56 protein-coding genes (1 of these 56 cut by a window edge) are annotated in these 55,942 nt (G+C 60.1%); 34 read left to right on the top strand and 22 right to left on the bottom strand.

The window, feature by feature from the left end; translation table 11 throughout:
- The first annotated feature begins 77 nt into the window (after positions 1–77).
- Positions 78–1,046, top strand: coding sequence for a LysR family transcriptional regulator (locus BM269_RS03660; protein WP_090435690.1), 969 nt, complete (start codon positions 78–80; stop codon positions 1,044–1,046).
- A 56-nt stretch (positions 1,047–1,102) separates the two neighbouring features.
- Here BM269_RS03660 and BM269_RS03655 read toward each other — a convergent pair whose 3' ends face one another.
- Together BM269_RS03655 and putA are read right to left on the bottom strand one after the other, a co-directional pair.
- Positions 1,103–1,876 carry an REP-associated tyrosine transposase gene (locus BM269_RS03655; RefSeq protein WP_090435689.1) on the bottom strand — a complete coding sequence of 258 codons (774 nt, stop codon included), beginning with the start codon at positions 1,874–1,876 and terminating at the stop codon, positions 1,103–1,105.
- A 113-nt stretch (positions 1,877–1,989) separates the two neighbouring features.
- Positions 1,990–5,619, bottom strand: coding sequence for a trifunctional transcriptional regulator/proline dehydrogenase/L-glutamate gamma-semialdehyde dehydrogenase (putA, locus tag BM269_RS03650; RefSeq protein WP_090435688.1), 3,630 nt, complete (start codon positions 5,617–5,619; stop codon positions 1,990–1,992).
- A 233-nt stretch (positions 5,620–5,852) separates the two neighbouring features.
- On the opposite strand from putA, the gene BM269_RS03645 reads away from it, so the two are divergent.
- The gene (locus tag BM269_RS03645; RefSeq protein WP_028103394.1) at positions 5,853–6,308 is read left to right on the top strand and encodes an Lrp/AsnC ligand binding domain-containing protein; all 456 of its coding nucleotides are present in this window, start codon (positions 5,853–5,855) and stop codon (positions 6,306–6,308) included.
- On the opposite strand, the gene BM269_RS03640 is transcribed toward BM269_RS03645, so the two are convergent.
- Positions 6,301–7,005, bottom strand: coding sequence for a 5'-methylthioadenosine/adenosylhomocysteine nucleosidase (locus BM269_RS03640; RefSeq protein ID WP_090435687.1), 705 nt, complete (start codon positions 7,003–7,005; stop codon positions 6,301–6,303). The two genes, BM269_RS03645 and BM269_RS03640, sit on opposite strands and share 8 nt — an antisense overlap.
- A 223-nt stretch (positions 7,006–7,228) precedes the next feature.
- Complete coding sequence (locus tag BM269_RS03635; protein WP_139232658.1) at positions 7,229–10,204, bottom strand: bifunctional diguanylate cyclase/phosphodiesterase; 2,976 nt, start codon at positions 10,202–10,204, stop codon at positions 7,229–7,231.
- 305 nt (positions 10,205–10,509) lie between these two features.
- On the opposite strand from BM269_RS03635, the gene BM269_RS03630 reads away from it, so the two are divergent.
- From BM269_RS03630 to BM269_RS03600, 7 genes are read left to right on the top strand one after another with little or no spacing between them, the layout of a single operon-like run.
- Entirely contained in the window at positions 10,510–11,547 is a 1,038-nt protein-coding gene (locus tag BM269_RS03630) for an NAD(P)H-dependent flavin oxidoreductase (RefSeq protein ID WP_090435685.1), read from the top strand.
- A 12-nt stretch (positions 11,548–11,559) separates the two neighbouring features.
- Positions 11,560–13,161: a GMC family oxidoreductase gene (locus BM269_RS03625; protein ID WP_090435684.1), complete on the top strand. Its 1,602-nt coding sequence runs from the start codon at positions 11,560–11,562 to the stop codon at positions 13,159–13,161.
- An 18-nt stretch (positions 13,162–13,179) separates the two neighbouring features.
- On the top strand, positions 13,180–13,941 hold the full coding sequence (locus BM269_RS03620; RefSeq protein WP_090435683.1) for an ABC transporter ATP-binding protein: 762 nt from the start codon (positions 13,180–13,182) through the stop codon (positions 13,939–13,941).
- Positions 13,938–14,642, top strand: a complete 705-nt coding sequence (locus BM269_RS03615) for an ABC transporter ATP-binding protein (RefSeq protein WP_090435682.1) — start codon at positions 13,938–13,940, stop codon at positions 14,640–14,642. Before BM269_RS03620 ends, BM269_RS03615 begins: the two co-directional genes overlap by 4 nt.
- A gap of 26 nt (positions 14,643–14,668) precedes the next feature.
- A complete protein-coding gene (locus BM269_RS03610) occupies positions 14,669–15,865 on the top strand; it encodes an ABC transporter substrate-binding protein (protein WP_090435681.1) in 1,197 nt (398 codons plus the stop codon).
- A 5-nt stretch (positions 15,866–15,870) separates the two neighbouring features.
- Positions 15,871–16,755 carry a branched-chain amino acid ABC transporter permease gene (locus BM269_RS03605; protein ID WP_090435680.1) on the top strand — a complete coding sequence of 295 codons (885 nt, stop codon included), beginning with the start codon at positions 15,871–15,873 and terminating at the stop codon, positions 16,753–16,755.
- A complete protein-coding gene (locus tag BM269_RS03600) occupies positions 16,756–17,733 on the top strand; it encodes a branched-chain amino acid ABC transporter permease (protein ID WP_090435679.1) in 978 nt (325 codons plus the stop codon).
- Between the two features lie 2 nt (positions 17,734–17,735).
- On the opposite strand, the gene BM269_RS03595 is transcribed toward BM269_RS03600, so the two are convergent.
- Positions 17,736–18,893: an iron-containing alcohol dehydrogenase gene (locus tag BM269_RS03595; RefSeq protein WP_373994378.1), complete on the bottom strand. Its 1,158-nt coding sequence runs from the start codon at positions 18,891–18,893 to the stop codon at positions 17,736–17,738.
- A gap of 92 nt (positions 18,894–18,985) precedes the next feature.
- On the opposite strand from BM269_RS03595, the gene BM269_RS03590 reads away from it, so the two are divergent.
- The 14 genes from BM269_RS03590 (at position 18,986) to BM269_RS03525 (ending at position 31,466) form a co-directional block, all read left to right on the top strand.
- A complete protein-coding gene (locus BM269_RS03590) occupies positions 18,986–19,747 on the top strand; it encodes a TSUP family transporter (RefSeq protein ID WP_090435964.1) in 762 nt (253 codons plus the stop codon).
- Positions 19,748–19,903: 156 nt separating this feature from the next.
- The gene (gene mnmG / locus BM269_RS03585) at positions 19,904–21,832 is read left to right on the top strand and encodes a tRNA uridine-5-carboxymethylaminomethyl(34) synthesis enzyme MnmG (RefSeq protein ID WP_090435677.1); all 1,929 of its coding nucleotides are present in this window, start codon (positions 19,904–19,906) and stop codon (positions 21,830–21,832) included.
- Positions 21,832–22,476, top strand: coding sequence for a 16S rRNA (guanine(527)-N(7))-methyltransferase RsmG (rsmG, locus tag BM269_RS03580; RefSeq protein WP_090435676.1), 645 nt, complete (start codon positions 21,832–21,834; stop codon positions 22,474–22,476). The genes mnmG and rsmG overlap by 1 nt, the downstream gene beginning before the upstream one ends.
- A 98-nt stretch (positions 22,477–22,574) precedes the next feature.
- Entirely contained in the window at positions 22,575–23,345 is a 771-nt protein-coding gene (locus BM269_RS03575) for a ParA family protein (protein ID WP_090435675.1), read from the top strand.
- Between the two features lie 15 nt (positions 23,346–23,360).
- The gene (locus BM269_RS03570; RefSeq protein ID WP_090435674.1) at positions 23,361–24,248 is read left to right on the top strand and encodes a ParB/RepB/Spo0J family partition protein; all 888 of its coding nucleotides are present in this window, start codon (positions 23,361–23,363) and stop codon (positions 24,246–24,248) included.
- 212 nt (positions 24,249–24,460) lie between these two features.
- Positions 24,461–24,829 carry an ATP synthase subunit I gene (locus BM269_RS03565; protein WP_090435673.1) on the top strand — a complete coding sequence of 123 codons (369 nt, stop codon included), beginning with the start codon at positions 24,461–24,463 and terminating at the stop codon, positions 24,827–24,829.
- Positions 24,830–24,848: 19 nt separating this feature from the next.
- Positions 24,849–25,649, top strand: coding sequence for a F0F1 ATP synthase subunit A (atpB, locus tag BM269_RS03560; protein ID WP_090435672.1), 801 nt, complete (start codon positions 24,849–24,851; stop codon positions 25,647–25,649).
- 72 nt (positions 25,650–25,721) lie between these two features.
- Positions 25,722–26,000 (top strand): F0F1 ATP synthase subunit C, encoded by a 279-nt coding sequence (atpE, locus tag BM269_RS03555; protein ID WP_055939510.1) that lies wholly within the window; start codon positions 25,722–25,724, stop codon positions 25,998–26,000.
- A 40-nt stretch (positions 26,001–26,040) separates the two neighbouring features.
- The gene (locus tag BM269_RS03550; RefSeq protein WP_057262245.1) at positions 26,041–26,511 is read left to right on the top strand and encodes a F0F1 ATP synthase subunit B; all 471 of its coding nucleotides are present in this window, start codon (positions 26,041–26,043) and stop codon (positions 26,509–26,511) included.
- A gap of 2 nt (positions 26,512–26,513) precedes the next feature.
- Positions 26,514–27,047: a F0F1 ATP synthase subunit delta gene (locus BM269_RS03545; RefSeq protein WP_090435671.1), complete on the top strand. Its 534-nt coding sequence runs from the start codon at positions 26,514–26,516 to the stop codon at positions 27,045–27,047.
- 48 nt (positions 27,048–27,095) lie between these two features.
- Positions 27,096–28,637 carry a F0F1 ATP synthase subunit alpha gene (gene atpA, locus BM269_RS03540; protein WP_090435670.1) on the top strand — a complete coding sequence of 514 codons (1,542 nt, stop codon included), beginning with the start codon at positions 27,096–27,098 and terminating at the stop codon, positions 28,635–28,637.
- A gap of 45 nt (positions 28,638–28,682) precedes the next feature.
- Complete coding sequence (gene atpG, locus BM269_RS03535; protein WP_055939526.1) at positions 28,683–29,555, top strand: F0F1 ATP synthase subunit gamma; 873 nt, start codon at positions 28,683–28,685, stop codon at positions 29,553–29,555.
- Between the two features lie 30 nt (positions 29,556–29,585).
- Entirely contained in the window at positions 29,586–30,986 is a 1,401-nt protein-coding gene (atpD, locus tag BM269_RS03530; protein WP_090435669.1) for a F0F1 ATP synthase subunit beta, read from the top strand.
- A gap of 54 nt (positions 30,987–31,040) precedes the next feature.
- Positions 31,041–31,466, top strand: a complete 426-nt coding sequence (locus BM269_RS03525; protein WP_090435668.1) for a F0F1 ATP synthase subunit epsilon — start codon at positions 31,041–31,043, stop codon at positions 31,464–31,466.
- A 49-nt stretch (positions 31,467–31,515) separates the two neighbouring features.
- On the opposite strand, the gene BM269_RS03520 is transcribed toward BM269_RS03525, so the two are convergent.
- Positions 31,516–32,343, bottom strand: a complete 828-nt coding sequence (locus BM269_RS03520) for a DUF2306 domain-containing protein (protein WP_090435667.1) — start codon at positions 32,341–32,343, stop codon at positions 31,516–31,518.
- 139 nt (positions 32,344–32,482) lie between these two features.
- Here BM269_RS03520 and BM269_RS03515 point away from each other — a divergent pair, with 139 nt between their 5' ends.
- The 3 genes from BM269_RS03515 to BM269_RS03505 are packed head-to-tail and all read left to right on the top strand — an operon-like array spanning position 32,483 to position 35,017.
- Positions 32,483–33,556: a sensor histidine kinase gene (locus BM269_RS03515; protein WP_090435666.1), complete on the top strand. Its 1,074-nt coding sequence runs from the start codon at positions 32,483–32,485 to the stop codon at positions 33,554–33,556.
- Positions 33,535–34,302 (top strand): LytR/AlgR family response regulator transcription factor, encoded by a 768-nt coding sequence (locus tag BM269_RS03510; RefSeq protein ID WP_090435665.1) that lies wholly within the window; start codon positions 33,535–33,537, stop codon positions 34,300–34,302. Before BM269_RS03515 ends, BM269_RS03510 begins: the two co-directional genes overlap by 22 nt.
- Before the next feature lie 31 nt (positions 34,303–34,333).
- On the top strand, positions 34,334–35,017 hold the full coding sequence (locus BM269_RS03505) for an SDR family NAD(P)-dependent oxidoreductase (RefSeq protein ID WP_090435664.1): 684 nt from the start codon (positions 34,334–34,336) through the stop codon (positions 35,015–35,017).
- Here BM269_RS03505 and BM269_RS03500 read toward each other — a convergent pair whose 3' ends face one another.
- Positions 35,018–35,572, bottom strand: coding sequence for a hypothetical protein (locus tag BM269_RS03500; RefSeq protein ID WP_090435663.1), 555 nt, complete (start codon positions 35,570–35,572; stop codon positions 35,018–35,020).
- A 117-nt stretch (positions 35,573–35,689) separates the two neighbouring features.
- Here BM269_RS03500 and BM269_RS03495 point away from each other — a divergent pair, with 117 nt between their 5' ends.
- The gene (locus BM269_RS03495) at positions 35,690–36,079 is read left to right on the top strand and encodes a VOC family protein (protein ID WP_090435662.1); all 390 of its coding nucleotides are present in this window, start codon (positions 35,690–35,692) and stop codon (positions 36,077–36,079) included.
- Here BM269_RS03495 and rsgA read toward each other — a convergent pair.
- From rsgA to BM269_RS03470, 6 genes are all read right to left on the bottom strand, one after another.
- Positions 36,076–37,089 carry a ribosome small subunit-dependent GTPase A gene (gene rsgA, locus BM269_RS03490; protein ID WP_090435661.1) on the bottom strand — a complete coding sequence of 338 codons (1,014 nt, stop codon included), beginning with the start codon at positions 37,087–37,089 and terminating at the stop codon, positions 36,076–36,078. The two genes, BM269_RS03495 and rsgA, sit on opposite strands and share 4 nt — an antisense overlap.
- Positions 37,090–37,298: 209 nt before the next feature.
- On the bottom strand, positions 37,299–37,658 hold the full coding sequence (gene speD, locus BM269_RS03485; protein ID WP_090435660.1) for an adenosylmethionine decarboxylase: 360 nt from the start codon (positions 37,656–37,658) through the stop codon (positions 37,299–37,301).
- Positions 37,655–37,825, bottom strand: coding sequence for a hypothetical protein (locus BM269_RS29360; RefSeq protein WP_170860273.1), 171 nt, complete (start codon positions 37,823–37,825; stop codon positions 37,655–37,657). The genes speD and BM269_RS29360 overlap by 4 nt, the downstream gene beginning before the upstream one ends.
- A complete protein-coding gene (locus BM269_RS03480) occupies positions 37,822–39,300 on the bottom strand; it encodes a DUF4178 domain-containing protein (protein WP_090435659.1) in 1,479 nt (492 codons plus the stop codon). Before BM269_RS03480 ends, BM269_RS29360 begins: the two co-directional genes overlap by 4 nt.
- Before the next feature lie 10 nt (positions 39,301–39,310).
- A complete protein-coding gene (locus BM269_RS03475; RefSeq protein WP_090435658.1) occupies positions 39,311–40,366 on the bottom strand; it encodes an SPFH domain-containing protein in 1,056 nt (351 codons plus the stop codon).
- Between the two features lie 11 nt (positions 40,367–40,377).
- Positions 40,378–40,764, bottom strand: a complete 387-nt coding sequence (locus BM269_RS03470; protein ID WP_090435657.1) for a DUF350 domain-containing protein — start codon at positions 40,762–40,764, stop codon at positions 40,378–40,380.
- Positions 40,765–40,828: 64 nt separating this feature from the next.
- Here BM269_RS03470 and BM269_RS03465 point away from each other — a divergent pair, with 64 nt between their 5' ends.
- Together BM269_RS03465 and BM269_RS03460 are read left to right on the top strand one after the other, a co-directional pair.
- Entirely contained in the window at positions 40,829–42,340 is a 1,512-nt protein-coding gene (locus BM269_RS03465; RefSeq protein WP_090435656.1) for a polyamine aminopropyltransferase, read from the top strand.
- The gene (locus tag BM269_RS03460; protein ID WP_090435655.1) at positions 42,340–43,947 is read left to right on the top strand and encodes an FAD-dependent oxidoreductase; all 1,608 of its coding nucleotides are present in this window, start codon (positions 42,340–42,342) and stop codon (positions 43,945–43,947) included. Before BM269_RS03465 ends, BM269_RS03460 begins: the two co-directional genes overlap by 1 nt.
- Positions 43,948–43,955: 8 nt before the next feature.
- Here BM269_RS03460 and BM269_RS03455 read toward each other — a convergent pair whose 3' ends face one another.
- The 5 genes from BM269_RS03455 to BM269_RS03435 form a co-directional block, all read right to left on the bottom strand.
- Entirely contained in the window at positions 43,956–45,566 is a 1,611-nt protein-coding gene (locus BM269_RS03455) for an alkaline phosphatase D family protein (RefSeq protein WP_090435654.1), read from the bottom strand.
- Between the two features lie 111 nt (positions 45,567–45,677).
- Positions 45,678–45,980, bottom strand: a complete 303-nt coding sequence (locus BM269_RS03450; protein ID WP_090435653.1) for a hypothetical protein — start codon at positions 45,978–45,980, stop codon at positions 45,678–45,680.
- A 47-nt stretch (positions 45,981–46,027) separates the two neighbouring features.
- Positions 46,028–46,351, bottom strand: a complete 324-nt coding sequence (locus tag BM269_RS03445; RefSeq protein WP_090435652.1) for a hypothetical protein — start codon at positions 46,349–46,351, stop codon at positions 46,028–46,030.
- Positions 46,352–46,402: 51 nt separating this feature from the next.
- Positions 46,403–46,588, bottom strand: coding sequence for a hypothetical protein (locus tag BM269_RS03440; protein ID WP_090435651.1), 186 nt, complete (start codon positions 46,586–46,588; stop codon positions 46,403–46,405).
- Between the two features lie 300 nt (positions 46,589–46,888).
- Complete coding sequence (locus tag BM269_RS03435; RefSeq protein WP_090435650.1) at positions 46,889–47,869, bottom strand: extracellular catalytic domain type 2 short-chain-length polyhydroxyalkanoate depolymerase; 981 nt, start codon at positions 47,867–47,869, stop codon at positions 46,889–46,891.
- Positions 47,870–47,906: 37 nt separating this feature from the next.
- Here BM269_RS03435 and BM269_RS03430 point away from each other — a divergent pair, with 37 nt between their 5' ends.
- On the top strand, positions 47,907–48,521 hold the full coding sequence (locus BM269_RS03430; RefSeq protein ID WP_090435649.1) for a glutathione peroxidase: 615 nt from the start codon (positions 47,907–47,909) through the stop codon (positions 48,519–48,521).
- On the opposite strand, the gene BM269_RS03425 is transcribed toward BM269_RS03430, so the two are convergent.
- On the bottom strand, positions 48,522–48,935 hold the full coding sequence (locus BM269_RS03425; RefSeq protein ID WP_090435648.1) for a rhodanese-like domain-containing protein: 414 nt from the start codon (positions 48,933–48,935) through the stop codon (positions 48,522–48,524). It lies immediately after the preceding gene.
- A gap of 96 nt (positions 48,936–49,031) precedes the next feature.
- Between BM269_RS03425 and ftrA the strand changes: the two genes are divergently transcribed.
- The 3 genes from ftrA to BM269_RS03410 all read left to right on the top strand — a co-directional run bounded on the left by ftrA (position 49,032) and on the right by BM269_RS03410 (position 52,657).
- Entirely contained in the window at positions 49,032–50,006 is a 975-nt protein-coding gene (ftrA, locus tag BM269_RS03420; protein WP_090435647.1) for a transcriptional regulator FtrA, read from the top strand.
- Positions 50,007–50,037: 31 nt separating this feature from the next.
- Positions 50,038–50,397 (top strand): DUF1428 domain-containing protein, encoded by a 360-nt coding sequence (locus BM269_RS03415; RefSeq protein WP_090435646.1) that lies wholly within the window; start codon positions 50,038–50,040, stop codon positions 50,395–50,397.
- A 91-nt stretch (positions 50,398–50,488) separates the two neighbouring features.
- On the top strand, positions 50,489–52,657 hold the full coding sequence (locus BM269_RS03410; RefSeq protein WP_090435645.1) for a sensor domain-containing diguanylate cyclase: 2,169 nt from the start codon (positions 50,489–50,491) through the stop codon (positions 52,655–52,657).
- Here the strand turns inward: BM269_RS03410 and pabB are convergent.
- Genes pabB through BM269_RS03395 form a run of 3 tightly spaced genes read right to left on the bottom strand, consistent with a single transcriptional unit; the run spans position 52,645 to position 55,742 of the window.
- Positions 52,645–54,474 carry an aminodeoxychorismate synthase component I gene (pabB, locus tag BM269_RS03405; RefSeq protein WP_090435644.1) on the bottom strand — a complete coding sequence of 610 codons (1,830 nt, stop codon included), beginning with the start codon at positions 54,472–54,474 and terminating at the stop codon, positions 52,645–52,647. The two genes, BM269_RS03410 and pabB, sit on opposite strands and share 13 nt — an antisense overlap.
- The gene (slmA, locus tag BM269_RS03400) at positions 54,471–55,046 is read right to left on the bottom strand and encodes a nucleoid occlusion factor SlmA (RefSeq protein WP_090435643.1); all 576 of its coding nucleotides are present in this window, start codon (positions 55,044–55,046) and stop codon (positions 54,471–54,473) included. The genes pabB and slmA overlap by 4 nt, the downstream gene beginning before the upstream one ends.
- A gap of 15 nt (positions 55,047–55,061) precedes the next feature.
- Positions 55,062–55,742 (bottom strand): pyrimidine 5'-nucleotidase, encoded by a 681-nt coding sequence (locus BM269_RS03395; protein ID WP_229204487.1) that lies wholly within the window; start codon positions 55,740–55,742, stop codon positions 55,062–55,064.
- 18 nt (positions 55,743–55,760) lie between these two features.
- Here BM269_RS03395 and BM269_RS03390 point away from each other — a divergent pair, with 18 nt between their 5' ends.
- Positions 55,761–55,942, top strand: partial view of a TraB/GumN family protein gene (locus BM269_RS03390; RefSeq protein WP_090435642.1) — the 5' end (the start) only. Its footprint extends 715 nt past the window's final position; the window shows 182 of its 897 coding nt (coding positions 1–182); its start codon is at positions 55,761–55,763; its stop codon lies off the right edge, out of view.

Raw genomic sequence — 55,942 nt, 5'->3', positions numbered from 1 at the left:
AACGGTACTATAGTGCGCCGCAACATATAACGCCAATTCCGTTTCTCCATAACAATTATTATTGGTGTGAATGACCGATGAGCTTTCTGACCCTCGACCTGAATCTGCTGCGCGTGTTCGACGCGGTAATGACTGAGCAGAACCTGACGCGCGCCGCCGGCCACCTGGCCATGACGCAGCCGGCGGTGTCGAACGCCATCAAGCGCCTGCGCGAAAGCCTGGGCGACGACTTGTTGATCCGCACAGCCTACGGTGTCAAGCCGACTCCGCGGGCGGAAGCGCTATGGCCACAGGTGCGGGCCGCCTTGGCTTCCCTGGAAGCCGCCGTCACGCCCGGGACTTTCGACGTCTCCAAGACCCATGCCACCTTCCGCATGGCGATGGCCGACGCCACGGCGGCGTTCTGGCTGCCTGCCCTGATGCGTTCGATCGAACGCGAAGCGCCGGGCGTCAACATCCGCATGGTTCCTTTGACAACACGCGAACCGCGCCCGATGCTGCTGCGTGGCGATATCGACCTGGCGGTCGGCTTCTTCCCCGGCGTCGCCGCCCAGCTGATGAGCGAGCCAAGTTCGCCGATTCGCCATGAACGCTTGTACTCGGGGATTTACGTGGCCGTGATGCGGCGCGGGCACCCGCTGGCCAAGCAAGACCTGACCCTGGACAACTACTGCGGGGCCAACCACCTGCTGGTCAGCTTCTCCGGTCGCGCGCATGGCCTGGTGGACGAAGCGCTGGCGCAGATCCAGCGCGAACGCCGCATCTTGCTGACGGTGAACCAGTTCTTCACCGCCGGCCGCGTGGTCGCCAATAGCGATTTGATCACGGTGCTGCCGAAGCACCTGATCGCCTCCACCGGCATGACAGACGCGCTGATCTACAAAGAGCTGCCATTCCAGCTCCCCGCCGTGCACCTCGACATGCTGTGGCACGAACGCGACGCCCGCAGCCCAGCCCACAAATGGCTGCGCAGCCACCTGGAAAGCATGAACTCCGTCGCCCAGAAAACCGCCCCCGGCACCAATCCCAAGAACGATACCTACTGAGCCTACAGTTGGGCCCGTGTCCCACCATGGGGTCACACCCGTTTTGAGACACGGGCTCAGGCGTCGCGCGGGGGGAAACTTTGGATTGCCCGCGAAACGGTCTTGACGGACACGCCGAAGTGTTCCGCTATTTGCTGGCGAGTATAGGCCTTCGATTGGTGGGCACGTGCGATTGCTTCGTCGCGATCAAGGTAGAGCGCAGCGTAACTAATGAGCGGCTGTACCTGTTCTCGCGCGAGATTGGTCCGCTCCGAGTGAAAGTTTAGAGGGTTGGGCATCCCGACGCCGGCGGCGACAAAATCTTCATAAGCCGCGATCCTTCTTCCCAGGTCACCATTTCCGAACTGAGATAACAACCAGTCTGTTTCAAGCCAGGTTGGCGCGAATTCGGGCTGCAAAAAGTAGCGGTGGCTGCTCCAATCCCAATCCTTGGGATCGCTCACGAGTTTTGCCCTAACCGGGTTCAGGCTGATGTAGCGCGCTGCGGCGAGCAGCTGCTTTTCCTTGCCTACGCTGACAGCATGGAAGCGTCCCTGGATCACGTGGCCGGTAAGACCGTGCCGCTGATTAAAGTGCTGGCAGTATGTTGCGTTCAGCATGTGCATGCCTTCGGACAGGTTGGCATAAACCGTTTCAAGCAAGAGATGAAAGTGGTTCGGCATCATGCAGTATGCGTGAACCCGGAAACCATGTTTTTCAACCGTTTCCCCCAGTTTATCGAGCCAGATCAGGTGGTCGCGTTGATCATGGTAGATCGCGGCACGCCTGTTCCCACGCGAAGTCACGTGGTAAATGGCACCGGGGAAGACGATTCGGGAAGGGCGGCTCATGCTGACAACTTAGCATGAGCCAAATCTGGACAAGCTGATGTGAATCAAACTGCCGCGCCCGTGTCCCGAAACGGGTGTGACCCCATGGTGGGACACGGGCTGGACCGTACAACTTATGCGTCGAGGGTCATCAGGCTGGCGTTGCCGCCGGCGGCGGTGGTGTTGACGCATAGGGCGCGTTCGGCGACCAGGCGCCACAGTGGGACTTCACTTTCTTCCGTCGTGTCGATCACCGAGACAATCGCGCCGTCGCGGGCGGCCAGCTCGGGACGCAGCTTGGCGCTGAGGCTGGATTCCACCAACGCGATCTGGAAGTCGGCTTTGGCCAGGTCGGCGGCGGCTACCGTCTGGATCGCGGCTTTGACGTCGGCAGGCAGGTCGGCAGGCAGGGCGCTTTCAACTACCAGGGCGCGGTTGCCGGTCGACAGGGCGGCTGCTACCTGGTTCAGCAGGACGTCGGCATGCGTTGCGAAGCAGGCGATATTGCCGCGTGGGACGAAGGCGAGCGTATTGCGCTCACCGGTCGGACCTGGCAGGGCGATCAAGCCGCCTACCGGCGTGGTGCGTGCATAGCTTTCGATATGCGCGCTCAGGCGGGTCCTGCCTTGCGCCTTGGCCCATGCGGCCAGCGAGTCGATTGCGGGCACGCCGTGGCGCTCGTGGCGGTCCAGGGTGACGGCTGCACGCTGCAGGCGCTTCAGGTACAGCGGGCCGCCGGCTTTCGGGCCGGTGCCGGACTTGCCTTCGCCGCCGAACGGCTGCACGCCCACCACGGCACCAACGATATTGCGGTTCACGTAGATGTTGCCGACGTGGGCGCTGGAGGCGATGTAGTCGATGGTTTCGTCGATACGCGAATGCACGCCCAGGGTCAGGCCAAAGCCGCTGGCGTTGATTTGCTCGATCACTTTCGGCAGCTCCGAACGCTTGTAGCGGATCACGTGCATCACCGGGCCGAACACTTCCTTGGTCAGCTCGGACAGGGAGCGGATTTCCAGCACGGTCGGCGGGACGAATGTGCCGGCATCGGCGCCCGGCACTTCCAGCGAGAAGCTGTCCTTTGCGTGGGCACGCACTTTTTCGATGTGCGACAGCAGGTTTTGCTGCGCTTCCTTGTCGATAACGGGGCCGATATCGGTTGCCAGGCGGTCCGGCGAGCCGATACGTAGCTCCTTCATCGCGCCTTTCAGCATCTTGATGGTCTTGTCGGCGATGTCTTCCTGCAGGAACAGCACGCGCAGCGCGGAGCAGCGCTGGCCAGCGCTGTCGAAGGCGGAAGAAATCGCATCGGCCACCACTTGCTCCGGCAGCGAGGAGGAGTCGACGATCATCGCATTCTGGCCGCCGGTTTCGGCGATCAGCGGGATGTCCACATTTTCAGCAGCGGCGCGCTTGGCCAGGGTGCGGTTGATCAACTGCGCCACTTCGGTGGAACCGGTGAAGATCACGCCTTTGACGCGCGCGTCGTTGCACAGGCCTGCGCCAACCACTTCGCCGCGGCCTGGCAGGAATTGCAGCGCTGCGCGCGGTACGCCGGCTTCGTGCAGCAGTTCCACTGCGCGTTGGGCGATCAGCGGGGTTTGTTCCGCCGGTTTTGCCAGCACGACGTTGCCGGCTGCCAGTGCGGCTGCTGCCTGGCCGGTGAAAATCGCCAGGGGGAAGTTCCATGGGCTGATACACGTCACAGGGCCCAGGGCCAGCGTGTTGGTGGAACCGCGTACCTGCACGGCGTAGTAGCGCAGGAAGTCGACTGCTTCGCGTACTTCGGCAATCGCGTTCGGCAGCGATTTGCCGGCTTCGCGTACGGCCAGCGCCATCAGCTCCAGTTTGTGGGTTTCAAACAGGTCGGCGGCGCGATCCAGGCAGGCGGCGCGTTGCGACGGTTCAGTGGTTTGCCAATCCATGGCGAATTGGCTGGCGGCGCTCAGGGCGTTGTTGACGTCTTCGGCGGTGGCTTCGGTGAAGGAGCCGACGACATCGTCCTTGCGGGCCGGATTGACTACCGTTTGCGCTGGCTGGCCTGCGCTGGCTTCGACCGCCAGCAGCGGGCCGGCACTCCAGCTACGCGGCTGTGCCAGCGCCAGCGATACTTCGCGCAAGACGTCTTCGTTCGCGAAGTCGATACCGACGGAGTTCTTGCGCTCGGCGCCGAACATGTCCAGCGGCAGGGCGATTCCGGTGTGCGGTTTGCCTTCCAGGCTGCGTGCGACTTCGATCGGGTTCGAGATCATCGAGTCGACCGGGATGCTTTCGTCGACGATCTGGTTGACGAAGGAGGAATTGGCGCCGTTTTCCAGCAGGCGGCGTACCAGGTAGGCCAGCAATGTTTCGTGCGAACCGACCGGTGCATAGATGCGGCAAGGCTTATCGAGGTTTTCTGCGCCGACTACTTGGTCGTACAGGGTTTCGCCCATGCCGTGCAGGCATTGGAATTCGTAGCCGGTGATGCCATCGCGCTTGGCCCAGGTGTAGATGGTGGACAGCGATTGCGCATTGTGCGTTGCGAACTGCGGGTAAATCACGTCCGCCGCTGCCAGCAGGCGTTGCGCGCAAGCCAGGTAGGAAACGTCGGTGTAGACCTTGCGGGTGTAAACCGGATAGCCCGGCAAGCCTTCGACTTGGGCACGCTTGATTTCAGCATCCCAATAGGCGCCTTTGACCAGGCGCACCATGAATTTGCGGCCGCTGCGCTTGGCCAGGTCGACCAGATAGTCGATCACGAACGGGCAGCGTTTCTGGTAAGCCTGTACCACGAAGCCGATGCCGTCGAAACCTTCCAACTCTGGGTTGAAGGCCATCGCCTCCATCAGGTCCAGCGACAGTTCCAGGCGATCGGCTTCTTCGGCGTCGATGTTCAGGCCGATGTTGTAGCCCTTGGCCAGCTTAACCAGCTCGGTCAGGCGCGGCAGCAGCTCGGCCATCACACGTTCGCGCTGGGCGCGGCTGTAGCGTGGGTGCAGGGCGGACAGCTTGACGGAAATGCCTGGGCCATTGCGGATGCCGCGGCCGTTCGATGCTTTGCCGATCGCGTGGATGGCTTTTTCGTAAGCGGCGTAGTAGTTGGCTGCGTCGGCTTCGGTCAATGCTGCTTCGCCCAGCATGTCGTAGGAGTAGCGATAACCGCGTGCTTCGTTGTCCTTGCCGTTCTTGATCGCTTCGTCGATGGTTTGGCCGGTGACGAACTGGTTGCCGAGCATGCGCATTGCCAGGTCGACGCCCTTGCGGATCAGCGGTTCGCCGCCTTTGGCGATCAGGCTGGTAATCGCGGAACCGAGGCCTTCTTCACTGGACGAGCTGACCAGTTTGCCGGTAATCAGCAGGCCCCAGGTGGCCGCATTCACGAACAGGGAAGGCGATTCGCCAAGGTGCTTGCGCCAGTCGCCTTTGGAAATCTTGTCCGCGATCAGGCGGTCGGCGGTGGCCGAGTCTGGAATACGCAGCAGTGCTTCGGCCAGGCACATCAGGGCAACCCCCTCTTCGGACGACAGCGAGAATTGGTGCATCAGTGCATCCACACCGGACGAACGGGTACGTTTTTCGCGGACGGCGGTCACCAGGCGCTTGGCCAGGGATTGCGCTTCTTGCGTGGTGTGCGGAGATCCGACGTTAATTTGCGACAGCAGCCATTGCACAGCAGTTTGTTCGTCGACGCGATATGCAGCCGTAATGGCGCTGCGCAGCGGAGTCGGGTCGCGCAGGATTTCTGCCTGAAGTGCGGCGAATGGCGTGGTGTTTAGGTGCATGAACGTCTCTTTTAGATGCATGGTTGTCTCTATTGGCTGGTATGTAAAGAATTGTTTGGCACCTACGAAAACACGCCCGGCAAACCCTGTTTGCGCGGGCGTGTTGTGCAGTGCAACGAATGATTCGATTGTACGGCGGAATCGCTCGGATTAATTCTGGTAATACTAATTACTAGCAATAGATAGTTTTTGGTGAGAGAATTTGACCGAATAAAATTAATAGTGGGGATGTAATGCTGGACAAGATCAGTAAGAAAATTTTGGCTGAGTTGCAGAATGATGGCCGGATCAGCAACGTAGAACTGGCAGCGCGAGTGAATTTGTCGCCTGCAGCTTGCCTGGAGCGCGTGCGAAAACTGCACGAGGCAGGCTACATCATGGGTTATACGGCGCAGTTGAACCCGCAGCTACTGGACGTTTCGCTGCTGGTGTTCATCGAAGTTGTGCTGGATCGCACGACGCCGGAGGTGTTTGATGCCTTCAAGCATAGCGTCCAGCTGATTCCCGAAGTGCTGGAATGCCACATGGTCGCCGGCGGTTTTGACTACCTGGTGAAGGCTCGCGTGAAGGATATGGCGGCTTACCGTGAGTTCCTTGGCAAAACGTTGCTGCAGAAGGGGGTGCGTGAAACCCACACTTATGCGGTGATGGAAGAAGTGAAAAACACCACCAAACTGCCGATCAAGTAAGCGATTTGCAGAAATTCTGGATGACGCCATAGGCGTAGCGAGCGGCGACGGTTTGCACGAAGTGCATGAAATCCGTCGCCGCTTCTTCGTTGGCGTTGTCCGAAATCGTCCTCATGATGGCGAACGGTATTTCCAGCTCGTGACAGACCTGGGCTACCGCTGCACCTTCCATTTCCACTGCCAATAAATCAGGCAGTGCGTCTTTCAGGGTCTCCAGATGGGCCCGATCCTTGATGAATTGATCTCCGCTGCCAATCAGGCCACGGTGCACTTGCGCGTCGTTTTGCAGGAATTGGCGTGTAGCCAGGCTCAGTTTCAGGCTCAGTTCGCGGTCTGTGGGCATGCGCGAGAGTCCGGTCAACGGAATTTCGAAACGTGGGAACAGCGGACTGGCATCGAAGTCGTGCTGAGCCAGCGAATCCGCGACCACGACGTCTCCAATTCTGACCCCCAGGTCTGCAGAACCGGCAACGCCGGTAAAAATTATGTGGGTAACGTTGAACTTCTCCACAAGGGTTGCAGCTGTCACAGCAGCAGCAACCTTGCCAATTCGCGATAAAACGGCCACAGAATCGATTTTCCAGAGTTTTCCAGCCGTGTACTCACGTTGACCGTGGATGAGCTTGTAGGGGCTCTCCATGGCTTCCAGTAGTCCCTGCTGTTCTTCTGCCAAGGCTGAGATGATCCCGAGACGCATGCGCGAGTTGTCCTCTATTTATTTAAAGTTGTATACGAAAGGATAGTAGTAGATAGTAAACGCGACCGTGTCTGTGGATAAAGCTGTTAACATCCACAGAATCAGAAGTTTACGAATTGTAGAACTGGCTGGACAAGAACTGTGTGTAAACCGGATGAGTTCTGAACAAATTTTGTGCGTGAACTCAAAAACGGTGTTTACGCACATTCGATCCTGTGGATACTCATTGACTTATCAACAGACGATGCAGTTTTTCAGCTGAAATCGGCTCTCCGAACAGGTATCCCTGGCCAAAATCGCAACCCGCAGCCATCAAAATTTCCAGTTGAGCTTTGTTTTCGATCTTTTCGGCGATGACTTTGATGTCGAGCTTGTGCGCCATGGTGACAATTGCTTCGCAAAGGAGCTGGTTGTCGCTGAAACTGGTGTCCAGCTTGAGGAAATCAATCTTGAAACGCTTCAGGAAGTTCAGTGACGAGTATCCGTACCCGAAATCGTCCAGGGAAATCAGCAGGTTTGCGTCCCTGAGCGACTGCATCCGTTGTACGACTTCCCGGTTTGCCTCCAGCAGCAGCCCTTCGGTAATTTCGATCACCATCGCACGCGGCGAGAGGGCCTGTTCACGCAGTAGTTCAAGCCAATGATCGACGCCTACCGCTTCGTGGCGGAATTGCCAGGCTGATTTGTTCACGCATACCTTGAACTCGTTGCCGAAGCCGGCAGCCAGTCCGGCGGCCTCCTGGAATACCCATTCGCCGATCGCGGCGATCACGCCGGTATTTTCAGCAACGCCTATGAACTCTGCAGGTTTAAGCAGGCCACGTTGAGGGTGCTCCCAGCGAATCAGGGCTTCCGCCAATTCGACCTTGCCAGTGGCCAGGTTGCGGATTGGCTGGAACAGCAGCCGCAATTCCTGGTTTTTCAAAGCGCTGCGCAGCTCATTCGCCAGTTCGATGCGCATCTGGCTGGCTTCCTGCATAAAGGGCGCGAAGTAGTTGAAGCGGTTACGGCCTTGCTGCTTGGCGAGATACATGGCCTGGTCGGCGTTTTTGATGAGTATTTCGGCATGGTCGCCGTCGTCCGGGAACAAGGAGATTCCCACGCTGCCGGAGATATGGGCGAAGTCGTGTTTGAGCTGGAATGGCCTGGCCAGGCTATGCAGGATTTCCTGCACGATGCGGACCACGTCGCCGGGCTCTTTAAGCTCGCTGAGTATCACGGTGAATTCATCGCCTCCCAGGCGGGCCACGGTATCGGTATTGCGGACGCATTGCAGCAGGCGCTCTGCCACTTGTTTAAGCAAAATGTCGCCAAAGTCATGGCCAAGCGTATCGTTGACGGCCTTGAAGCCATCGAGGTCGATAAAGATCAGCGCCATTGGCAGTTGGTCGCGGGCCGCTTTCTTGATGTCTTGCCGCAACCGGTCGTTGAACATGCGGCGGTTGGGCAGGCCGGTGAGGGTGTCGAAGTTGGCCTGTTTCCAGATTGCTTCCTCGCTTGCCTTCTTCTTCGTGATATCGGTAAACAGGGCGACGTGGCGCAGTGGATTGCCTTTGTTGTCGAAGACGGTGTTGAATCGTAGCGAGACCAGGTAATGGTCGCCGTTCTTGTGCTGGTGCCAGATCTCTCCTTCCCAGTAGCCGGTATGGGTGATGGTCTGGCGCATCCGGCTGTAGAACTTGATGTCCTGGTGGCTGGAAGTCAGCTCGTAGGCTAGGTGGCCGATGACTTCTTCGGGGGCATAGCCGCTGATCTGGGAAAAGGCAGGGTTGACGGAGAGAATTCGGCCTTCCGCATCGGTCACCATCATGCCTTCGGACGCATTTTCGTACATCAGTGTCGCCAGCTTGCTGGATTCTTCATGGCGTTTTCGCTCGCTGATGTCTTCCGCCATGACGAACAGGCCGATCACTTTTCCATGCTCATCGCGATCGGGCACGTAGGTGATGGCGTCGCAGCACTCCTGGTCTTTGCGTTGCATGCCTCGTTCGAAATGGACTGTGTCGCCGGCAAAGGCGCGCTCCAGGTGAGGCCTGGTCTCCTCGTATAAGTCTGGCGGCAAGGCTTGCTGGAGATTTTCACCGCTGCCGTAGATTTCGGCAAAGCGGCGATTTTTGAACGAGTAATGCTCGTCGTGGTCCATGTAGGCGATCACGATTGGCAGGTTGTCGGCTATCAGGCGCAGTCGTTGTTCGCTGCTGGCGAGTTTCTTTTCTGTTTCGGCGGATGCTGCGTAGAGGACGCGATAGCGGCTTTCGCGGTCTTCGGCTGAGGCAAAGGAGCGCAGGGCGTAAATGATGGCGGCGACGATCAGGGTGAAGATCAGGAACAGTGCGACGCCGGCTATCAGGAATTGTCGTTGCGAGATCAGAGCCAGGCCGACGTTCGAACTGCCGACAGTGACGACCAGGGGCAGGTTTGGCAGTTTTCGGTAGCTGGCGATGCGGGACTTTTTGTCGATAGGGCTGATGGTTTCGATCGTTCCGATTGGATTGTCGGCGAAAGCCTTGTAGACATTTGAGTCGCGAATGTCGCGGTTGAAGGTGTCGTCGAAGAGGGGAGCGCGGGCGACGATGTGGCCATTGGTGTGGAACAGGGTAATGGTGACGTCGTCGCTGAGGCGTGAATTGTCGAAAGTTTCTGCAAGGCGGCCGGCATCTACTGGAGCCACGATGACGCCGAGGAATTTGCCGGCAGCGTCTTCAACGCGGCGGCTAAGGAAAAAAAGCCGCGACTTTGAAATGCGGCCACGGGTCGGTTCACCGACGAACAAGCCGTTTCCAGGCTTGAGCTGGGCCTGGAAGTAGTCGCGGTCTGAATAGCTGATGCCTTTGACGGCGATATCGCGGGAACTCGCGATGGCAAAACCTTCAGGATCCAGGAAGGTTATCCAGAAACTGTTGCCGAAAGAGGCTCCTCGTGAGGAAAGCAGGGCGTCAATGGTCTGTGGCGTGTAAGGCGCGACCTTGATTGCATTGGCAAAGCCAAGCAAGGCAATGTCTGAGAGTTGGATTGAGCTCAGTACCTGGGCTTCGATTGCCCGTGAGTAGTGCTGCGTTTGTTGGCGGATGGCCTGTTCGCGATCACGTGCGGAAGAAGCGAGCTGCCAGGCGACTACTGCCGTGGCTAGCAAGGCGAGCATGGTCATGGTGACCAGCAATCGCCTGCGAAAGCGTCGATAGGCGTCGGTAGTCGACAAGAACTCCTCCAGGCGAATTGCATGGAACAACTTGCTTGTTCAGTATAGGTGGAGAGTTATGTTTACGTTAGATTAGTGTGTATACAAAGTAGTAATGGTTGTTAACAACCCTGACTTTCTGTGGATAAGTGCACCTTGCGGAGAAAAATCAGGGGTTTACGGGCTGTATAAGCAGGCGCGTAAACCCTGCGTGAGCTGAGAACTGTTTTTGGACAATTTTTGGCCTTTTTCGAGAAGTCTTGTTTACTCACAAACGATGCCTGTGGATATTCATAGCGTTATCCACAGCTTGAAAGGGTAAAAAAATGAGCTTGAAAGCGATTTTCCCCGTCCCGATCATCCAGGGGCCGATGGCCGGTGGTGCAAATACGCCGGCGATGGTGGCGGCGGTGTCGAATGCCGGCGGTCTTGGCTCGTTCGGTATTTCCATGATTTCGCTGGAGACGATCCGCGCTCAAGTTGCCGAAACCCGGCGCCTGACATCCAGGCCGTTCATGCTGAATTGCTTCGTGCAGGGGATTCCATCGCCCTCCCAGCAGGAAGTAGAGCGCGGGGTTGGATTGTTGCGGCCAATTTGGAGCTCACTTGGCTGGCCGGATCTGCCGAAGCCCGTCAAATGGTGTGAGGATTTCGCCGCGCAGTTTGAGCTTTTGCTGGAGTTGAAGCCTGCCGTCGCCAGCTTTACCTTCGATATCCTTAGTGCCGCTCAGGTGAAACGCCTTCATGATGTGGGCATGTTGGTGATCGGTACCGTGACCAATGTGGAAGAAGCGCTGGCCTGGCAGGCTGCCGGGGCTGATGCGGTTGTCGCTTCCGGCGTGGAGTCTGGCGGCCATCGCGGGACCTTTATTGGCCCGCAAACCGCTGCGACGCTGGAGGCGATTCCGCTGTTGTTGGCCGTAATGCAGGCGGTGAAGATTCCCGTTATCTCCGCCGGCAATATCATGACGGGCGCAGAAATCCGTGAGCGGCTGGCGCTGGGCGCAATTGCGGTGCAAATGGGGACTGCGTTCCTGGTCACGGAAGAGTCAGGCATTCCGGTGGCATACAAAGAGCGCTTGCTGGCCGCGCAAGGCAACCCTACCCGTCTCACGCGCGCCATTTCGGGGCGCTATGCACGCGGTATTGAGAACCGCTTCATGTGCCAGATGGCCGGGGTCGAGGCTGAAGTGCCGGCCTATCCAATCCAGAACGCACTTACCGGCAGTATTCGTGCTGAGGCTGCGAAGCGTGGCGATGCCGAATTGATGTCTTTGTGGGCGGGAACGGGCGTCGCCAAGTCCCGTGCCATGCCGACTGCTAAATTGATGGAAATTCTTATCTCGGAAATCAATCATTCCTGACCCGGAGAACACTTGGAATCTGCAGGCCGATTTGACTTCATTATTGTGGGCGGAGGGACAGCGGGTTGTGTGCTCGCGAATCGCCTGACGCAAAATCCAAAGAACCAGGTTCTGTTGATCGAAGCGGGAGGAAAAGACGATTACGTCTGGATCCACATTCCGGTCGGCTACCTCCATTGCATCAATAATCCCCGCACGGACTGGCTGTTCCGTACCGAACCGGATGTGGGACTGGGTGGCCGCAGCCTGATTTATCCGCGTGGGAAGGTCCTCGGCGGCAGTTCTTCGATCAACGGCATGATCTACATGCGTGGCCAGGCCAATGATTACGACCAATGGGCCGAGATGTGCGGCGATCCTGGCTGGCGCTGGTCGGAAGTCTTGCCGCTGTTCCGTAAGAGCGAAGACCACCATGGCGGCGCTTCGGAGTTCCACGGCTGCGGAGGCGAGTGGCGTGTCGAAAAGCAGCGCCTGCGCTGGGATATTCTCGACGCGTTCCGCGATGCGGCGGAACAGATTGGCATTCCCAAGATCGAGGACTTCAACCGCGGCGACAATTTCGGCTGCTCGTATTTCGAAGTGAACCAGAAGCGCGGCATCCGCTGGAATACGGCCAAGGCTTTTCTGCGTGCCGCGACCAAGCGCCCTAACCTGACGATGATGACCGGCTGCCATGTTGAAAAGCTGGTGTTGGAAGAGGGCGTCTGCAAAGGCGTGATTTTTACCGGTGGTGGCACGCGCTGGAATGCCGAGGCGCGCGAGACGCTGTTGGCGGCGGGGGCGATCGGCACGCCGCAAATTCTCCAATTGTCCGGTATCGGGCCTGCGGAAGTGTTGGCGCAAGCGGGTGTGCACCCGGTGCATGACTTGCCGGGCGTTGGCGCCAACCTGCAGGATCACCTGCAACTACGCATGGTCTTCAAAGTGGAAGGCGCGCGGACCTTGAATACGCTGGCAGCTAGCTGGTTGGGCAAGGCGCGGATCGGCCTCGAATATGCGTTGTTCCAGAGTGGGCCAATGTCGATGGCACCGTCGCAAATGGGGGCCTTTGCACGGTCGGGTCCAGAGCAGGCAACGCCGAACCTGGAATATCACGTGCAGCCGTTGTCGCTGGAGCGTTTTGGTGAGCCGCTGCATGACTTCCCTGCTTTCACGGCCAGCGTTTGCAACCTGCGCCCAACCTCACGCGGCCATGTGCGGATTGCTTCCGCTGACTCTTACGCGCCGCCGAAGATCACGCCGATGTACTTGAGCACTGACGAAGACCGGCGTGTCGCCGCGGCTGCACTGAACCTCACCCGCAAGATCGCGGCGGCGCCGGCGCTGGCGAAATACAGGCCGGAAGAATGCAGACCCGGTGTGCATTTTCGCACCGACGAGGAGTTGGCTGAGGCGGCGGGGGCGATCGGCACCACGATTTTTCACCCGGTCGGCACCTGCAAAATGGGCCGCGCGGACGACGTTTCGGCCGTGGTTGACAGCGAATTGCGGGTTCGCGGCGTGCGCGGCCTGCGCATCGCCGACGCCTCGGTGATGCCCACCATTACTTCCGGTAACACGAATTCCCCAGTAATCATGATTGCGGAAAAAGCAGCGCTTTTGTGTATGATCTAGCAAAACCGGGGAGACGCAATGTCCGACTTCATCTTGGAAACAAAGAGTTTGACCAAGGAGTTCAAGGGATTCACCGCTGTCGCCAACGTGGACCTGCAAGTCCAGCGTGGGCATATCCACGCCTTGATCGGGCCGAACGGCGCCGGCAAGACTACCTGCTTTAACTTGCTGACGAAATTCCTGGTGCCGACTTCGGGCCAGATCCTGTTTAACGGCAAGGACATCACCTCGTTCAAACCGGCGCAGATCGCGCGCATGGGCGTGATTCGCTCGTTCCAGATTTCCGCTGTTTTCCCTCATCTGACTGTGCTCGAAAACGTGCGCATTGGTTTGCAGCGCAAGCTCGGTACGACCTTCCATTTCTGGCGCAGTGGACGCACGCTGGAGCAGTTGAATGGCCGTGCGATGGAGTTGCTGGCCGAGGTTGACCTGGCTTCGTTCGCCGATACGCTGACGGTCGACATGCCTTACGGCCGCAAGCGCGCATTGGAGATTGCCACCACGCTGGCAATGGAGCCGGAAATGATGTTGCTCGACGAGCCGACCCAAGGCATGGGGCATGAGGACGTGCATCGCGTGACCGAGTTGATCAAGAAGGTCTCCAGCGGCCGCACGATCCTGATGGTTGAACACAATATGAATGTGGTGTCCGGCATTTGCGACCGTATCTCCGTGCTGCAACGCGGTGCCGTGCTGGCGGAAGGGCCGTATGAAGAGGTGTCGAAGAATCCGCAAGTGATGGAAGCGTATATGGGGACGGAAGCCGGGGTGGGCGCATGACGGCGGCGCTGGAGATCAGCCAGCTCCAGGCCTGGTATGGCGAGTCGCACATCCTGCATGACGTGAACCTGAACGTGAACCACGGCGAAGTGGTAACGCTGCTTGGCCGTAACGGTGCGGGACGCACCACCACGCTGCGCGCCATCATGGGACTGACCGGAGCGCGCAAGGGTTCGATCCGGATCAACGGCCAGGAAGCGATCGGTTTGTCGACGCACAAAATCGCCCACCTGGGAGTCGGCTATTGTCCGGAAGAGCGCGGCATTTTCTCCTCGCTGACCACCGAAGAGAACCTGATGCTGCCGCCGGCGCTGAAAACGGGGCAGGGCATGCCGGTCGACGAGATCTACGAGATGTTCCCGAACCTGAAAGAGCGCCGCACGAGCCAGGGCACGCGGCTGTCCGGTGGCGAGCAGCAGATGCTGGCGGTCGCGCGCATCCTGCGTACCGGCGCACGCTTGCTGCTGCTGGATGAAATCTCGGAAGGTCTGGCGCCCGTGATCGTGCAAGGCTTGGCGCGCATGATCCGCACCCTGAAAGCCAAGGGATACACGATTGTGATGGTCGAACAGAATTTCCGCTTCGCGGCGCCGCTGGCGGATCGGTTTTATGTGATGGAACACGGTCGGATTGTCGAGAGTTTTGCGTCATCGGAATTGGATGCCCGCATGCCGGTGTTGACTGAGCTGCTGGGCGTTTGAATATCAAAACTGAAAACGGAGACACTATGAAACGCAACGCCATTGCTTTTGCAGCAGCCCTTTGCGCCTTCAGCAGCGCACACGCCCAGATTTCCGGCGACACCATCAAGATCGGCTTCATCACCGACATGTCGGGCGTTTACTCAGACATTGACGGGCAGGGCGGCGCCGAAGCGATCAAGATGGCGATTGCCGATGCGGGCGGCGCAATCAACGGCAAGAAGATCGAATTCGTTTTTGCGGACCACCAGAACAAGGCCGATATCGCCGCCTCCAAAGCGCGCGAATGGTTCGACCAGCAGGGCGTGGACATGCTGGTTGGCGGCACCAACTCGGGCGCTAACCTGGCGATGGCAAAAGTAGCCGCGGACAAGAAGAAGGTCTTCATGGTTATCGGCGCCGGCTCGTCGCGCTTGACCAACGAGGAGTGCACGCCGTATACCGTGCACTACGCTTACGACACCGTGGCATTGGCGCGCGGTACCGGCGCCACGATGGTCAAGCAGGGCGGCAAGAACTGGTACTTCCTGACCGCCGATTACGCCTTCGGCCATTCGCTGGAGAAGGACACGACCGAAGTGGTCAACAAATCCGGCGGCAAGGTGATCGGCAATGTGCGTCACCCCTTCCCCGGGACGGATTTCTCGTCCTTCCTGATGCAGGCTTCTTCTTCCGGCGCACAGGTGCTAGGGCTGGCGAACGCGGGCGGGGACTTTATCAACTCGGTCAAGGCGGCCAATGAATTCGGCGTGTCGAAGAAGATGAAGATGGCCGGGCTGCTGGTGTTCATCAACGACATCCACTCGCTCGGCCTGAACGCCACCGCAGGTATGTACCTGACGGACGGCTGGTATTGGGACATGAACGACACCACGCGTGCCTGGTCGAAGCGCTACTTCGCGAAGATGAAGAAGGAGCCGTCGATGCTGCAGGCGGGCGATTACTCCGCCGCCACGCAATACCTGGCCGCGGTGAAGGCAATAGGCACAGACGATGCCGACAAGGTGATGGCGAAGCTGAAATCGACCACCATCAAGGACGTCTTCACCAACAACGGCGTGATCCGCCCCGACGGCCGCATGGTGCACGATATGTACCTGATGGAAGTGAAGAAGCAGTCGGAATCCAAATATCCATGGGATTACTACAAGGTCGCGGCAACGATCCCGGGTGACCAGGCCTATATGTCCAAGGCTGAATCCAAGTGCGCCCTGTGGAAGTAAGCTAGATGGAGATCTTCGGCCGCCCGCTCCCGATGATGATGTCCCAGCTTTTGCTGGGGCTCGTCAACGGCTCTTTTTACGCCATGCTGTCCCTCGGCCTTGCCGTGATTTTCGGGCTGCTGAATGTGATCAATTTTGCGCACGGCGCCATGTATATGATGGGCGCCTTCCTTGCGTGGATCGGCATGACTTATTTCGGCATGAGCTATTGGAGCATGCTGGTGCTGGCGCCCTTGATCGTTGGCGTATTGGGCGTGGTGATCGAAAGGACCATGCTGCGCCGCCTGTACAAGCTCGATCATCTTTACGGCTTGTTGCTGACGTTCGGTCTGACCCTGCTGATCGAAGGCGGCTTCCGCTCGTTTTACGGGGTCTCCGGGCAGCCTTTTGAAACGCCTGAGGCCTTGCAGGGGGCGACCGACCTTGGCTTCATGGTGATGCCGAATTACCGCGCCTGGGTGGTGCTGGCTTCCTTGGTGGTTTGCCTGGCGACCTGGTTCGTGATCGAGAAGACCAAACTCGGTGCTTACCTGCGCGCCGGAACCGAAAATCCGAAGCTGGTGGAAGCCTTCGGAATCAACGTGCCACTGATGGTGACCCTGACCTATGGCTTCGGCGTCGCTTTGGCGGGCTTTGCAGGGGTCCTGGCGGCTCCAATCCAGCAAGTGACTCCCTTGATGGGGTCCAACCTGATCATCGTCGTATTCGCCGTTGTAGTGATCGGGGGCATGGGGTCGATCCTTGGCTCGATCGTGACCGGCTTGGGACTCGGTGTGATCGAGGGGCTGACGAAAGTCTTTTATCCCGAATTTGCCAACACCGTCGTGTTTTTGGTGATGGTCATCATCCTATTGTTGCGTCCCGCCGGCCTGTTCGGCAAGGAACGATAAATGAACAAGACGTTGGGCTATTCCATCGCATTGGTGCTGGCGCTGGGCGCGCCGTTTGTCGGCTATCCCGTGCTGCTGATGAAGCTTCTGTGTTTCGCGCTGTTTGCCTGTGCGTTCAACCTGCTGATTGGTTTTACTGGTTTGCTGTCGTTTGGCCACGCGGCCTTCTTCGGCGCGGCGGGCTACTTCGCCGGGAATGCGTTGAAAAACTGGGGGCTTCCGTTTGAACTGAGCTTGCTGGTTGGGGTGTTGGCCGGTGCCGCGATCGGGCTGGTGATGGGCGGATTGGCGATTCGCCGCCAAGGGATTTACTTCTCGATGATTACACTGGCGTTGGCGCAGATGGTGTACTTTGCAGCGCTGCGCTTTACCGATTTCACCGGCGGCGAGGATGGCTTGCAAGGCGTCCCGCGCGGAAAATTGCTCGGGGTGCTGGACCTGGGCAGCGACCTGGCCATGTACTACGTGGTGCTGGGGATTTTCATTGCGGGCTTTGCGCTGATCATGCGCATGGTGCATTCGCCGTTTGGCCAGGTACTGAAAGCGATCAAGGAAAATGAACCTCGGGCGATCTCGCTGGGCTATGACGTGGACAAGTACAAGCTCGCTGCGTTCGTGCTTTCCGGTTCATTGGCTGCGCTCGCAGGCGCGACCAAGTCTGTCGTGTTGGGCTTCGAAACGCTGACCGATGTGCACTGGGCGATGTCCGGCCTGGTCATCCTGATGACGCTCGTTGGCGGGATGGGAACGCTGGCCGGTCCGATCATCGGTGCGATCCTGGTCATCTCCCTGGAGAACAAGCTTGGCGACTTCGGCACCATGATGGCTGGCGCCACCGGCATCGAGTGGTTCTCCACGCTTGGCGAAGCTGTCAGCCTGGTGATCGGATTTATCTTCGTTGCCTGCGTCCTGCTGTTCCGCAAAGGGATTGTCGGCGAGATCCTCGACCTGCAAGGCAAGCGCCGCAAGCAGGTCTAAATTCAGAGAGCGAGTTTGTACAGCGCGTAGGCGTCTTCGCGTGTGACCGTGCGCGGATTGTTGCCGAGCAGGCGGACTTGCTTCATGGCGTCGTCGGCGAGCAGGTCGAGGTCGCTGGCCGTAATGCCGACTTGGCTCAGGGTGCGGGGCAGACCGGTGATGGTGCCGAATTGCTGCATTGCAACAGCAAGCGCCTCGGCTCGGGCCGCTACGCTTCCGTCTACGTGGGGAACCACAATCGTCGCCAGCTCTGCATACTGTTCCACACATGCCTCGGCGTTGAAGCGCAGGACATGGGGTAATACCAGCGAGTTCGACAGGCCATGCGGGACATGGAAGATGCCCCCGATGGGATAGGCCAGTGCGTGCACGGCGGCGACCGGGGCATTGGCGAAGGCCTGCCCTGCCAGCATGGCGCCGAGAAGCATGGCCTGGCGCGCGGCCAGGTCGTGCCCGTTCTCGCAGGCGCGGATCAGGTGGCGTGACAGCAAGCTCAAGGCTTGGCGTGCGAGTCCATCCGATAGGGGATTCTTTTTGTGTTTGCTGGTGTATGCCTCGATGGCGTGAACCATGGCATCGATGCCTGTTGCAGCGGTCACCGCGGGGGGCAGGCCGATGGTCAGCTCGGCATCGAGGATTGCCATGTCCGCGTACAGTTGGGGCGCGACAACACCCTTCTTGGTGGTAGCGCCGGTGGTGACGATGGAGATGTTGGTGACTTCAGAGCCGGTGCCGGCGGTGGTTGGAATCTGGACCAGGGGCAGGCGTGAGCCATGCACGTTGCCGATGCCGTAGATCTCGGCCATGGATTGCGCACTGTTGGCGAGAACGGCAACCAGCTTGGCCACATCCATTGAACTTCCGCCACCGAGGCCGATCACCAGTTCAATGTCATGTTCGCGGGCCAGGACAAGGGCCTTTTCAATCACATGTTCAGGCGGATCCGCTACCACTTCCGTAAATTGTTCCACGTGAAACATTGCTGCCCGCAAGCTGTGGATGGGCGCATCGGCTAAGCCGGTTCGCAGGAATCCCTGGTCGGTAACCAGCAGCACGCGACGGATGGCTGGGAATCGAGCGCGGAGTTCCGGGCCCAGTTCTTTTGTTGCGCCGGGCGCCGACAGGATTAAGGGAACAGTCGCGAAGCTAAAAGAGGTCAGCAGGTCCATTGGGCCAGCTTACACCAGCCTTCTGCAGCGTGCTGATTTCCGACTTACAATATTACATTACCGAATATAGCTGGGGCTGCGCGATGGTCGAGTATGGTTTGTTGGCGGGAGCTGCGTTCGCGGCTGGCTTTGTTGATGCGGTGGTTGGCGGCGGTGGACTGATCCAGATTCCAGCATTATTCTCGGCAATGAGCGGCACGGCGCCCGCGACCCTGTTAGGGACGAATAAGGTGGCCAGCGTGTTCGGGACCAGCGCGGCTGCTGTGAACTATGCACGCCGCACCCCGATTGCCTGGACAACTGTCGCACCGGCGGCGATCGCCGCTTTCCTGTTTGCCTTCCTGGGCGCCTATACCGTCACCAGGATCCCTCCAGATTTCCTGCGTGGCCTGCTGCCTTTCGTGCTGATTGCTGTGGCAGCATATACCTTCTTCCGCAAAGACCTGGGCAGCGTTCATGCCCCACTGCACACCGGTACCAAGGAGAAGGTGCTGGCGGTATTGGTCGGCGCGGGTATTGGTTTCTATGACGGCTTCTTCGGGCCGGGGACGGGCAGCTTCCTGGTCTTCCTGTTCGTTCGCAGTTTTGGCTTCGATTTCCTGGGTGCCTCGGCTGCCGCCAAGGTGGTGAATGTGGCGTGTAATGTCGCGGCGATCCTGTTGTTCGGAATCACCGGCCATATCATCTGGCAATTGGGCTTGATGATGGCCGTTTGCCAGGTAGTCGGTTCGGTGCTGGGGACCAAGCTGGCGCTGAAGCATGGCAGTGGTTTTGTACGGCGTTTGTTCTTGGTTGTGGTGGTGCTGCTGATCATCAAAACGGGCTATGACGCATGGCTTAAGTGATAGTGTTTCACGTGAAACAATGTTGAAGGGGCGTCGATCGGCGCCCTTTTTGTTTCACGTGAAACATTGCGAGCAAAAAAATCCTGCCCAAAAAATTCGCAGGGTCGAAAAAACTTTATAATTCAGTTCGATCCCCAGCTTCCCCCCATTTTTACCATGTTATTTCCTACTGAATTCGACGTTATCGTTGTCGGCGGCGGTCACGCCGGTACCGAGGCGGCCCTCGCTTCGGCCCGTATGGGCCAGAAGACTCTCCTGTTGACCCACAACATTGAGACGCTGGGCCAGATGTCGTGCAACCCATCCATCGGCGGCATCGGCAAAGGCCACCTCGTCAAAGAGGTCGATGCAATGGGCGGCGCCATGGCCATCGCTACCGATGAGTCTGGCATCCAGTTCCGTATCCTGAACTCGTCCAAAGGCCCGGCCGTACGCGCGACGCGCGCCCAGGCCGACCGTATCCTGTACAAGGCCGCCATCCGTCATCGCCTGGAAAACCAGCCGAACCTGTGGCTGTTCCAGCAAGCCGTAGACGACCTGGTGGTGGAGGGCGACCGTGTGGTCGGCGCCGTCACCCAGATCGGTTTGAAGTTCCTGGGCCGTGCAGTTGTGCTGACCGCCGGTACCTTCCTGGACGGTAAGATCCACGTCGGCCTGCAGAATTTCTCGGCCGGCCGCGCCGGCGACCCGCCAGCGATTTCGCTGTCCGCTCGCCTGAAAGAATTGAAGCTGCCGCAGGGCCGCTTGAAAACCGGCACGCCGCCGCGCATCGATGGCCGCAGCATCGACTTCTCGCAAATGACCGAACAGCCGGGCGACCTGGACCCAGTGCCAGTGTTCTCGGTGATGGGCAATACCGCCATGCATCCGCAGCAGTTGCCGTGCTGGATTACCCACACCAACCAGAAAACCCACGACATTATCCGTGGTGGACTGGACCGCAGCCCGATGTATACCGGCGTGATCGAGGGGGTCGGCCCGCGCTATTGCCCGTCGATTGAAGACAAGATCCACCGTTTCTCGGCCAAGGAATCGCACCAGATTTTCCTGGAGCCGGAAGGCCTGACAACCCACGAGTTTTACCCGAACGGTATCTCAACCAGCCTGCCATTCGATGTGCAGATCGAGCTGGTGCGTTCGATGAAGGGCTTGGAAAACGCGCACATCCTGCGTCCAGGCTACGCCATTGAGTACGACTATTTCGACCCGCGTGGCCTGAAAGCTTCGCTGGAAACCAAGGCGATCAACGGCCTGTTCTTCGCCGGCCAGATCAACGGCACCACCGGCTATGAAGAGGCGGCGGCGCAGGGCATGTTGGCAGGTATCAACGCCGCGCTGCAGACCAGGGGGGAAGAAGCCTGGACCCCGGCCCGTTCCGAAGCCTACCTTGGCGTGCTGGTGGACGACCTGGTCACCCAAGGCGTGCAAGAGCCGTACCGCATGTTCACCAGCCGCGCGGAATACCGGCTGAGCCTGCGCGAAGACAACGCTGACATGCGCTTGACAGAAATCGGGCGTAAGCTGGGCGTGGTTGGGGATGCCCAGTGGGAAGCCTTCGATCGCAAACGTGAGGCCGTGGCACAGGAACTTGAGCGCCTGAAATCGACGTGGGTCAACCCGCGCATCCTTGCGGCTAGCGAGTCCGAACGTGTGATTGGCCAAGCTATTGAACGTGAATATTCGCTGGCGGACCTGCTGCGTCGTCCAGGTGTCGGCTACGAGAAGCTGATGACCATGACCGGCAACGAAGGCCAGTCGCTGGCCGGGCCGGGCGTCACCGACGAGGCAGTGATGGAGCAGATCGAGATCACCCTGAAGTATTCGGGTTATATCGATCGTCAGCTGCGCGAAGTGGAGCGCCATGAGCATTACGAAAACCTGAAGCTGCCTGAGGGCTTCAACTATGCAGAGATCACGGCGCTGTCGATGGAAGTACGCCAGAAACTGCAGAAGCATCGCCCTGAAACCCTGGGCCAGGCTTCGCGTATTTCCGGCGTGACGCCGGCCGCGATTTCGCTGCTGCTGGTCCACTTGAAGAAAGCCGGCTACGGCGGTTTCGTTACGCTGAAAGATGAGGCGGCTTGATGGCGGTGTTTGATCGCGCCGCGTTGGCGCACGTACTGAAAAACGGTGTCGAACAGTTGGACCTGGGCTTGAGCGAGGCACAGCAGGAAAAACTGCTGGACTACCTGGCCCTGCTGAACAAGTGGAACAAGGTGTACAACCTGACGGCCGTGCGCGACCCGATGGAAATGATGACCCTGCACGTCCTGGATTCGCTGGCCGCGGTGCCCGCCTTCAAGGATGCGCAGAATGTGCTGGACGTTGGGGCAGGGGGCGGCTTGCCGGGCATGGTGCTGGCAATCACCAGGCCGGATATGAAAGTGTCGATGATCGACATCGTGCACAAGAAGACGGCCTTCCTGAACCAGGTGAAAGCAGAGCTGGAACTGGGCAATGTAACGGTGTACACGAAGAAGGTGCAGGAACTGCAGGTCAAGACGCCTTACGACGTTATCACCTCGCGCGCCTTTGCGGACCTCAGCGATTTTGTGAACTGGTCCGGGCACCTGCTGGCGGAGGGCGGGCGATTCATCGCCCTGAAAGGCACGGCACCGGCAGAGGAGCGGGAGCGACTGCCAGACCCATGGAAAGTGAACGAGCTACAGCCATTGCAAGTACCAGGATTGGATGCGCAGCGCCACCTGGTATTCATTGGCAGGACGTAACTGGCTAAACAGTATAAATAATTTCAATCGTTTATACGAAATAAATAGTATAAACGGTTTATACCGAATAAATGATTTAGACCATATAAGAAAACTCGATGGCCAAAATTTTCTGTGTAGCAAATCAAAAGGGTGGCGTAGGTAAGACTACCACGACTGTGAACCTGGCCGCCGGCCTGGCCAAACTTAATCAGCGAGTGTTGCTTGTTGACCTCGATCCTCAAGGTAACGCGACAATGGGTGCGGGGATCAACAAGGCGACGCTTCAAGCTTCCACATATGAAGTTTTGCTCGGCACGGCCGACGTAGCGACTGCACGCGTGCGTTCGGAGCCCGGTGGCTTTGACGTGCTGCCTGCCAACCGCGAACTGGCCGGCGCGGAAGTCGAGATGGTGCAACTCGAGAACCGTGAGCGCCGCCTGCGTGACGCGTTGGGCGCGGTAGCCAAAGACTATGACTTCATGCTGATCGATTGCCCACCCGCGCTGTCGATGCTGACTTTGAACGGCCTGTGCGCGGCGCACGGCGTGGTCATTCCTATGCAGTGCGAGTACTACGCACTGGAAGGTTTGTCCGACCTGGTCAACACCATCAAGAAGGTGCACGCCAATCTGAACCCGGACCTGAAGATTATTGGCCTGCTGCGCGTGATGTTCGATCCGCGCATGACGCTGTCGCAACAAGTCTCGGCCCAGCTCGAGCAGCACTTCGGCGACAAAGTATTCAAGACCATCATTCCGCGCAATGTGCGACTGGCCGAGGCGCCGTCCTACGGGATGCCGGGCGTGACCTTCGATCCGACGTCGAAAGGCGCGCAAGCCTACATCGCCTTCGGCGCCGAGATGGTTAAACGTATCAAGAAAATGTAAGCGGACTTATCCACAATGGCTACCAAAAAAATGAAAGGCCTCGGCCGCGGACTCGACGCGCTGCTCGGCGGCGACGAAGACCCATCCAATCCAACCTCGCACCCGACTCCTTCGGAGATGGCGGTGCAATTCTTGCAAGCCGGTAAATATCAGCCGCGCACCCAGATGGATGAGGGGGGCCTGGCCGAGTTGGCGTCGTCGATCAAGACCCAGGGCATCATCCAGCCGCTGCTGGTTCGTCCGGTTGGCATCGACAAGGCAAGCGGCCATGTCAAATATGAAATCATCGCCGGCGAACGTCGCTTCCGTGCGGCGCAACTTGCCGGATTGGAAACTGTGCCGGTCCTGGTGAAGGATGTGGATGATACGACCGCGGCCGCCATGGCCCTGATCGAAAACATCCAGCGCGAAGACCTGAATCCATTGGAAGAGGCGCAAGGCATCCATCGGCTGATTACCGATTTTTCGTTCACCCACGAGCAGGCGGCGCAGGCTGTCGGCCGTTCGCGTTCGGCGGTTTCCAATTTGCTGCGCTTGTTGAACCTGGCGGAGCCGGTGCAGACCATGCTGATGGCTGGCGATATTGACATGGGACATGCGCGTGCCCTGTTGGCTGTCGACGCGGCATCGCAAATTGCTTTGGCGAATGTTGTTGTAGCGAAACGACTGTCGGTGCGCGAGACGGAGAAACTTGTCCACAACCATATGGAAGAGGCGAAGGCCAAGCCGACCGCCCGCGCCAAGGAAAAATCGGGCGATATCAAGCGGCTGGAAGAGGAGCTGTCGGATGCCTTGGCAACTTCGGTTGTGTTCAAGATGGGGGCCAAGGGTCGCGGCCAGATGATTATCGACTTTGCCGATCTCGATATCCTGGATGGGGTGATTGCCCGTCTGCGCGGCTGAAACCGGTACAGCGGTCGCGTGTCCGGTGTCTGACCCTGCGGGTCAGACACCGGTTTGCCGGTTTCGATTACCCGCCAAGTAATCGCCAAATGCCTACCTTTTCAGCAGAATAAGTTGTTGTTAGAGCGACTTTTTGCGATGCACCACGTTTGACCTTGGTGATGTAAACAAACTATAATCCCGTGTCTTTGGGTCTAAAGGAATGGTGGCAAGTGAGTGATTCTTCAAGAAGTATCGCCTGGCCAGTCTTCCGAGTAGTTGCCCTGCAATTCACAATCGCCGTCCTCTTTTCCGCCACCGTGGCGCTTTTCGCCGGGGTGGAAAAAGGCTGGTCCGCAGCCGTGGGCGGCGGTATGGCAGTGATCGGTAGCCTGATCTACGCGCTGATGGTAGCGCGCGGCACCGATGATGCAAAGAAAGCATTTCGGACGCACTTTCGCGCCGAGATGCTGAAGGTATTTGTAACGGCAGTGCTGTTTATTTGTGCACTGGTGCTGTTTAAGTCAGCCGCCTGGTTATGGCTGATCCTAGGATTCGTAGTGGCAACCCTGGCTTATTGGCTGTCGCTGCTCAAGATTTAATCATTAAAAATTCGGACCTATGACTACTGAACACGCTACGGGCGGTCACGCCGGCCCGGCTAACGCCACCGAGTATATCCAGCACCACCTTACTCACAACAGCAACGGTACCTTCAACCTGGACACCTTCTGGATCTCCCTGATCCTGGGCTTCGTGTTCCTGGGTATCTTCTACATGGCTTCCAAGCGTGCCACCTCTGGGGTGCCAGGCAAGCTGCAGAACTTCGTTGAGTGGGTCATGGAGATGGTCAACGAGACCGTCAATTCCGCATTCCACGCCAAGTCCGCTGTGATCGCTCCACTGGCCATCACCATCTTCGTATGGGTCTGGCTGATGAACGCCATGGACTTCCTGCCAGTCGACCTGCTGCCGAAGATCCTGAGCTACGCCGGCATCAATTACCTGCGCGTTGTTCCGACCGCTGACGTGAACCACACCTTCGGCATGTCCGTTGGCGTGCTGATCTGCATCATCGGCTTCTCGATCAAGGCCAAAGGCGCTGGTGGCTGGACCAAAGAACTGTTCACCGCACCGTTCCACGCTCACGGCACCGTTGCCACCATTCTGCTGGCTCCAGTGAACTTCATCTTCCAGATGCTGGAACTGTTCGCCAAGCCGATTTCGCTGTCGCTGCGACTGTTCGGCAATATGTACGCCGGCGAACTGATCTTCATCCTGATCGCGCTGCTGCCATGGTGGGCACAGTGGCTGCTGGGCGGTCCATGGGCAATCTTCCACATTCTGATTGTTACCCTGCAAGCGTTTGTGTTTATGGCGTTGACGGTTGTGTACCTGGCCCTCGCGGTTGAGAAGCACTAATCAGCAACTTATTCGTAGTATTTGGTTTTAGTTTTTTGGTATTTTCGTTTTTTTTAAATTAGGAGAAATCTAATGCAAGCTCTGATCGCACAAGTACAAAGCATGACCGTTCTGGCCGTAGCAATCATCGTTGGCCTGGGCGCCATCGGTACCGCACTCGGCTTCGCTATCCTGGGCGGCAAGTTCCTGGAAGCTTCGGCACGTCAACCAGAACTGATGCCACAACTGCAAACCAAACTGTTCGTTATCGCTGGTCTGCTGGACGCGATCTCCATGATCGGCGTTGGTGTTGCTCTGCTGTTCACCTTCAACAACCCATTCCTGACCGCCCTGACCGCCGCTGTTCAGTAATTAACGCTCCAACCGGGGAAACTCTTTCTAGGAGCAAGGTATGAACATCAATATGTCTCTCATCGGTCAGATGATCACCTTCGCGGTGCTCGTTTGGTTCTCGATGAAGTTCGTATTCCCAGCGCTGAACAACGCGCTGGATGAGCGTGCCAAGCGAATTGCAGATGGTTTGGCTGCCGCCGACCAAGGTCAGGCTTCCATGCAGAAAGCTGAAAAAGCTGCTGCTGAAGCCATGACCGCTGCCCGTAACGATGCCTCGTCGCTCGTTGCGGACGCTGAAAAGCGTGCTCAACTGGTCGCAGAAGAAATCAAAGCAAACGCACAAGCCGAAGCTGCCCGCATCGTGGCACAAGCTAAAGCTGAAGCTGAGCAGCAAGTAACCCAGGCCCGCGAAGCTCTGCGTGGTCAAGTGGCTGACCTGGCTGTGAAGGGCGCCGAGCAAATCTTGAAGCGCGAAGTCAACGCGTCGGCTCACGCTGACCTGCTGTCTCGCCTGGCTACCGAGCTCTGATTATGGCAGAGCTCGCAACCGTCGCCCGTCCTTACGCGGAAGCTCTCTTCCGCGTAGCCCAGGCTGGCAACCTCGCGCAGTGGTCCGATCTGGTGTCCGAACTGGCCCAGATCGGTTCGCATGAAGAGGTGCTGGCATATGCCCGCAATCCAAAAGTTCTGGATAGCGATGTCATCGCAGCCATCAAGGCCTTGCTGAAATCGCCGCTCAACGCGGAAGCGAACAACTTCCTCTCGATGCTGATCGAAAACGGTCGTATCGCATTGCTGCCGGAAATCGGTGCCCAATTCGCGCTGCTGAAGAATGCGGCCGAAGGTGCGGCAGACGCCGAAATCACGAGCGCATTCGACATGAGCGAGGCCCAAGTGGCCGAGCTGATCAAGACGCTGGAAAAGAAATTCAGCCGCAAGCTCAAACCAGTCGTGTCGGTCGATCCATCGCTGATCGGTGGCGTTCGCGTCGTGGTTGGCGACGAAGTGCTGGACACTTCGGTCAACGCCAAGCTGCAGCAGCTGCGTTCCGCGCTGGTCGCCTAATCAGGCCGCCTTTCGCGACAGCTAGAGAGAAAACATTTAGGAGTTAGTATGCAACTCAACCCATCCGAAATCAGCGAGCTGATCAAGAGCCGGATCCAAGGCATTGACGGCGGCGCTGAAGTGCGCAATCAAGGCACCGTAATTTCCGTAGCAGACGGTATCTGCCGCATCCACGGCCTGTCGGACGTGATGCAAGGTGAGATGCTGGAATTCCCAGGCAACACCTTTGGCCTGGCAATGAACCTGGAGCGTGACTCCGTTGGTGCCGTTATCCTGGGCGCCTACGAGCACATCTCCGAAGGCGACACCGTCAAGTGCACCGGCCGTATTCTGGAAGTGCCAATCGGTCCTGAACTGTGCGGCCGCGTGGTTAACGCACTGGGCCAGCCGATCGACGGCAAAGGTCCTGTTAACACCAGCCTGACCTCCCCAATCGAAAAGATCGCTCCAGGCGTTATCGCCCGTGAGTCCGTCGGCCAGCCTATGCAGACCGGCCTGAAGTCGATCGATGCGATGGTACCAATCGGCCGTGGCCAGCGTGAGCTGATCATTGGCGACCGCCAGACCGGTAAGTCCGCCGTTGCAGTTGATGCCATCATCAACCAAAAAGGCCAGGGCGTTACCTGTATCTACGTTGCTATCGGCCAGAAAGCATCGACCATCAAGAACATCGTGCGTTCCCTGGAACAGCACGGCGCGATGGAGTACACCATTGTTGTTGCCGCTTCCGCTTCGGAATCCGCAGCAATGCAGTACATCTCGGCTTACTCCGGTTGCACCATGGGCGAATACTTCCGCGACCGCGGCGAAGACGCTCTGATCGTGTACGATGACCTGTCCAAGCAAGCAGTTGCTTACCGTCAGATTTCCCTGCTGCTGCGCCGGCCACCAGGCCGCGAAGCATACCCAGGCGACGTGTTCTACCTGCACAGCCGTCTGCTGGAACGCGCAGCGCGCGTGAACGCCGACTACGTCGAAGCCTTCACCAAGGGCGCTGTCAAAGGCAAGACCGGTTCCCTGACCGCACTGCCGATCATCGAAACCCAGGCTGGCGACGTTTCCGCGTTCGTTCCAACCAACGTGATTTCGATTACCGACGGCCAGATCTTCCTGGAAACCTCGCTGTTCAACTCCGGTATCCGTCCTGCGATTAACGCAGGTATCTCGGTGTCCCGCGTTGGTGGCGCTGCGCAGACCAAGGTCATCAAGAACCTGTCCGGCGGTATCCGTACCGACTTGGCACAGTACCGTGAACTGGCTGCGTTCGCGCAGTTCGCTTCCGACCTCGACGAATCGACCCGTAAGCAGCTGGACCGCGGTGCCCGCGTGACCGAACTGCTGAAGCAGGCTCAGTACTCGCCGCTGTCGATTTCCCTGATGGGCGCTTCCCTGTTCGCAGTGAACAAAGGCTTCCTGGACAGCGTTCCAGTCAAGCGCGTGCTGGCTTTCGAAGCCGAACTGCACTCGTTCCTGAAGACCAAGCACTCCGCACTGCTGGCCAAGATCGAAGAAACCAAGCAACTGGACAAAGACGGCGAAGCTGCGCTGTCGGCCGCCATTGCTGATTTCAAGAAATCCTTCGCAAACTAATACCTGGTGGCCCGGTAACGGGCCACCCCGCAAAGGAGAAGGATCATGGCAGCAGGCAAAGAGATACGTGGCAAGATCAAGAGCGTAGAGAATACGAAGAAGATCACCAAGGCGATGGAAATGGTCGCCGCATCGAAAATGCGCAAGGCGCAGGACCGTATGCGCGCCGCCCGTCCCTACAGTGACAAGATTCGTAATATCGCTGCAAACTTGGCGAATGCCAACCCCGAGTACACGCACCCGTTCCTGGCTGAAGCCGGTACGGAAGCCAAGGCTGTGGGCTTTATCATCGTCACGACCGACAAGGGTCTGTGCGGTGGTATGAACACCAACGTTCTGCGTATGGTGACCAACAAGACCCGCGAGCTGGAAGCTGCAGGCAACAAGATTGAAGCAGTCGCAATTGGTAACAAAGGTTTGGGCTTCCTGAACCGCATCGGTGTACCAGTGGTCGCACAAGCTACCCAGATCGGCGATACGCCGCACCTGGAAAAGCTGATCGGCCCAGTGCAAGTGATGCTGGAGAAATTCCAGGAAGGCAAACTGGACGCCGTTTACCTGTGCTACACCAAGTTCATCAACACGATGAAGCAAGAACCGTTGGTCGAGCAGCTGTTGCCGCTGACCGCGGACAAGATGAAGGCCGATGACAAGTCCCACAACTGGGATTACATCTACGAGCCGGACGCTGCTTCCGTGATCGACGAGCTGCTCGAGCGCTACATTGAAGCGCTGGTGTACCAGGCCGTTGCAGAAAACCTGGCGTCCGAGCAATCGGCGCGTATGGTGGCGATGAAGTCCGCATCGGACAACGCCGGCAACGTGATCGGTGAGCTGAAGCTGGTCTACAACAAGACCCGCCAGGCTGCAATTACCAAAGAACTGTCTGAAATCGTCGCCGGTGCGGCAGCGGTTTAAACGAATTTAACTATATTTGAAGGAACGAACATGGCTGATGGCAAAATCGTTCAGTGTATCGGCGCTGTGGTGGACGTTGAGTTCCCACGCAACGCGATGCCTAAGGTTTTTGACGCGCTGAAAATGGAAGGCTCTGAGCTGACCCTGGAAGTGCAACAGCAGTTGGGTGACGGCGTGGTCCGTACCATTGCTCTGGGCTCCTCCGACGGTCTGCGTCGCGGCATGACCATCCAGAACACCGGCAAACCAATCATGGTTCCAGTGGGTAAAGCTACCCTGGGCCGTATTATGGACGTGCTGGGCAACCCGATCGACGAATGCGGTCCTGTCTCCCACGAGCAAACCGCTTCGATCCACCGCGTGGCTCCTGCTTACGACGAACTGTCCCCATCCCAAGACCTGCTGGAAACCGGCATCAAGGTGATTGACCTGGTCTGCCCATTCGCTAAGGGTGGTAAGGTTGGTCTGTTCGGTGGTGCAGGTGTGGGCAAGACCGTTAACATGATGGAACTGATCAACAACATCGCTAAAGCGCACTCGGGTCTGTCCGTGTTCGCCGGTGTTGGTGAGCGTACCCGTGAAGGTAACGACTTCTACCACGAAATGGCTGACGCTAAAGTGGTTGACCTGGAAAACCCGGCCAACTCCAAAGTGGCCATGGTGTACGGTCAGATGAACGAACCACCAGGCAACCGTCTGCGCGTAGCGCTGACCGGCCTGACCATCGCCGAGTCCTTCCGTGACGAAGGCCGTGACGTTCTGTTCTTCGTGGACAACATCTACCGCTTCACCCTGGCCGGTACCGAAGTGTCCGCACTGCTGGGCCGTATGCCTTCCGCAGTGGGTTACCAGCCTACCCTGGCTGAAGAGATGGGCCGTCTGCAGGAGCGTATTACCTCCACCAAGACCGGTTCGATCACCTCGATCCAGGCCGTGTACGTTCCAGCGGATGACTTGACCGACCCGTCGCCAGCGACCACCTTCGGTCACTTGGACTCCACCGTCGTTCTGTCCCGTGACATCGCTGCGCTGGGTATCTACCCTGCAGTGGACCCACTGGATTCGACCTCCCGCCAGCTGGACCCGCTGGTCGTGGGCGATGAGCACTACGCTACCGCACGCGCCGTTCAGGGCACCCTGCAGCGCTACAAGGAACTGCGCGACATTATCGCGATTCTGGGTATGGACGAACTGGCTCCGGAAGACAAACTGGTGGTGGCACGCGCTCGTAAGATGCAGCGTTTCCTGTCCCAGCCGTTCCACGTTGCTGAAGTGTTTACCGGTTCCCCAGGTAAGTACGTTTCGCTGAAAGACACGATCAAGGGCTTCAAGATGATCGCTTCCGGCGAACTGGACCACCTGCCAGAACAGGCCTTCTACATGGTTGGTACCATCGAAGAAGCCATCGAAAAAGCCAAGAAACTGGGCTAATTCGATTGTCGTAGCGGCCTCGTAACGGGGCCGCTATAGCTACAGAGGATAAACATGGCAAACACTATTCACGTTGATGTGGTTTCGGCCGAAGAGCAGATCTTCTCGGGCGAAGCGACTTTCGTGGCGTTGCCGGGCGAGCAGGGCGAGCTGGGTATCTACCCTAAGCACACCCCGCTGATCACCCGTATCCGTCCAGGCGCGGTGCGCATCCAGATTCCAGGCCAGGCAGAAGAAGAGTTCGTCTTCGTCGCCGGCGGCCTGCTGGAAGTGCAGCCAAACGCTGTGACGGTCCTGGCTGACACCGCGATCCGTGGTCACGACCTGGATGAAGCCAAAGCTGAAGCTGCCAAGAAACTGGCGGAAGAATCGATGGCCAACAACAAGACCGGTATCGACTACGCGAAAGCACAAGCGGAACTGGCAGCGGCTATCGGCCAGCTGGCAGCAATCGCAAAACTGCGCAAGATCAAGGGCTGATCCCTTTTTCTCGCCGCATTGGAAAGGCAGCTTCGGCTGCCTTTTTCTTTTACAGGCGCGGCAGCCACATCCCCATCGCGGCGCCGAAGATGCCAACCCCCATGAATGCGGTGGCCGCCAACAGGCCTGCCGCCATGACGCGGCTGGCCAATGCATTGCGGCTGGACTGTGCGCGGAAGTAGAGTTCCAGCACGGCCAACGGCAGCAGGTATTGCGCGAACGCCAGCACGTCCAGGAAGGGGCCGCGGAAGCTCACCGGATCAAAGCCGACCGGGCCGCCGTTGATGACCAGCCATCCCATGAGGCCAACGCGGAAGAACCACACCGCGCTGACGGCCATGAACAGGCGCAATGCCCAGCGACGGTGGCTGTCGAAGCGCCGCGCGCGCGCTTCGCGCACAGTCAAGCAGGCGAATGCCAGCACCAGCAGCGCATCGAGCGTCATGCCGGCATACATGAAGGGCCCACCTACCGTGCCCCGAGTCAGCATCATGAACATGCCGGCCAGGCTGGAAACAACGGCAAGCGTTACATAGCTGCGTCCGTTCCAGCGGTGCAGCCTTGGAGCGATGGTGCGCAGCTGTGGCAGCAGTTGCAGCAAGCCGCCGCCAATAATCGCGACAGCAAAGGCTATGTGCATGAACAGCGCCACGTTGCCCAACAAATCGCCCGGCACGTAACCCTTGGGCAGTACCTTGTTCACCGCTTCCGGTTGGCCTTGCACCAGTGCGCGGCCGTGAAAGCCCAGGATATACAGCACGAAGAGCGATTGGCCTACGGCGGTGACGGCGAACCAGAAGGCAGCGGCGACCTTCAGCGCGCTTGTGTGGCGTACTCGATGGGGGATGGGGAAAGAAGTGGCGGCAGCAGTCGTCATGGCGGATCCTTGAGGGGTTAGATTGACTGCTCCACCTTAGATGCGCACGCGCGAAAGCACAGCCTGGTCCCCGGAATCCTGCGATGAATGACGGTTTACTGGGGTTGAATGACGGCCGCGAAGCGATTATCGTACTTGCATGCCTATCAACTCAACCACCCCTGCCGACCAGTTGCCGCGCAGCCTGCCGACACTCCGTCAAGCCGGCGTCGCGCTGTTCATCGCGCTGCAATTGTCCTGGGGATTAACGGCACTGTTTTCCACAGCCTTCCTGCCGGTATTCTCGCGCATTGGATTCATTGGCGCGCTGTTCCTGTTCGCGTTCTACGCAACAGCGCGGCGCCACGCAGCATTGCGCCTGCTGTCCATCGTACTGCTGGCGCCGATCGCCTCCATGGTCACGTTTATCGTCGCGGAATGGCCGAATGCAGGGAAGTACCTGGAAAAAGTGGAGGGCGCGGGCGCCTTCGTCGTCCTGACGCTGGTTTCGTGGATATGCGGGCTCGCTTCAGCGGCGTTCGCCTTACGCTTTGAACGCAAGGCGCGCGAAAAGGCCGAACGCGCGCGCACTGCGAGCGAAAAAGACTCGTTGGAACGCAGCCTGCTCGACGCCCGCCTGCGTTTGTTGCAGGCACAGATCGAACCACACTTCCTGTTCAACACTCTGGCCAACATCCAGGCCCTGGTGGAAACGGGTTCACCCAACGCCGCGCCTGTGCTGCGCCACTTGATCAACTACCTGCGCGCCGCCGGTCCACACCTGGCCGACGCCGACGCGACGCTGGGCAAGGAACTGCAACTGGTCGAAGCCTACCTCTCGCTCATGCGGATGCGAATGCCCGACAGGCTCGAATACACGCTATCGGTTGCGCCAGAATTGGCAGGCCTGCGCTTTCCCGCCATGGCCCTGCTAACGCTTGTTGAAAACGCCATCCGCCACGGCATTGACCCCACGACCGAAGGCGGCCGCATTGACGTGGGTGCCAGATGCGATCATGCCAGCGGAGCTGTCAATGTCTGGGTGGCAGACACCGGAGTTGGCATGTCCGAATCGGCCACGCCAGGGGCCGGCCTCGCCAATGTGCGCACACGGCTGCGCGCTACCTATGGCGACACGTCCCGCCTCGACCTGCATGAAGTTGCGCCACACGGATTGCGCGCAGAATGCCATTTCACTGTTAGGGAAACCGAATGCAGCCCATCACTGCCTTGATCGCCGACGACGAACCCTTGCTGCGCCAGCACCTGCGCGCGCAATTGCAGCGTCTATGGCCGGACTTGCGCATTGCAGACGAGGCCCGCAACGGCTACGAGGTGCTCGAGCTGTTCGAGGCCCATCAACCGGATGTGGTGTTCCTCGACATACAGATGCCTGGCCTGAACGGAATCGAAGCTGCACGGGCCCTTGCGCGGCGCGCCCACCTGGTCTTTGTCACGGCATTCGAGCAGTACGCGATCCAGGCATTCGAACAGGGGGCAATCGACTACCTGGTGAAGCCGCTTGATCCGGAACGCCTGGCCGACACGGTCGGACGATTGCAGCAGAGGGTAAGGCACAGCCAGGTCGACCATGCCGCGCTGGAACTGGCACTTGGCCGAATCTCGCAAGCGATGGGCACGCAGCGGCAGCCTGCGTGGCTGCAATGGATCAAGGCCTCCGTCGGCGCCAGCGTTCGCCTGGTCCCGGTCGACCAGGTGGCTTACTTCCGCGCCGAAGAAAAATATACGCTGGTCGCCTGGGACGAGGGCGAAGCGCTGATCAGGAAAAGCATCCGGGAGCTGGCCGAGGAACTGGACCCCGCACGTTTCGTGCAGACTCACCGCTCAGTGATCGTCAACCTGAAGTACGTGCGCGAGATGGTGCGCGGCATGAACGAAACAGCCGACCTTCACCTGCATGGCCGCAGCGAAGTGCTGCCGGTCAGCCGCAGCTACCTGCACCATTTCCGGCAGATGTAGAATCAGGAAACCGTCGAACAAGGGAAACGCAATGAACACCATCTTCATCACCGGCGCGGCGGGTACGCTTGGCAGCGCCGTGGCGCGAGCATTCGATGCCGCCGGTGCCAACACTGTCTTGCTTGGTCGCGATACCGCACGGTTGGAAGCGGCCTGCGGGCCCGCCAGCGCGCGCCGCATGTTCGCCATCGCCGACCTGCGCGACGCGACCTCGGTCGCCGCCGCAGCGCGTGCCGGCGCCGAGCGCTTCGGCCGGATCGATGGTTTGTGCAATATTGCCGGCGGCTTCGCAATGGGCACGCCGGTCCACGCGACCACCGATGCCCAATGGGATGAACTATTCGACTTGAACGTGCGCAGCTTGCGCAATGCCGTCGCAGCAGTCGTACCCGGCATGTTGGACGGACAAGGCGGCAAGATCGTCAACATCGCCTCCGGTTCCGCGCGCCAGGGATTGGCGAATTTAGGCGCTTACTGCGCCAGCAAAGACGTCGTGATTCGCCTGACCGAATCGATGTCGGCGGAGTTGCGCGGGCAGGGCATCAACGTCAACTGCGTGCTGCCGGGTACCATCGACACGCCGGACAACCGCGCTTCGATGCCGAACGCCGATCGCGGCAAATGGGTTACTCCTGAAGCGCTCGCTGATGTGATCGTTTACCTGTGCAGTCCGGCTGCCCGCGCTATCCACGGCGCAGCGATCCCTTGCACGTGATCACTGGCACATGCCGTAGGCTTGCTTGTTCTCAAACCAGCGGTAGGTAAAGGTGCGTGAGACGTAGCGCTTCTCGCCGATGATGACATCGGGCGGGGTCAGGTCGAAGCGTTTCGGCATCTTGCCTTTGACGATCAGGCGGTAGCGGAACTGGGTGTGGTCGCTGGTCCCGACGGCGTACAGGGCCAGCGGCACGCCGTTGACGATTTCGACGATCTCGGGTTTTCCATTGGTCGGCCGCTGGTAGACGCTCAGCACCGTCGCGTTTTCAAGCAGGGGACCCTTCGGCTCGCTGACCTGGAAGTGGGCCGTGGCAAAGTGGACCTGGGTGGTGCGGGGCAGCATGTAGCTGACCCCGATTTCCATTCCCCCTTCAACGGCTTGCGGCAGGACTGTCGTGGCGGCCACGGTAATCCCTCGCGGAAACTCGAATGTGTCGGCGTCGACCGGCGTGCTGCAGTCGGCGGACGTGGCCTGGTATAGCGACGCGGGCGTATAGGTATCGCCGCAGCCGGCGACGGCGAGGAGCAGGGCAAGTGGCGCGATGTTGCGCATGGCAGGAGACCTCTTGTTTTTAGTCCCGACAGTTTACCTGACCGGCTGGCTGAGTGGTGCGCCGCCCGCCCAGCCGCAGTGCTAGTCTTGAACCAAGAGTAGAGATGGGAGGCAAACATGATCCACCATCTGGGCATTGTCGTTTCGGATTTCGTGCGCAGCGCGGCGCTCTACGATGCATGCCTGGCGCCTCTCGGGATTCGCCGCGCGGAGACCGACCTGGACTGGGCCATTTATGCCGCTGCTCCAGGTCATCCTTTCCTGTGGGTGGGCGCCGAGATTCCCAGCTTTTGGAAAAGCGGGCACGAAGCATCGCGCAGTCCCATCCATTTGGCATTTGCCGCGCCGGACCGGGCAGCGGTGAACGCGTTCTACTATGCAGCGATCGACCTGGGAGCCGAAGACAACGGCCCGCCAGGTCCACGCGTCAGCGATGCAAGCTTTTACAGCGCGTTTATTATCGACCTCGACGGCAACAACATCGAGGCCACCGTGCAGGAAAGCTAGCCTCGCTTCAGACGGCTGCGTACAGCGGCCGACCTCAACACGACCTTCCATTTTTGCCGTTCGGCGATCCGTTCCAGCGCAGTTTGCTGATTGCGGCGAACTTCGCGCTGCAGCTTGTGGAAATTGTGCAGGCGGTCCGGGTCCACATGGCCGACGACGGCGCAGCCGGGCTCGCCTTCATGCCGGCAATCGCGGAACTGGCAGCCTGCCGCCAGCGATTCGATATCGTCGAAGGCCGACGACAAGGATTCCGGACTCAGGCTGCGCAAGCCGGGCGTATCGATGATGCATGCGCCGGAAGGGCACAGGTGCATCGAGCGCGCGGTCGTCGTGTGACGGCCGCGATGATCGGTACGCCGCACGCCACCGGTTTCCTGGACCGCTCCAGCCAGGGCATTGGTCAAGGTCGATTTGCCGGCGCCTGATGAGCCCAACAGGCAGATGGTCTGGCCGGCACCCAGCCAGGGTGCCAGCTGCGCAATCGATTCCCGATCGGTGCCGTTCACCAGCAGGAATTGCGTGCCCGAGGGAAGGCGTTTCGTCAGCGCGGCAACGTGGCCATCCGCATCGACGCAGAGATCCGGCTTGCTGAGAATGACCAAGGGTGTGACTTCGGCCGCCGCAGCCAGGGCCAGGTAGCGCTCGATCCGTCGCAGGTTGAAGTCGCCGTCCAGTCCCATGACCAGCAAAGCGGTATCGATATTGCTCGCTATCGGTGGTGCGTCGGCGCGGGCAAACTGGTTCATCGGGGATAAGCGATGACTTATCCACACCTCGTCGAAGGAATTGCGTTCGGCGACTACCCAGTCACCGACGCAAAGCGGTGTTTCGACGAGCAGGCGGGGCAGGGCGCGTGCGTGAATTTCTGTTGAACCGTCGTGCAGCGTGATGCGGTCGCGCTGGTATTCGGTGATGCGGTACAGCTTGCCTGCTGGTGCTTCGGCCAGGCGTGAAATGATGGTGTTGTTAAGTCCGATGCTGCGTAAGGCTTCGTAGTCGAAGTCGATCATGATGTTGAGCGTTTTCCATAGGTGAACACGACCAGCCACGCGCGGCGTGGCAAGCAGGAATAGTCTGGAAAAGTCGGCGCCCGGCCGGGCGCTCTAGCTCAAACGCTGAAGGTCAGGCAGCCGACAGGAGGGCAAGATCAAACGAACGCATGGAAATCTCCTGTGGATTGGTGAAGAAGCCGCCAGTGTCGCACCGACACCGGTGCAAGTCAATGTGGTGGCGCGCGGTCGACAGTACGGACTTCGGAGCATTCTGGCTGCAGCGCTTCCTCGATCACTTCCAGCGCGAGGTGGGGCTGGGAGGCGCCGCACATGAAGATGTCGGCGGCCGCGAAGCCGTTTTCCGGCCAGGTATGGATGGAGATGTGGGACTCTGCCAGCAGTACCACGCCGGTCACGCCCAGCCCGCTGCCGAAGCTGTGGAAGTGGCTGTGCAGCACCTGTGCGCCGGCTGCCGCCGCCGCAGCGCGCAGCAATTGCTCAATCCTGGTGCAGTCCACCAGCAGGCCCGCTTCGATGCCGGACATGTCGGCCAGCAGGTGCGTGCCATTGGGTTGGTGGGTGCTCACTTATGCCCTCCGCCGCCACCGCTGCCCCAGCTGCCCGAGCTGGAAGACCAGCTGCTGCCGCGGGAGCCGCCGCCGCTGCTCGAGGACGGTTCGTTGACAAATCTAACCCAGCTTGTGCCGACGCTGAACATGCTCACCACCAGGGCGTAGCCGAAGAATTTATTCATTTTTTGTTTTGGTCGTCGATTGCATCCAGCACCAGTGCCGGCAGGTAAAGCGCAAGGGCTGCCATGATGGTGACGCCAATGGAGCCGCCAAAATTGAACAACAGCGGAATGGCATTCACCGCCAGGATTCCGATGATCCAGTTCTTGGCCGAGCGGGCATAGCGGCCCTTGCTGAAATCTTGCGCGACTGCCCCGCTGGCTTTTTCGCCTTTGATGGCGTCGCCAAACCAGGCCTTGAGCTGGTCCCAGGCGACCGGGGTGGAGCGCGACCAGCCAAGTTCAGTGGTAGTGATTTCGGCCGCCAGCGTCACCTGCTGGCGCTTGTATTCGTAAACGTGGGTATGGTCGCCCACCGACACACGCCAGTTGAAGGCGCCCGCCGCATAGGTCACGACCGAGTTGTAGTCATACAGTTTGGTGTAGTCGGCCTTGTCGAAGGTCACCGATTGGGAATCCAGCACCTTTGCTTCCGGCCACTGGTCCATGACGTTGGCGCGCGACCAGCCATCTGCGGTTTCGACCAGCCAGGTAAAGCCGTTCCGGCTGCCGTACAGCAGGTACTCGGTCCAGCCGCTGCCTTCGTCGTCGGCCCGGCGCATTACGCCGATCACGGTAAAGTCCTGGTTGCCAAGCTTGCCGCTGGCGCCCAGCGGCAGTGTGAAAGATTCCTTCTCATGCCGCTGGCCGACGGCGATGACTTCGGCCTTCGGGCTGGCGGCGTCGATCTCGGTCTGGCAGGACTGGCAGACCAGGCTTGCCGTCAAGCCGGGCAGGTATTTGATCTGGGTGCCGCAGTTCGGGCAGTCCAACGCATCGAGTTTGCCGCGATAACGGCCCGTCGTGCGCTGGATTTCATCCACATCGCGCAGCAACTGGGCTTGCATGCCTTGCAGCGTGACCGAGACGCCGGTGTACATCTGCGGCGGGCCCTCATCGGAATAATCGAGAGTGATGAAATGGTCGGCACGGCGGAAGTCGGCGACTTTCGCTTCCCAGCCGTCGCCTACCTTGAATGGCAGCTCGCCCTGGCCGCCGACGCACTTGGCGCTCCTGACGTCGGCCGACATATAGCGCGCGCCAACCAGCTGGTAAGGTTTGCCGGGGACAATGTCCTCGAAGGCAGGCAACTGCGTGTCGGGCTTGCGCAGCGTGGTCACCGTGTACTGGCCGGATGCATCGCCGAGCCAGCCGCTGGTGGCGTCGTCGAAGACGATGTACCACTCGTTCCACATGCCGGCGTCATACTTCAGCTGGATGCGGCCGACCACGTTGAAGTTGCGGCCGCCCAGCACACCGCTGGTGCCGATCTGGATCGGCGAGTAATCCTCCAGCACCGAGGAAATCTTGCCCAGGTCCTTGACCGCGCCGGCTTCCTTCAGTACGCGCGTGTTGCAATACTCGCACACCGCCATGACGGAGGCGTGCGAGCGGAAGTTAACCTCTGCGCCGCAGCTAGGGCAGGAAACAGTTTGCATGCGGCCTGGCTTATCCGATCAGTTTCTTGAGCAGTTCGGCCTTGGTGGCGTCGTAATCGGCCGGCGAGATCAGGCCCTTGTCCAGCAGGGCTTTCAGCTTGCCGAGGCGGTCTTCGATCGATTCCTGCGCCGGTGCCGCGGGAGCGGCCGGAGCTGCTTCGGGAGCCGGCGCCGGTGCCGCGCCCGGGTTCAGGGCCTGGCCCATCGCCTGGCCCATCACCTGGCCGACGGTCAGGCCGGCACCCAGGCCTGCGCCAATGCCTGCCAGGCCGCCTTCGTTGCCGGCTGCCAGCGGGATCGATTGCGCCACCTGGTACTTGGTGTAGCCGGCCATCTTGTCGGCGCTCATGCCGCCCTTCATGCCGGCGGAGATACGCTCGTCCAGCGCAGCCTGCAGTTCCTCAGGCAGGCTGACGCTGGCCACGTTGAACTCGTCCAGGCCAATGCCGTAGCGTGCGAACGCCTCGGCCAGGCCGCCTTTGACTTCCTGCGCCATCAGGGCCTGGTTGGCCGCCATGTCGAGGAAGGCGATTTGCGAAGCGCCCAGCGAGTTGGCCATGGAGGCCAGCAGGATGCCGCGCAGCTGGTCTTCCACGTCGTCGCGGGTATAAGTGCTGCGGGTGCCGCTCAATTCGGTGAAGAACTTGCGCGGATCGGTCACGCGGTAGGAATACATGCCGAAGGCGCGCACGCGGATCATGTCGAAATCCTTGTCGCGGATCGTGATCGGCTGCGGCGTGCCCCACTTGCGGCCGGTCTGCACACGGGTGCTGAAGAAATAGACGTCCGACTTGAACGGCGAGTCGAACAGCTTGTCCCAGTTTTTCAGGTTGGTCAGCAGCGGCAGGGTTTGCGTGGTGAGCTTGTGGGTGCCTGGGCCGAACACGTCGGCGATCTGGCCTTCGTTGACGAATACCGCGATCTGCGACTCGCGCACGATCAGCACACCGCCGTTCTGGATCTCGAAGTCCTGCATCGGGTAGCGCCAGGACAGTACGCCTTCCGTTTCTTCATTCCACTGCAGTACGTCGATAAACTGCTTCTTGATAAAGCTGCCGATACCCATGATGTGACCTCTTAGGAAATGCAGGCGGCGTTGATGCCACCGATGGAAAGCGAAATAGTGCCGAGCAGGCCGCCGAAGGCGCTGTTGTCGGCTTCAATCTGGTCTTGCGACATTTTCAGGCAGCGCGTGGTGACCGCGTAGCCAAGCGCCTGTACGATCATCGCGCCGAAAGCCCAGGCCAGGAACTGCTGCCAGTTATTCGTGTGCAGGATGCTCGATGCGATGGTCATGGAAAAACCCAGCATGGCGCCGCCCAGCGACAGGGCTGCAGCGTGATTGCCCTGCCGGATAAGTTTTACTTCGTCATATGGCGTCATCCAAGTATAGGCTTTGAAGAAGACTACCAACAACAATGCGGCCAGTGCCAAGTGGACCAGATAATTTAGGATGGCGTTCACGTCGATCCCCGGTTAAAGTGACATGCTTGTAGCAAAAGAAACATATTAGAACAAAAGCACTCAAATGACCAAAAAGATTCTCATTGTTTCAGTCTTCGTCGTCGCCTCCTGCGGTCTTGCCTACGAATTAATCGCCGGTGCGCTTTCCAGCTACCTGCTGGGTGACTCGGTGCTGCAGTTCTCCACCATTATCGGCTGCTACCTGTTCGCGATGGGCGTGGGGGCGCACTTTTCCAAGTACGTGAAGGACGAGGACGTGCTGGCGCGCTTCGTCGACATCGAACTGGCAGTGGGCTTGATTGGCGGCGTGTCGGCCGCCGTGCTGTTCATGACTTTTGCGTGGGCTTCCGCGCCGTTCCGCACTTTGCTGTACACCACGGTATTCCTGGTAGGGGCCATGGTGGGCATGGAGATTCCGCTGGTGATGCGTGCGCTGAACTCGCGCCAGACGGAATTCAGTGAACTGGTCAGCCGGGTGCTGACTTTCGACTACCTCGGCGCGCTGGCCGTGTCGCTGCTGTTCCCATTGGTGCTGGCACCGCAGCTTGGGCTGGTGCGCACCGGTTTCCTGTTCGGGATGCTGAACATCGCGGTAGCCCTGTGGACAATCTACGTTTTTCGCGCGGAGCTGCCGAACGTGGCGGGCCGTTTGCTGCGCGCCAGCGCCGTGATGCTGGCATTGGTGATCGGCTTCAGCGGCGCGAACCGGCTCACCGGCTGGGGCGAGCATGGCTTGTTTGGCGACGAGATCGTGTACTCGACCAGCACGCCGTACCAGCGACTGGTCATCACCAAATGGAAGGATGACCTGCGGCTGTATATCAACGGCAACCTGCAGTTCTCCTCGCGCGATGAGTACCGTTACCACGAAGCGCTGGTGCACCCGGTGATGGGCGCGCTGCCGTGGGCCAAGCGCGTCCTGATCCTGGGCGGCGGCGACGGGCTGGCGCTGCGCGAAGTCTTGCGTTATCCACAGGTGGAACACGTGACCCTGGTGGACCTGGATCCTGCCATGACGGCGGCCTTTACCACGCGCGACGAACTGGTGGAGCTGAACAAGGGCTCTTTCCGCGACAAACGCGTCACGGTAGTGAATGCCGATGCGGCGATCTGGCTGCAGCAAAGCGAGGAGATGTTCGATGCGGCGATTGTCGATTTCCCCGATCCTTCCAGTTTTGCGCTGGGCAAGCTGTATTCGGTGCCGTTCTACGGCGTGCTGAAAAAGCATATCGCGGCCAACGGCTTGGTGGTGGTGCAGGCGACTTCGCCATTCTTTGCACCGCATGCGTATTGGACGGTGGATGCGACGCTGCGCGACGTTGGCATGCGCACCTGGCCGTATCACCTGTACGTGCCTTCGTTCGGCGAATGGGGCTTCATCATGGCGTCGCCGCAGCTTGATTACCGGCCGCCCGAGTCGTACAGCCTGTCGATGCGGTTCCTGAACGCGGATACCACTCGTGCCATGTTCACCTTCCCGCCGGATATGAAACCGCTGCCGATGGCGCCGAACCGGCTCAATACGCAATCGCTGGTGCACGAATTCGAACAGGACTGGCGCAGGGTGATTCGCTGATGCTGCGCCGTTCTTTCCTGGCTTGGGCCGCTGCCAGCGGTGCCACGGCGGCGGCCAGCGTGGCGGGCTACCTGCGCTGGCAGGAGATCACGCCGACCGTGAATGCTCCGGGACGGGAGGAGGGGCACTTCCTGCGCGACCGCAAGCCTTTGCCTGCTCCTTCGCAGTCCTTGTCGACGGACGTCCTGATCCTCGGTTCCGGCGTCGCGGCGCTGACGGCGGCCTGGCAGTTGCGCAAGCAGGGACACGATGACTTCCTGATGCTCGATGGGCCGGAGCCCTACGGGAATGCGGCGGGCGGACACTTTGGCTCCCTGGCTTATCCGACGGGCGCGCACTATTTGCCACTGCCAACGGAGGAATGTGCCCATGTGCGCGAATTGTTGGCAGACCTGGGTGTGATCCAGCGCGGAGCCACGTCGCGCAAGCCTTATTACGATGAGCGGTTTGTACTGCATGCGCCGGAGGATCGGTTGCTGTTCAACGGCGTCTGGCAGGAAGGCGTCTTGCCGCACGAGGATGTGCCGGAGACCGAACTGGCCGAGCATAAGCGCTTCTTTGCGCAGGTCGAGGCGCTGCGCGGCGCTGTCGGTGCGGATGGGCGGCGCAGGTTTACCTTTCCCAGCGAGCATTCGTCGAGGGATGCTGAGGCTGGGCAGCTTGATGGCATGAGTTTTGGCGCGTGGCTTGCCCAGCATGGCTTTCGGGCGCCCTCCTTGCTGTGGTACATGGATTACTGCTGCCGCGACGATTATGGCGCGGGAGTCGATGCAGTGTCGGCCTGGGCGGGGCTGCATTATTTCTGCGGGCGCGGCGGCGAGGCGGAGAACGCGGAGCTGGGTTCCTGGCTGACCTGGCCGGACGGCCTGCAGGCGCTGGTGAGCGGCATGGAGCGGCTGGCCAAGCCAAAGCGGCTCCCCGGCAGCGCGGTGCGCGTGCGCGCGGACCACGCCGACGCCGGGCGGGGCGTAGAGGTGCTTTGCCTTGCGCTGGAACGCGGCGTGGCGCGTACTTTCACGATCCGTGCGCGGCGGGTCATTTGCGCCATGCCGCTGCATGTGGCCGCAAGGGTTGTGGAAAACATGCCGGATGTCCACAAGCAGATTCACGCGCCATGGATGGTGGCGAACTTCCTGATGAAGCGTTTTCCACAGGAGCTGCCGGCGGTACCGCTGTCCTGGGATAACGTGGTGCATGGCACCAAGGGCCTGGGCTACGTGGTCTCGACACACCAGGACATCCGCGTGGCGCCGCCGGAGAAAACGGTCTTCACCAGCTACGTTGCGCTGTCCGACCGCGATCCGCGCGAAGCGCGCAAATGGATGATGACGGCGAGTGGCGAGGAGTTGCTGGCGCTGGCCAGCGTCGACCTGAAAGCGGCCTACGGCGCGCAGTTCGAGCGCTGCGTGGAGCGTGTGGACATCACCCTGCGCGGCCATGCGATGGCGGTGCCGGTACCTGGATTCCGTGGCGATGCGGGCTTGAAGGCTTTGCGGGAAATGGAGGGGCCGGTGCTGTTTGCTCACTCGGACCTGAGCGGATTCTCGGTTTTTGAAGAAGCCTCCTGGTGGGGATACCGCGCAGCGCAGCGCGTCCTGCGCGGTTAGATATTGGCTCAGGCAGCCGGCGGCAAGGTGTTGGAGTAGACCGAAGCGCCATCGAGGTCGCGCAGGTCGATGGTGAAGGCCTTCGTCTGCGGGTCAATGTTCACTTCGCCGAAGAACTGGAAGCCGGCAAAGGGCGAGAGGTTGGCCAGGCCCGCGGCAGGCGCTTTCTGGAACTTGACCTGCGGCCCGAACGTTCCATCCAGGGCGTTGGGGCCGAAAGTACCGGCGTTCAGCGGGCCCGCCACGAATTCCCAGAATGGCGAGAAGTCGGTGAACTTGGCATGGGCGGGATCGTAGTAGTGGGCGGCGCAGTAGTGAACATCGGCAGTTATCCACACCACATTCTTGATCGACTTGATGTCGCGCAGCAGCCCGGCCATCTCGATTTCCCGGCCCAAGGGCACGCCATCGTTTCCATTGGCGATTGCTTCCCAGCACGCCGTACCGCCGGCATCCTTGCCGTCGGGGACCTGCAGGCCGATCGGCATGTCTGCGGCAATCACTTTCCACGTTGCGGTCGATTGCGAGAGTGAGTCCTTGAGCCATTTGACCTGCGCCGCGCCGAGGAAAGCGCTTGCATCACTGTCGACGGCTTGCAGGTTGTTGCTGTTCGGACCGCGATACGAGCGCATGTCGAGGACGAACACGTCGAGCAAGGGGCCATAGGGAATCCGCCGGTATACGCGCTGCGATTCGGGCTGGTCAGCCCAGCGCATCGGGGCGTATTCAAGGAAGGCTTGCTTGCCGCGCGCGATCAGCGTCTGGATGTTCTTTTCGCTGTAGCGGATATCGCCGCCCAAGTCCTTCGATGCCGACCAGTTGTTGGTGACCTCGTGGTCGTCCCACTGCCAGATCTGCGGAACTTCCGCGTTGAAGCGACGGATATTCTCGTCCATCATGTTGTAACGGTAGCGGCCGCGGAATTCGTTGAGCGTTTCGGCGACTTTCGAGACTTCCGGGATAACGATGTTCTTCCAGATGCGGCCGTTTTCCGCCTTGACCTCGGCGCTGATCGGCCCGTCGGCGTAGATGTTGTCGCCACTGTGGACAAAGAAATCCGGCTGACGCTTGCGCATGGCTTCATAGATTTTCATGCCGCCAAACTCGGGGTTGATGCCCCATCCCTGGCCAGCGGTATCGCCGCTCCACACGAAACGCACCGCGCGCTTGCCGTCCGGCGATGGCAACGTGCGGAAGCTGCCTGCCACGGGTTCGCTGCCAATCTTCACGTCGCTTGCGCTGTCATAGGAGACGCGCAGGAAGATCTTTTCGCCGGAGGGCAGGCCGGTCAGCTCGATCCGGCTGGTGAAATCGCTGGCCTCTGTGGCAGTCGGACCAATGACCTGGCGTGGATTGAGGAAGCTGTCGCTGGTATCGAACTCCACCCGCATGCGCGCGGGGCGGTCGGAGCGTGCCCACACCATGGCGCGGCCGTCGCCCATATCGCCAATCTGGATCCCGTATGGCAGCTTGGGACGTTCGGATTCGGAAGCAATGATGGCGGGAGCTGCGCTGGACGAGCCGGAGCCGCAGCCGCTTAAACCGAATGCCGCCGTGCCTACCGTGAATGCTCCTGTATGGGTAAGGAAGCGCCTGCGGTTATAGCCAGGATTCGTCATATTTGAACCTCATTGATGTTGGACGGTTCATCAATGTATTTTCGGAATATGACGGGCGAATGAAGAAAGGCCTCTTCGTGCGGGAAGAGGCCTTTCCGGGGGAGGCGGGGATTACTTGGCGGCTGGAGCTGCTGCCGGTGCAGGCGCCGCGGCCGTGGTCGGGGCCGGGCTCGCCTTCACTTCGGACTTGGTTTCAGCAGGCTTTTCTGCCTTCTTGTGGGTGCTCTTGTGCGCGGACTTCTTTTCGACTTTTGCTTCGGTCTTGGCTTCTGCTTTCGCTTCTACCTTGGCTTCGGCCGCAGGTGCCGCTACTGGCGCCGCTGCCGGTGCTGGAGTGGCAGGAGCAACTGGGGTGGTTGCGAAAGCAGCGGTAGCGAACAGGCCGGCGATCAGGGTAGCGATGGTCTTCTTCATGGTGTATGTCCTTTAATTCGAGTCAGGGGCTGTATTCTTGGCAAAAATTACTTGGCTGCTGGAGCTGCTGCAGTGGCTGGGGTTGCAGCCGGTGCAGGCGCCGCGGCCGTGGTCGCAGCCGGGCTCGCCTTCACTTCAGACTTGGTTTCAACAGGCTTTTCGGCCTTCTTGTGTGCAGCTTTGTGCACGGATTTCTTTTCGGCTTTTGCTTCGGTCTTGGCTTCTGCCTTGGCTTCAGCTTTGGCGCTGGTGGCAGCAACGGCTGCCGCAGGTGCTACTGCAGGCGCTGGGGTGGCAGGAGCAACCGGGGTGGAAGCGAAAGCAGCGGTAGCGAACAGGCCGGCGATCAGGGTAGCGATAATTTTTCTCATGGTGCGTGTCCTTTGGAAGAATTGGTATAAATCGTTTAGTTAATTATTCGATTACTTCTTTTCAGCTGCAGGCTTCTGAACTTCCTGCTTCACTTCTTGTTTGACTTCGGCTTTGACTTCAGCCTTCACTTCAGCCTTTACTTCCGGGACCGCTGGGGTAGCTGGGGCAGGAGTTTGTTGTGCGAATGCGGCGCTTACGAACAGACCGGCGATCATGGTTGCGATGACTTTTTTCATTTTTAAATCCTCACTATTAGTTGATCTTGTGTAGCGCACTGTTTCCTGTGTCACTGAGCTGAAAACGGGCTCACTCAGCAGTGTGTTGACCGTCATTACAAACCCTTACATTTGTCGCAGATTTTCAAAACTTTACGCAGGAAGTGTGGAAGCGACATGCTGCCTCCCTACAGTGGGACGCGGGCAGAGCTCCGTGGATGATGGACGCCGCGCTGGAGTTCCGGCGCGCCGGCCACATTAAGAAGAGGGGACTGACGTAGAACGAACCAGGATTACACTGGCATGGCGCCTGCTTCCGCGTTACGCTCCCGTCAAGCGGTCAGCCATCCGCTTGATGGCGCGTAGCTGGCGGCCGCTCTGCAGCGAGTAGTCGGGATCGTCGTAACCCCACCAGTCCCAGCATGCTTTCGGATTCGGCATCGGGCTGATTGCAGCCGTTTGCGGGTAAAGCACCACGATGCGGTTGGTATCGGCCCAGGCGTTGTAGCCCGCATGACGGGCGTAAGTATCCTTGAGGGTGCCGATATCCTGCATGCAGCCATGCAGTGCGATGTGCAGCTTGCAGCCTGCGCCACCGGCTTCGCAGCCCGGGGGAATGTAGACGTAGCCGGTGTTGGCCATGCCGTGCGTTGTCGGAGCCGGGATGAACTCTGCCTGCTCGAATTCCTGGAGTCTGCCCGCCGGGGTAGCGTTGTCACCGCGCGCTTTCAGGGGACCGTAGATCCATTGCAGCAGGTTGCCGGCTGCATCGAAGCCGCAATTGCTGATAAACGGCGCAGCCAGGGCGTCGCACTTATTGCCGTAGCTATCAGTCGGCATGGCGTGACCGGCGGCCAGGTCGCTCTTGTACTGGATCTGCGCTGCGGGGATGAAGGCTGCGTAGTACTTCGCCAGGTCTGCCATTGAGGCGGCCGGCACCAACTGGTCGAGGGTGCCCGAGAACATCCACACGCGATGCGAAGCCAGTTTCGCGACCGGATCGACCTGGCCCGCGTCGGCGCGCTTGCGGGTCACTGCCGCCAGTTCGGCCACGTCGGCGCCTTTGCAGCTTCCGATGGCGTTCATCATGCTGCCTTGCGCGCAGTAATAGCTGCCGCCCGCGATGATTCCCGCGCCAACCACGCTGCCGGAATAGGCGACCTGGTATTGCACCGCCATGAAGGCGCCGGAAGACAGCCCGGAAATCGATACTTGCCGGGCTTTCATTGACGGCAGCGGCGCCGGCGCGGCCGAGGCTTGCGTGGCTGCCGCCAGCGCCAACGTGCAGCCGGCAATTGTCATACAATCGGAAATTCGAACGAACCGGAAGAGACTACCCATGCCATCTATCCTCACCAAGTTTGCAGCGCTGTCCGCGCTGAGCCTGAGCGCCGCAGCCGCCTTCGCACAGGCACCCGCCGCGCAACCCGCAGCCGCTACTGCCACCGCTGTCGCCAATGCGCCAGCTGCGAGCTGCCCTGCCATTCTTAAACAGTCCTTCAACCGCTTGCAGGACGATGCGCCGCAGGACTTATGCCAGTACGCCGGCAAGGTGATCCTGGTCGTCAACACAGCCAGCTATTGCGGCTATACCCCGCAGTACAAAGGACTGGAAGAAGTGTATGCGAAATACGCGGGAAAAGGTCTGGTCGTGCTGGGCTTCCCGTCGAACGATTTCGGCAAGCAGGAGCCGGGCAGCAGCAAGGAGATCGCTGACCTTTGCTACAACACCTATGGCGTCAAGTTCCCGATGTTCGCCAAGTCCGTGGTGTCGGGCGATGCGCCAAACCCGTTCTACGCGAGACTGATCAAGGCGACCGGCAAGGCGCCGGCGTGGAACTTCCATAAATACCTGATCGACCGCAAAGGCAATGTGGTCGAGAGCTTCCCGAGCAAGGTCAAACCGGATGACAAGGCCCTGGTGGAAGCGCTCGAGAAAGCCCTCGCAGGCTGATTACGCGGCGGCGGCCAGCGGCGAGGGGGCGAGGGCGAAGCCTTCGTCCAGCCAGCCGGTGATCCCGCCGGTCATGATCTTCACGGGGCGGCCAAGCTTGGCCAGCCGGATTGCCGCCCGCGCTGCGCCGTTGCAGTGCGGGCCGGCGCAGTAAGTGACGAACACGGTCTGCGCAGGGTATTCGGCCAGTTTCGAGCCGATGATCTTGCGGTGCCCCAGGTCGACCGCGCCGGGCACGTGGCCGGTGGCATATTTTTCCGTACCCCGTACGTCGAGCAGCACGAAGTCCTGCTGCGCGGTACCCATCACGCTGTGAACGTCCCAGCAATCCGTCTCAAAACGCAGCGAATCTTCGAAGTGGGCGAGCGCCTCGGCGCTTGGGGCTGCGGCGACTTCGGTGACGATGGATGGCATCTGATTCTCCTGTGGCGGTTGAAAGTGACACCATTGTCGGCCGCCCGCGTCGCGCGCGGCAGTGGCGCGAAAGCCATAATGCGTTAAGATTGCGCCATGAGCGCGAAAAAACACCTGGTCGTGGCGCTGGCCTACGATGGCCTGTGCACCTTCGAATTCGGCTGCGCCGTCGAGCTGTTTGCCCTGGATCGTCCGGAGCTGGGGGTGGATTGGTACGATTTTGCCGTCTGCGCCGTCGAGCGGGGGCCGATCCGTGCGGCCGGCGGGATCCTGGTGCAGGCGCCTTACGATCCGGCGCTGCTGGAGCGGGCCGATACCATCGTGATTCCCGGCTGGCGCGATGCCGACGAGGAGCCGCCACAGGCGCTGCTGGCGCAAATCCGTGCTGCCCATGCGCGCGGTGCCCGCCTGTGCACCATCTGCTCCGGTGTTTTCATCCTGGCCGCGGCAGGGGTGCTGGATGGCCAACGCGCCACCACCCACTGGCGTTACGTCGAACGGCTGCAGCGCCGCTATCCACGCATCCGCGTGCTGGCGGATGACCTGTATGTCGACGAAGGACAGATCATCACCTCGGCCGGATCGGCGGCGGGACTGGACATGCTGCTGCACCTGGTGCGACGCGATTACGGCGCGCGGGTCGGCAATATGGTCGCGCAGCGCCTGGTGGTGGCGCCGCACCGGGAAGGCGGGCAGGCGCAATTCCTGCCGCGCCCCATGGCGCATGATGAGCAGGGGCGCTTGTCGCGCCTGATGGACTGGCTGCGCAGCCACCCAGCGGCGCCGCACACGGTGGCCAGCATGGCCGAACGCGCGGCAATGAGTCCGCGCACGCTCCAGCGCCAATTCCAGGACGCTACCGGCATGGGGCCGGTTGAGTGGCTGGTGCGCGAGCGGGTAGCGATTGCGAAGGACTTGCTGGAAGCGCCGGAGATCGCCCTGGCTCAGGTAGCCGAGCGGGCCGGTTTCGGTTCGGAAGAATCGCTGCGCCACCACTTCCGCCGCGTCGCGGCCACCACACCGGGTGCGTATCGTCGCGCTTTCCTTGTCACGGCCAATCGTGCGGCATAAGCTGGGAGCTCTCTTTTAATTGGAGGCTCCGATGGCTTATGTTGATGGATTCATTGTGCCGGTTCCCAGCAAGAACATGGATGCGTACCTGGAGATGTCGCGCCAATGCGCAAAAGTGTGGCGCGAGTATGGTGCCACTGAGTACCGCGAAACCGTCGCCGACGATGTGAAAGTCGGCACTCACACTTCCTTTCCACAAGCGGTCAAGCTGGAGGACGGCGAGGTGGTGGTGTTTTCGTGGATTATCTATCCCTCGCGCCAGGTGCGCGATTCCTGCAACGAAAAGGTCATGGCCGATCCGCGCATGAAGGAAATGATGGACCCCGCCAAGATGCCGTTCGATGGTAAACGGCTGGTCTATGGCGGATTCGAGATGGTAATAGATTTGTAGTCACTCAAACATTGTTGCAGAATGGACTCATGGTGGGTTTTGGGGGAAGCGCTTGACGTATGATCAAGCGACACCTTTCCTCCAGCCCGTCATGAAACGATTGCCGGCGTTACCCGATAACCCATTCTTCGTTCGCTCCGCGGCCTTGCTGGTCGTGCTGGCCGCGCTGGTCGCGGCGTTCACCTTGTATGCGCGGCAGGAATTGCGGGTCGACGCCATCAATGTGCAGCGTGAGCAATCCTTGACGTTGATGGATGAATTGCGCCAGTCGTCGCAAGACCTGACCAAGCTGGCGCGTTCGTACGCCGCCACCGGCAAGTCGCACTACCGCCGCTATTTCGAAGAAGTGCTGGCTATACGCGATGGCTTGCAGGCGCTGCCCGAGCGCTATGACGGCGTTTACTGGGATCTGGTGCTGGCCGACGGCAGTCGCCCGCGTCCTTTCAGTGCCGAGCGCACGCCTTTGTTGGAGCGCATGCGCAAGGCTGGCTTCACGGCATCCGAGCTCTACCTGCTGCAAGATGCCAAGCGCCGTTCCGACTCGTTGACCACGATGGAATACGAGGCCATGGAGCTGGCTGCGAGCGGAAAACTGGAGCAATCGGGCGCTGCGTTGTTCGGCGACCGCTACGACCGGGCCAAACGGGACATCATGCAGTCAATCGATGTCGCCTTCGTGGCGATTGACGAACGGACGCGCGCGGCAGTTGCCGCAGCCCAGGCGGACGCCAATACGCTGCGCATGGTCGTGGTGGCGCTCGGCGTTCTTAGCATGGCCATGCTGGTCGAGCTTTATTTTGCGACGCGCCGTAAGCTGGGCGGAACCATGGGGGAAATACACGAAGTCATGCTCGACCTGGCGGAGGGCCGCTTTGGCCGCGTGCTCGCGGCGCGCAAGCAGGACAGCGTGCTCGGATGGCTGGGACAAATGCAACATGACCTGCAGGACGCCGACAAGCAAAAGCGGGAATCGGCGCGCCAGTTGCAGGAGTCGTTCGAGCGCCTGGACAAGATCGCACGCATGGTGCCTGGGATGGTGCATGTGTTCCAGCGCCGTGCGGATGGCAACCTGAGTTTTCCCTACGCCAGCAATGCAATGCACGGCTTGTACGGCACCGATCCCGAGTGTGTACGCATTGACGCGGCGCCGCTGCTGGATAAGCTCCATCCGGAGGACCGCTCGGTGGTGCGCGACTCGATGATGGAGTCGGTACGCACGCTGGCGCCGTGGCATATCGAATACCGCGTCACCCAGGACGAAGGCACCGACCGCTGGCTGTTGAATAGCTCTGTGCCGGAGCGGCAGCCGGACGGCAGCATCCTGTGGTTCGGCTATACGACCGACGTGACAGATCGGCGACGCGCCGTGGAAGAATCCCGGGTGGCCGCCATCGCCTTCGATACCAAGGAGGGCATGCTGGTCACCGATGCCGCCGGGCGAATCCTGCGGGTCAACCGCGCGCTCGCGACGCTTAGCGGCTATTCCCTGGCTGAATTGGCAGGCGATACCGCGCAGCGCCTGTACTCCATGCCTGGCGAGCCCGCGCTGCAGGCAACGATTGCAGTCGCCATCGGACAGCACGATACCTGGGAAGGCGAGATCGAATTGCGCCGCAAGGATGGCAGCGAATGCCCGGTTCTCACTTCCATCACGGCAGTGCGTGGACTGGCCGGCGAGGTAACCCATTATGTGCACATGTTTGTCGATAATTCGGAACGCAAGGCGCGCGAAGAGCTGGTGCGGCGCCTTGCCTACTTCGACGCGCTGACCGGCTTACCGAACCGGCGCATGCTGATGGACCGGCTGCAGCAGGCCTTGTATGCCTGCGGCCGAAGCAAGCGGCATGGAGCTCTTTGCTTCATCGACCTGGACAAGTTCAAGGCACTTAACGACACCCACGGCCACGAATATGGAGACCGCCTGTTGCAGCAGGTGGCGCAACGGCTGCAGGACTGCGTGCGCGCCGGCGACACGGTAGCGCGCCTTGGCGGCGACGAGTTTGTCCTGGTGCTGGAAACGCTCGATGCCGAAGCGGCGAACGCGTACCAGCAGGCACAGGGCGTCGGCGCCAAGGTGCTGGCTGCGTTGGCCAAGCCGTTCCAGCTGGATGACCTGGAATGGAATTGCTCCGGCAGCCTGGGGCTGACGCTTTTCGGCCCTCATCCGGCAGAACCGGACATGCTGCTGAAGCAGGCCGACATGGCGATGTACGAGGCGAAGAAGGCCGGGCGCAACGCCTTGCGCTGCTACTCCGCCTGAGGGGCGGGCGCCAGCACCGCGCGCATCGCGCCGCGCAGCGAGTTGCATACGACGATTTCTTCAGCGGCGAACAGCATGGTGCGCGTGATGACGTGCTCCTGAGCACTCCAGGCCTCCAGGATCACCGCGCGCATCACGCCCGGCAGCATGCCACTGGATAACGGCGGCGTTATCCACAGGCCGTTGGCACGGATGAAGACATTGCTGCGTCCTCCCTCCGTCAACTCACCGCGCTCATTGAAGAACAGCTTGTCGAAGGCGCCCTGGGCGTCGGCGGCTTTCCACGCCGCGTCATAGCGCTCGCGGATGGTGGATTTGTGGCGCAGGAAAAGGCCGCTGCTGTCGCTTGCTTCGTCGGCCAGCAGCACGCGCACGGGCTCCTGCAACGGCGCAAGCGCGCCAGTCTGCACGGCGAAAGCGCCTGCGCTGTTCATTGCGAGGCGCAGGCGATGCGGCTGGCCGGCGGGCAGGGCCTGGCAGGCCAGGGTGAGGTAGGCGCGCGCAGCGGCTTCATCCCAGGCGAAACCGAAGTAGCGTGCCGATCCCGCGAGGCGCAGCATATGGCGTTCCACGTGGCGGGTGCCGGCCTCGCGTGTGGCGTACATGGTTTCGAACAATTCGAAATCGTTCGACAGGCCGGTCAGGAAGCGGGCTTTCAGCTGGCATTCGGCGAATTCGTCATGCGGCTCGCTATCGTAGACGATGCCGGCGCCGACGCCCATCACGCCCTTACGGATGCCGTCTTCCATAGCTTGCAGCGTCAGGGTGCGGATCGGGACGTTCAGGCAGAAGTCGCCATCCGGGGCAAACCAGCCGATGGCGCCGGTATAGATGCCACGTGCTTCGGGCTCCAGTTCGGCGATGATTTCCATGGTGCGCTTCTTGGGCGCGCCGGTGATGGAGCCGCAGGGGTAGAGCGCGGTGAAGATGTCCTGCAGCGTGGCGCCTTCGCGCAGGCGGGCCTGCACGGTGGAGGTCATTTGCAGCACGCTGCTGAAACGGGTCACTTCGAACAGCTTGGGTACTTCAACGCTGCCGGTGGCGGCTACGCGGCCGATGTCGTTGCGCAGCAGGTCGACGATCATCAGGTTTTCGGCGCGGTTCTTCGGATCGGCTGCCAGGGCGGCGGCGCGGCGTGCATTCTCTGTCTCGTCGCCTGCCGCCGGGGCGGTGCCTTTCATCGGGCGCGCGGTCAGCGTGTCGCCTTCCTTGCGCACGAACAGTTCCGGCGACAGCGACAGCACGGCGCGGCCGTCTTCGAAGCCGATCAGGGCGCCATACGGTACCGGCTGGCGGGCGCGCAGGCGCTGGTAGAGCGCGAATACCGAACCGAAGGCGTCGAAGTGCAGGCGGTAGGTGTAGTTGACCTGGTAGGTGTCGCCGGCCGCGATGTAGTCGCGGATGCGCTGGATGGCGTCGACAAACTGCGCCTCGCTGACATTGGCACGAATGTCCGCTACGCCTGCGGGCGTGGCATCGGGGCCGGCCTGCGCGGCCAGCCAGGCGGCAACTTCGGCTTGCGTCAGTTCGTCGCAGCGTTCGAACAGGAGTACCTGTGCCAATGCCGCTGCCCCGGCTGCAGCGGCGCGCGGCTCCACGCCGACGATATGGTGACCCAATTCGTAGCTGAGGACCGGCACCGCATGCAGGCCGCGTGCGAGCGCCTGCCCCATCGCGGCCAGCACGCCCGGCCAGCCTGCGAAATCGCGGCAGGCCAGGGTGGCATGATGGCCGGTGTAGAGGCGGGAAGAGCGGCCAGCACCGGTGGCTGGATCGACGCTAGCGTCGTCCAGCAAAGCAAAGGTCAAGCAGTTCAATTCAGCAGTAATGCAATCTGTACGGCGGCGTCCTGGGAAGGATTCGATTTGAAGCCGCTCTTGGCGTATCGGTGCCAGCGCCCCAGCACGAAGCTGACCAGCAGCCCGGCGCGGGCACTGACGTCAGCTTCATGGGCCTGGCCTTCGGCCGCTGCGGCACGCAGCGCCTGTTTCAGTGCCAGCTCCACGCGGTCGTAGAACTGGTTCATGCGCTGCTGCAGGCGCTCATCTTCGTTGACCAGCGCGTCGCCGATCAGCACCCGGGTCATGCCCGGGTTACTGCTGGCGAAATGCAGCAGCATGCCCAGGATGTCGCGCGCCTGGGCCAGGCCATCGGCCTGCTTGTCGGCGATCTGGTTGATCAGGCCGAACACGGTGGACTCGATGAATTCGATCAGGCCCTCGAACATCTGGGCCTTGCTGGCGAAATGGCGGTACAGCGCCGCCTCGGATACATCCAGCTTGCGCGCCAGCGCAGCCGTGGTGATCTTTTCTCCTTTTGGATGCTCCAGCATTTCAGCCAGTGCCTGGAGGATTTGCAGCTTGCGCTGTCCGGGCTGTGTACTTGCCATGGGTTTTGGACCTGTTTATTTAGATTTCAGCAGCTTTTTAACTGATTTTACTTTGACATCGAGCCATGCCGGTTTTTTCCCCGGCTTCAGCAGGTATTGCGTCACCCACACCGTGCGCATGCCCAGCGCATGTGCCGATCGCAGATTATCCAGCGTGTCTTCGACTAGGATACACCGGCGCGCGACCAGGCCCTTCCGGCGCATCAGCCGCCGCAGCATGATGCGCGATGGCTTGGGGCGCAAGCGGCGATGCACGTGCATCGATTCGATGGTGATCTGGTCGCTGAAATGGCGGCCGATGCCCATGTGTCCCACTACTTTGCGCGCGTAATCGCGCGGCGCATTGGTCAGCAGGATTTTACGGCCTGGCAGGCGGCGCAGCAGTTGGCCCAGGCCGCGTTCGAAGCGGATCATTTCCTCGATGTCCGGCAGGTCGTGCGTCTCGCGCAGGAAGTGGGCGGCATCGACGCCGTGGTGGCGCACCAGTCCAAGCAGGGTGGCACCGTAGCGCTGCCAGTAAAGGGCACGGGTGGCACTGATTTCCTCCGCACTGGCGGGCGTTTCGCCATCGCCCAGCACGCGCGCCATGTAAGCGTTCATTTTCTCCACCATGGCGGGGAAAATGGCATGCGAAGCATTGTGCAGCGTGTTATCCAGGTCGAACAGCCAGACCGGTGCCAAAGGTTTAATATTCACGTTCTACTTGGAGAGACTATGCGACGCACGATTATAGTGATGTTTTGCCTTCTGCTTGGCCTGAGCTTTTCGGCCGCGGCCGCGCCGCCGGCGCGCGGTGCGCTGTACAAGCTGGAATACGCGGGCAATACCTCCTGGCTGTTCGGCACCATCCACGTCGGCATTCCTGACTTTTATCCGCTCGAACCGCGCGTCACGCA

Origin of the sequence: Duganella sp. CF458 (assembly GCF_900113115.1) — a bacterium.
Lineage (GTDB): Bacteria > Pseudomonadota > Gammaproteobacteria > Burkholderiales > Burkholderiaceae_D > Rugamonas.
Note: the sequence above shows the minus strand (reverse complement) of the source record. Positions and strands in the feature narration are given on the sequence as shown.

Bases quoted from the DNA above. Each gene is read 5' to 3' on its own strand.
- BM269_RS03660 (WP_090435690.1), top strand. From the start codon at position 78: ATGAGCTTTCTGACCCTCGACCTGAATCTGCTGCGCGTGTTCGACGCG.
- BM269_RS03655 (WP_090435689.1), bottom strand. From the start codon at position 1,876: ATGAGCCGCCCTTCCCGAATCGTCTTCCCCGGTGCCATTTACCACGTG.
- putA (WP_090435688.1), bottom strand. From the start codon at position 5,619: ATGCACCTAAACACCACGCCATTCGCCGCACTTCAGGCAGAAATCCTG.
- BM269_RS03645 (WP_028103394.1), top strand. From the start codon at position 5,853: ATGCTGGACAAGATCAGTAAGAAAATTTTGGCTGAGTTGCAGAATGAT.
- BM269_RS03640 (WP_090435687.1), bottom strand. From the start codon at position 7,005: ATGCGTCTCGGGATCATCTCAGCCTTGGCAGAAGAACAGCAGGGACTA.
- BM269_RS03630 (WP_090435685.1), top strand. From the start codon at position 10,510: ATGAGCTTGAAAGCGATTTTCCCCGTCCCGATCATCCAGGGGCCGATG.
- BM269_RS03620 (WP_090435683.1), top strand. From the start codon at position 13,180: ATGTCCGACTTCATCTTGGAAACAAAGAGTTTGACCAAGGAGTTCAAG.
- BM269_RS03615 (WP_090435682.1), top strand. From the start codon at position 13,938: ATGACGGCGGCGCTGGAGATCAGCCAGCTCCAGGCCTGGTATGGCGAG.
- BM269_RS03610 (WP_090435681.1), top strand. From the start codon at position 14,669: ATGAAACGCAACGCCATTGCTTTTGCAGCAGCCCTTTGCGCCTTCAGC.
- BM269_RS03605 (WP_090435680.1), top strand. From the start codon at position 15,871: ATGGAGATCTTCGGCCGCCCGCTCCCGATGATGATGTCCCAGCTTTTG.
- BM269_RS03600 (WP_090435679.1), top strand. From the start codon at position 16,756: ATGAACAAGACGTTGGGCTATTCCATCGCATTGGTGCTGGCGCTGGGC.
- BM269_RS03590 (WP_090435964.1), top strand. From the start codon at position 18,986: ATGGTCGAGTATGGTTTGTTGGCGGGAGCTGCGTTCGCGGCTGGCTTT.
- mnmG (WP_090435677.1), top strand. From the start codon at position 19,904: ATGTTATTTCCTACTGAATTCGACGTTATCGTTGTCGGCGGCGGTCAC.
- rsmG (WP_090435676.1), top strand. From the start codon at position 21,832: ATGGCGGTGTTTGATCGCGCCGCGTTGGCGCACGTACTGAAAAACGGT.
- BM269_RS03575 (WP_090435675.1), top strand. From the start codon at position 22,575: ATGGCCAAAATTTTCTGTGTAGCAAATCAAAAGGGTGGCGTAGGTAAG.
- BM269_RS03570 (WP_090435674.1), top strand. From the start codon at position 23,361: ATGGCTACCAAAAAAATGAAAGGCCTCGGCCGCGGACTCGACGCGCTG.
- atpB (WP_090435672.1), top strand. From the start codon at position 24,849: ATGACTACTGAACACGCTACGGGCGGTCACGCCGGCCCGGCTAACGCC.
- atpE (WP_055939510.1), top strand. From the start codon at position 25,722: ATGCAAGCTCTGATCGCACAAGTACAAAGCATGACCGTTCTGGCCGTA.
- BM269_RS03550 (WP_057262245.1), top strand. From the start codon at position 26,041: ATGAACATCAATATGTCTCTCATCGGTCAGATGATCACCTTCGCGGTG.
- BM269_RS03545 (WP_090435671.1), top strand. From the start codon at position 26,514: ATGGCAGAGCTCGCAACCGTCGCCCGTCCTTACGCGGAAGCTCTCTTC.
- atpA (WP_090435670.1), top strand. From the start codon at position 27,096: ATGCAACTCAACCCATCCGAAATCAGCGAGCTGATCAAGAGCCGGATC.
- atpG (WP_055939526.1), top strand. From the start codon at position 28,683: ATGGCAGCAGGCAAAGAGATACGTGGCAAGATCAAGAGCGTAGAGAAT.
- atpD (WP_090435669.1), top strand. From the start codon at position 29,586: ATGGCTGATGGCAAAATCGTTCAGTGTATCGGCGCTGTGGTGGACGTT.
- BM269_RS03525 (WP_090435668.1), top strand. From the start codon at position 31,041: ATGGCAAACACTATTCACGTTGATGTGGTTTCGGCCGAAGAGCAGATC.
- BM269_RS03520 (WP_090435667.1), bottom strand. From the start codon at position 32,343: ATGACGACTGCTGCCGCCACTTCTTTCCCCATCCCCCATCGAGTACGC.
- BM269_RS03515 (WP_090435666.1), top strand. From the start codon at position 32,483: ATGCCTATCAACTCAACCACCCCTGCCGACCAGTTGCCGCGCAGCCTG.
- BM269_RS03510 (WP_090435665.1), top strand. From the start codon at position 33,535: ATGCAGCCCATCACTGCCTTGATCGCCGACGACGAACCCTTGCTGCGC.
- BM269_RS03505 (WP_090435664.1), top strand. From the start codon at position 34,334: ATGAACACCATCTTCATCACCGGCGCGGCGGGTACGCTTGGCAGCGCC.
- BM269_RS03500 (WP_090435663.1), bottom strand. From the start codon at position 35,572: ATGCGCAACATCGCGCCACTTGCCCTGCTCCTCGCCGTCGCCGGCTGC.
- BM269_RS03495 (WP_090435662.1), top strand. From the start codon at position 35,690: ATGATCCACCATCTGGGCATTGTCGTTTCGGATTTCGTGCGCAGCGCG.
- rsgA (WP_090435661.1), bottom strand. From the start codon at position 37,089: ATGATCGACTTCGACTACGAAGCCTTACGCAGCATCGGACTTAACAAC.
- BM269_RS29360 (WP_170860273.1), bottom strand. From the start codon at position 37,825: ATGAATAAATTCTTCGGCTACGCCCTGGTGGTGAGCATGTTCAGCGTC.
- BM269_RS03480 (WP_090435659.1), bottom strand. From the start codon at position 39,300: ATGCAAACTGTTTCCTGCCCTAGCTGCGGCGCAGAGGTTAACTTCCGC.
- BM269_RS03475 (WP_090435658.1), bottom strand. From the start codon at position 40,366: ATGGGTATCGGCAGCTTTATCAAGAAGCAGTTTATCGACGTACTGCAG.
- BM269_RS03465 (WP_090435656.1), top strand. From the start codon at position 40,829: ATGACCAAAAAGATTCTCATTGTTTCAGTCTTCGTCGTCGCCTCCTGC.
- BM269_RS03460 (WP_090435655.1), top strand. From the start codon at position 42,340: ATGCTGCGCCGTTCTTTCCTGGCTTGGGCCGCTGCCAGCGGTGCCACG.
- BM269_RS03455 (WP_090435654.1), bottom strand. From the start codon at position 45,566: ATGACGAATCCTGGCTATAACCGCAGGCGCTTCCTTACCCATACAGGA.
- BM269_RS03450 (WP_090435653.1), bottom strand. From the start codon at position 45,980: ATGAAGAAGACCATCGCTACCCTGATCGCCGGCCTGTTCGCTACCGCT.
- BM269_RS03445 (WP_090435652.1), bottom strand. From the start codon at position 46,351: ATGAGAAAAATTATCGCTACCCTGATCGCCGGCCTGTTCGCTACCGCT.
- BM269_RS03440 (WP_090435651.1), bottom strand. From the start codon at position 46,588: ATGAAAAAAGTCATCGCAACCATGATCGCCGGTCTGTTCGTAAGCGCC.
- BM269_RS03435 (WP_090435650.1), bottom strand. From the start codon at position 47,869: ATGACAATTGCCGGCTGCACGTTGGCGCTGGCGGCAGCCACGCAAGCC.
- BM269_RS03430 (WP_090435649.1), top strand. From the start codon at position 47,907: ATGCCATCTATCCTCACCAAGTTTGCAGCGCTGTCCGCGCTGAGCCTG.
- BM269_RS03425 (WP_090435648.1), bottom strand. From the start codon at position 48,935: ATGCCATCCATCGTCACCGAAGTCGCCGCAGCCCCAAGCGCCGAGGCG.
- ftrA (WP_090435647.1), top strand. From the start codon at position 49,032: ATGAGCGCGAAAAAACACCTGGTCGTGGCGCTGGCCTACGATGGCCTG.
- BM269_RS03415 (WP_090435646.1), top strand. From the start codon at position 50,038: ATGGCTTATGTTGATGGATTCATTGTGCCGGTTCCCAGCAAGAACATG.
- BM269_RS03410 (WP_090435645.1), top strand. From the start codon at position 50,489: ATGAAACGATTGCCGGCGTTACCCGATAACCCATTCTTCGTTCGCTCC.
- slmA (WP_090435643.1), bottom strand. From the start codon at position 55,046: ATGGCAAGTACACAGCCCGGACAGCGCAAGCTGCAAATCCTCCAGGCA.